This is a genomic window from Actinomadura sp. HBU206391, from assembly GCF_014323665.1.
Lineage (GTDB): Bacteria > Actinomycetota > Actinomycetes > Streptosporangiales > Streptosporangiaceae > Actinomadura_C.
Window position 1 is genome coordinate 112,858 of the sequence record NZ_JABVEB010000003.1, and the last position, 40,994, is coordinate 153,851.

The 40,994-nt window shown below is 69.9% G+C and carries 33 protein-coding genes (1 of these 33 running past the window's edge); 15 read left to right on the forward strand and 18 right to left on the reverse strand.

Annotation, left to right across the window (positions count from 1 at the left end):
- A protein-coding gene (locus HKK72_RS03380) for an alkaline phosphatase D family protein (RefSeq protein WP_187232721.1) crosses the window boundary here: on the forward strand, nucleotides 1-1,394 show its 3' portion. The gene continues 148 nt to the left of window position 1, outside the view; 1,394 of the gene's 1,542 nt are visible here — the last part of the coding sequence; its start codon lies beyond the left edge, outside the window; the stop codon is at nucleotides 1,392-1,394.
- Between the two features lie 141 nt (nucleotides 1,395-1,535).
- Here the strand turns inward: HKK72_RS03380 and HKK72_RS03385 are convergent, their stop codons facing one another.
- Nucleotides 1,536-2,084, reverse strand: a complete 549-nt coding sequence (locus tag HKK72_RS03385) for a hypothetical protein (protein WP_187232722.1) — start codon at nucleotides 2,082-2,084, stop codon at nucleotides 1,536-1,538.
- A gap of 687 nt (nucleotides 2,085-2,771) precedes the next feature.
- On the opposite strand from HKK72_RS03385, the gene HKK72_RS03390 reads away from it, so the two are divergent.
- Genes HKK72_RS03390 through HKK72_RS03400 form a run of 3 tightly spaced genes read left to right on the forward strand, consistent with a single transcriptional unit; the run spans nucleotide 2,772 to nucleotide 6,546 of the window.
- The gene (locus HKK72_RS03390; protein WP_187232723.1) at nucleotides 2,772-3,263 is read left to right on the forward strand and encodes a (2Fe-2S)-binding protein; all 492 of its coding nucleotides are present in this window, start codon (nucleotides 2,772-2,774) and stop codon (nucleotides 3,261-3,263) included.
- Nucleotides 3,260-5,689, forward strand: a complete 2,430-nt coding sequence (locus HKK72_RS03395) for a xanthine dehydrogenase family protein molybdopterin-binding subunit (protein WP_187232724.1) — start codon at nucleotides 3,260-3,262, stop codon at nucleotides 5,687-5,689. Before HKK72_RS03390 ends, HKK72_RS03395 begins: the two co-directional genes overlap by 4 nt.
- Complete coding sequence (locus HKK72_RS03400) at nucleotides 5,686-6,546, forward strand: FAD binding domain-containing protein (protein WP_187232725.1); 861 nt, start codon at nucleotides 5,686-5,688, stop codon at nucleotides 6,544-6,546. Before HKK72_RS03395 ends, HKK72_RS03400 begins: the two co-directional genes overlap by 4 nt.
- Nucleotides 6,547-6,725: 179 nt before the next feature.
- Here the strand turns inward: HKK72_RS03400 and HKK72_RS03405 are convergent, their stop codons facing one another.
- Complete coding sequence (locus tag HKK72_RS03405; RefSeq protein WP_187232726.1) at nucleotides 6,726-7,673, reverse strand: TetR/AcrR family transcriptional regulator; 948 nt, start codon at nucleotides 7,671-7,673, stop codon at nucleotides 6,726-6,728.
- A 158-nt stretch (nucleotides 7,674-7,831) separates the two neighbouring features.
- Between HKK72_RS03405 and HKK72_RS03410 the strand changes: the two genes are divergently transcribed.
- The 4 genes from HKK72_RS03410 to HKK72_RS03425 all read left to right on the forward strand — a co-directional run bounded on the left by HKK72_RS03410 (nucleotide 7,832) and on the right by HKK72_RS03425 (nucleotide 13,623).
- Nucleotides 7,832-10,009 carry an MMPL family transporter gene (locus HKK72_RS03410; RefSeq protein ID WP_187232727.1) on the forward strand — a complete coding sequence of 726 codons (2,178 nt, stop codon included), beginning with the start codon at nucleotides 7,832-7,834 and terminating at the stop codon, nucleotides 10,007-10,009.
- A 56-nt stretch (nucleotides 10,010-10,065) separates the two neighbouring features.
- Nucleotides 10,066-12,231, forward strand: a complete 2,166-nt coding sequence (locus tag HKK72_RS03415; protein ID WP_187232728.1) for an alpha-L-rhamnosidase C-terminal domain-containing protein — start codon at nucleotides 10,066-10,068, stop codon at nucleotides 12,229-12,231.
- 153 nt (nucleotides 12,232-12,384) lie between these two features.
- On the forward strand, nucleotides 12,385-12,558 hold the full coding sequence (locus HKK72_RS03420) for a hypothetical protein (protein WP_187232729.1): 174 nt from the start codon (nucleotides 12,385-12,387) through the stop codon (nucleotides 12,556-12,558).
- 75 nt (nucleotides 12,559-12,633) lie between these two features.
- Nucleotides 12,634-13,623: a CDP-alcohol phosphatidyltransferase family protein gene (locus HKK72_RS03425; RefSeq protein WP_187232730.1), complete on the forward strand. Its 990-nt coding sequence runs from the start codon at nucleotides 12,634-12,636 to the stop codon at nucleotides 13,621-13,623.
- Nucleotides 13,624-13,667: 44 nt separating this feature from the next.
- Here the strand turns inward: HKK72_RS03425 and HKK72_RS03430 are convergent, their stop codons facing one another.
- The 4 genes from HKK72_RS03430 to guaA form a co-directional block, all read right to left on the reverse strand.
- A complete protein-coding gene (locus tag HKK72_RS03430) occupies nucleotides 13,668-14,456 on the reverse strand; it encodes a class I SAM-dependent methyltransferase (RefSeq protein ID WP_187232731.1) in 789 nt (262 codons plus the stop codon).
- Between the two features lie 114 nt (nucleotides 14,457-14,570).
- The gene (locus HKK72_RS03435; RefSeq protein ID WP_187232732.1) at nucleotides 14,571-16,070 is read right to left on the reverse strand and encodes a hypothetical protein; all 1,500 of its coding nucleotides are present in this window, start codon (nucleotides 16,068-16,070) and stop codon (nucleotides 14,571-14,573) included.
- A 197-nt stretch (nucleotides 16,071-16,267) separates the two neighbouring features.
- Nucleotides 16,268-17,248, reverse strand: a complete 981-nt coding sequence (locus tag HKK72_RS40560; protein ID WP_187232733.1) for an SRPBCC family protein — start codon at nucleotides 17,246-17,248, stop codon at nucleotides 16,268-16,270.
- A gap of 92 nt (nucleotides 17,249-17,340) precedes the next feature.
- Nucleotides 17,341-18,903 carry a glutamine-hydrolyzing GMP synthase gene (guaA, locus tag HKK72_RS03445; RefSeq protein ID WP_187232734.1) on the reverse strand — a complete coding sequence of 521 codons (1,563 nt, stop codon included), beginning with the start codon at nucleotides 18,901-18,903 and terminating at the stop codon, nucleotides 17,341-17,343.
- A 215-nt stretch (nucleotides 18,904-19,118) separates the two neighbouring features.
- On the opposite strand from guaA, the gene HKK72_RS03450 reads away from it, so the two are divergent.
- Complete coding sequence (locus HKK72_RS03450) at nucleotides 19,119-20,069, forward strand: zinc metalloprotease (protein WP_222720273.1); 951 nt, start codon at nucleotides 19,119-19,121, stop codon at nucleotides 20,067-20,069.
- A gap of 17 nt (nucleotides 20,070-20,086) precedes the next feature.
- Here HKK72_RS03450 and HKK72_RS03455 read toward each other — a convergent pair whose 3' ends face one another.
- The gene (locus HKK72_RS03455) at nucleotides 20,087-20,791 is read right to left on the reverse strand and encodes a TetR/AcrR family transcriptional regulator (RefSeq protein ID WP_187232736.1); all 705 of its coding nucleotides are present in this window, start codon (nucleotides 20,789-20,791) and stop codon (nucleotides 20,087-20,089) included.
- Nucleotides 20,792-21,044: 253 nt separating this feature from the next.
- Here HKK72_RS03455 and HKK72_RS03460 point away from each other — a divergent pair, with 253 nt between their 5' ends.
- Nucleotides 21,045-22,610: a succinic semialdehyde dehydrogenase gene (locus tag HKK72_RS03460; RefSeq protein ID WP_187232737.1), complete on the forward strand. Its 1,566-nt coding sequence runs from the start codon at nucleotides 21,045-21,047 to the stop codon at nucleotides 22,608-22,610.
- A gap of 10 nt (nucleotides 22,611-22,620) precedes the next feature.
- Nucleotides 22,621-24,402 (forward strand): GMC oxidoreductase, encoded by a 1,782-nt coding sequence (locus HKK72_RS03465; protein WP_187232738.1) that lies wholly within the window; start codon nucleotides 22,621-22,623, stop codon nucleotides 24,400-24,402.
- On the opposite strand, the gene HKK72_RS03470 is transcribed toward HKK72_RS03465, so the two are convergent.
- The 4 genes from HKK72_RS03470 to HKK72_RS03485 form a co-directional block, all read right to left on the reverse strand.
- Entirely contained in the window at nucleotides 24,389-24,889 is a 501-nt protein-coding gene (locus HKK72_RS03470; RefSeq protein ID WP_187232739.1) for a hypothetical protein, read from the reverse strand. The genes HKK72_RS03465 and HKK72_RS03470 overlap by 14 nt on opposite strands.
- A gap of 26 nt (nucleotides 24,890-24,915) precedes the next feature.
- Nucleotides 24,916-26,679 (reverse strand): hypothetical protein, encoded by a 1,764-nt coding sequence (locus HKK72_RS03475; protein WP_187232740.1) that lies wholly within the window; start codon nucleotides 26,677-26,679, stop codon nucleotides 24,916-24,918.
- 275 nt (nucleotides 26,680-26,954) lie between these two features.
- Entirely contained in the window at nucleotides 26,955-27,923 is a 969-nt protein-coding gene (locus HKK72_RS03480) for a MerR family transcriptional regulator (RefSeq protein WP_187232741.1), read from the reverse strand.
- A gap of 102 nt (nucleotides 27,924-28,025) precedes the next feature.
- Nucleotides 28,026-28,826, reverse strand: a complete 801-nt coding sequence (locus HKK72_RS03485; RefSeq protein ID WP_187232742.1) for an alpha/beta fold hydrolase — start codon at nucleotides 28,824-28,826, stop codon at nucleotides 28,026-28,028.
- A gap of 184 nt (nucleotides 28,827-29,010) precedes the next feature.
- Between HKK72_RS03485 and HKK72_RS03490 the strand changes: the two genes are divergently transcribed.
- Nucleotides 29,011-29,376: a hypothetical protein gene (locus HKK72_RS03490; protein ID WP_187232743.1), complete on the forward strand. Its 366-nt coding sequence runs from the start codon at nucleotides 29,011-29,013 to the stop codon at nucleotides 29,374-29,376.
- A gap of 53 nt (nucleotides 29,377-29,429) precedes the next feature.
- Here HKK72_RS03490 and glpD read toward each other — a convergent pair whose 3' ends face one another.
- From glpD to guaB, 3 genes are all read right to left on the reverse strand, one after another.
- Entirely contained in the window at nucleotides 29,430-31,169 is a 1,740-nt protein-coding gene (glpD, locus tag HKK72_RS03495) for a glycerol-3-phosphate dehydrogenase (RefSeq protein WP_261986498.1), read from the reverse strand.
- Nucleotides 31,170-31,271: 102 nt separating this feature from the next.
- The gene (locus HKK72_RS03500; protein WP_187232744.1) at nucleotides 31,272-32,384 is read right to left on the reverse strand and encodes a GuaB3 family IMP dehydrogenase-related protein; all 1,113 of its coding nucleotides are present in this window, start codon (nucleotides 32,382-32,384) and stop codon (nucleotides 31,272-31,274) included.
- A gap of 11 nt (nucleotides 32,385-32,395) precedes the next feature.
- Nucleotides 32,396-33,892, reverse strand: coding sequence for an IMP dehydrogenase (gene guaB, locus HKK72_RS03505; RefSeq protein WP_187232745.1), 1,497 nt, complete (start codon nucleotides 33,890-33,892; stop codon nucleotides 32,396-32,398).
- Nucleotides 33,893-34,106: 214 nt separating this feature from the next.
- Between guaB and HKK72_RS03510 the strand changes: the two genes are divergently transcribed.
- Complete coding sequence (locus tag HKK72_RS03510; protein ID WP_187232746.1) at nucleotides 34,107-34,493, forward strand: DUF5319 domain-containing protein; 387 nt, start codon at nucleotides 34,107-34,109, stop codon at nucleotides 34,491-34,493.
- A 4-nt stretch (nucleotides 34,494-34,497) separates the two neighbouring features.
- On the opposite strand, the gene HKK72_RS03515 is transcribed toward HKK72_RS03510, so the two are convergent.
- The 4 genes from HKK72_RS03515 to groES all read right to left on the reverse strand — a co-directional run bounded on the left by HKK72_RS03515 (nucleotide 34,498) and on the right by groES (nucleotide 38,339).
- Nucleotides 34,498-35,376: a hypothetical protein gene (locus HKK72_RS03515; RefSeq protein ID WP_187232747.1), complete on the reverse strand. Its 879-nt coding sequence runs from the start codon at nucleotides 35,374-35,376 to the stop codon at nucleotides 34,498-34,500.
- Nucleotides 35,373-36,020, reverse strand: coding sequence for a sigma-70 family RNA polymerase sigma factor (locus tag HKK72_RS03520; protein ID WP_187232767.1), 648 nt, complete (start codon nucleotides 36,018-36,020; stop codon nucleotides 35,373-35,375). Before HKK72_RS03520 ends, HKK72_RS03515 begins: the two co-directional genes overlap by 4 nt.
- Nucleotides 36,021-36,292: 272 nt before the next feature.
- Nucleotides 36,293-37,915 carry a chaperonin GroEL gene (groL, locus tag HKK72_RS03525; RefSeq protein WP_187232748.1) on the reverse strand — a complete coding sequence of 541 codons (1,623 nt, stop codon included), beginning with the start codon at nucleotides 37,913-37,915 and terminating at the stop codon, nucleotides 36,293-36,295.
- 109 nt (nucleotides 37,916-38,024) lie between these two features.
- Nucleotides 38,025-38,339: a co-chaperone GroES gene (gene groES / locus HKK72_RS03530; RefSeq protein WP_187232768.1), complete on the reverse strand. Its 315-nt coding sequence runs from the start codon at nucleotides 38,337-38,339 to the stop codon at nucleotides 38,025-38,027.
- Nucleotides 38,340-38,978: 639 nt separating this feature from the next.
- On the opposite strand from groES, the gene HKK72_RS03535 reads away from it, so the two are divergent.
- Nucleotides 38,979-39,224, forward strand: a complete 246-nt coding sequence (locus HKK72_RS03535) for a zf-TFIIB domain-containing protein (protein ID WP_187232749.1) — start codon at nucleotides 38,979-38,981, stop codon at nucleotides 39,222-39,224.
- A 215-nt stretch (nucleotides 39,225-39,439) separates the two neighbouring features.
- The coding region (locus tag HKK72_RS03540; RefSeq protein WP_315987055.1) for a hypothetical protein at nucleotides 39,440-40,994 on the forward strand (1,555 nt) is incomplete at its 3' end.

Sequence of the window (40,994 nt, forward strand, 5' to 3'; positions counted from 1 at the left end):
AGAGCGGCGACGTGACGGCGAACGGCGGTGTCGTGTGGGCCCGCTCCGATCAGCCCGCCCGCATGCTCGTCGAGGTGAGCGACCGCCCGGACTTCAAGCACGCCCGCACCGTCAAGGGGCCGCTGCTCACCGCCGACACCGACTTCACCGGCAAGACCTTCCTGAAAGGTCTTCCGTCCGACCGCCGGATCCACTACCGGGTGCGGCTCGAAGGCGACCGCACGTCGTCCGCCCCCACGGCCGGCGGGTTCCGCACCCCTCCGCGCGGCCGCCGCGACCTCCGTTTCGTCTGGTCCGGTGACCTGGCCGGTCAGGGCTGGGGCATCAACCCCGACCTCGGCGGTTACCGGATCTTCTCGGCGATGGCCGCGCTCGACCCGGACTTCTTCCTGTGCAGCGGCGACTTCGTCTACTCCGACGGCCCGCTGACCGAGACGGTCGCGCTGCCGGACGGGCGCACGTGGCGCAACCTGGTCACCCCGGAGAAGGCCAAGGTCGCCGAGACGCTCGCCGAGTACCGCGGCCAGTTCCGCTACAACCTGCTCGACGCCAACCTGCGCGCCTTCAACGCCGCGGTGCCGATGGTCTACCAGTGGGACGACCACGAGGTGCTGAACAACTGGTACCCCGGTGAGATCCTCGACGACGTCCGCTACACGGAGAAGCGCGTCGACGTCCTCGCCGCGAGGGCCCGGCGGGCGGCGATCGAGTACACGCCGACCGCGATCCGCTCTTCGAACGGCCGGATCTACCGCAAGATCGAGCACGGCTCGCTGCTCGACGTGTTCGTCGTCGACATGCGCACCTACAAGGACCCGAACGGCCCGAACACCTCCACCAGCGGCCCCGGCCTGCTCGGAGCCGAGCAGCTGGCCTGGCTCAAGCGCGAGCTGCGCGCCTCCAAGGCCACCTGGAAGGTGATCGCGGCGGACCTGCCGATCGGCCTGGTCGTGCCGGACGGCACCGCCCAGGAGGGGATCGCCCAAGGGGACGGCGGCAGGCCGCTGGGACGCGAGCGCGAGATCGCCGACCTGCTGTCGTATGCCAAGCGGCACCGGGTGGACAACATGGTGTGGCTGACCACCGATGTGCACTACACCGCCGCGCACTACTACGACCCGGCCAAGGCGGCCTTCAGCGACTTCGACCCGTTCTGGGAGTTCGTCTCCGGCCCGCTCAACGCCGGCGCCTTCGGGCCCAACGCGCTCGAAGGGACCTTCGGCCCCCAGCTGCGCTTCGCCAAGACGCCGCCTCAGGCCAACACCTCACCGGCCGACGGCCACCAGTTCTTCGGGGAGGTCGCGATCGACGGTGGGAGCAAGGTCCTGACCGTCCGGCTGCGCGACCTCGACGGAACCGTCCTGTTCTCGACCGACCTGGACCCCGCGCACTGATCCTCACGCCACGCGCGATCCACGTGCCCGCGCCCCTCTCCCACCGGAAGGAGAGGGGCGCTCGCGCACCGGACCAGATCCGCACTCGGATATGAGGCTGCGGGAGGTGAAGCCGCGGGGTTCGGCCCGGGAGACATACCGCTAGATGTGCTGGGCGACCGTATCCATGGCGGCTTTGTCGCACCCGACGGGCATGTAATACATGTCCCTCTCCGGAGCGAAACCCTCCAGGTCGGATTGGGCCAGCGCCAGGGCCTCCGGGAAGACCCGAATTCCGGTCACCTGCCTGCCGTCCGTGCGCACTCCGATTCTGGTGACGGCGTCCTCGAGTTCGAAAACGGCGTTCCGGCTGGGAAGGACCTCCGTTTTCACGCAGTCGGTGTACGCCACCGACGTCGGTGTTCCATGGACCCGCCAGGTGTCGGCCCGCGTCGGCACGCCGTGCACCAGCTTGGCCTCGTGCACGGTCACCTCGCGCGGGCTCGTCCACACGACGCACGCGCCGCTTCGCGTGCGGTAACTCTGCCCCGGGCTCAGGTCGACGCTGCCGGCCTTCTGCGGAACGAGCGAACGGGAGCCTGCCCGGCACGCCGCCACCTCCTCGGACGCGGCGGCGACCGCCTGGGCCCTCGCGGGCACGGCCGCGGCCACGGAGGCAGCGGACACCCCGGCCAGCACCAGACCGGACATGGCACCCGAAAAACACGACACAATTCTCACGACGCTTCCGCCTTTACGAAATGAACCCATGAATCTCTGATCCGGAATTGTCTGGACAGAGCGGCCTTCTGCGGTCACCGCAGCGGAGACCGCCGCGAATTCGATCGAGGCTCGAGGCCTCTCCCGCACCCACGTGATCCCCGGGCGCCGGATCCATAAAACCGCGATCGGCGAGAACTCAATGGGCTCGGGCACGCCATCGCCGGTCGTCGGCAACGCCCGTTGTCCGAGTCGTTTGTCGGCGATTATCAGACACCGTCATGTCCGCATTCACGACGCTGATCCCGGCTCGGACGGGATCATCCTCCGCGCCGTCCGCGCGCGGCCGCGGATGAGCGATCGCCGGCCCGGGCATGCCCCGCGAGTGCCGGGATTCACCCCGGCATCGCCCGAGCCCTCGATCCGCCTCACAGACCTCGCCCTCGCCGGACGACCCGGTCGCCCGCGCGACGAACGCGAAAATATACTGAAACAGGTTCCGATTCGGGTCTGGTACACGCTTCAACCAAGGCATACGTTCATAGGGCCGCCCCTCCAGCGCCGGAGGTGCATTGATGTCCGTCCTGCCCCAATCGTCCGAACTGTCCCGCGGTCCTCCTCGCCGCGTCTTCGGCTGCCACTGAACCACCCCCGGAGACGCACCCGAATGGAGGACACATGCCGCGTGTCAAAGTCGAGGTCGACGGTGTGACGTACGAGGACGACGTCGAACCACGCCTTCTGCTCATCCACTATCTGCGCGACCGATTGGGAAAGGTCGGAACCCCGGTCGGCTGCGACACCACCAACTGCGGAGCCTGCACGGTGCTCCTCGACGGCATGAGCGTGAAGAGCTGCTCCGTGCTCGCCGTTCAGGCCGACGGCCACCAGATCGTCACGGTCGAGGGCCTCGGCATCGACGGAGAACTGCACCCGATGCAACGCGCGTTCCACCAGGAGCACGCGCTGCAGTGCGGGTTCTGCACACCCGGAATGATCATCGCGTCGATCGACCTGTTGCGCGAGAACGCCGATCCCTCCGAGGAGGAGATCCGGGAGGGTCTCGAAGGCAACCTGTGCCGCTGCACCGGCTACCAGAACATCGTGCGGGCCGTACGCACGGCCGCCGACGAGATGCGCCGGGCACCGGAGCGAGAGGCCGCCTCATGACCGTCCCCGTACAGGACTCCGCGCGCGGCGAGATCGGCTCCGCCCGCAGGCGCTCGGAGGACGCCCGGCTGATCGTGGGCCGGACGCAGTGGACCGACAACATCCAACTGCCCGGGATGTGCCATGTGGCCTTCCTGCGCAGCCCGTACGCCCACGCCCGCATCGCCCGGGTCGACGTCGAGGCCGCCAAGAGCCGGCCCGGGGTCGTCGCGGTGTTCAGCGGGCAGGACCTCGCCGGCGAGCAGGGCAGCCTGCCGTGCGCTTGGCCCGTGACCGAGGACATCGTCATCCCCGATCATCCGCCGCTGGCGGTGAGCGAGGTACGGCACGTCGGTGAGCCGGTGGCCTGCGTGGTCGCGCGTGACCGCTACGCCGCCGCCGACGCGCTGGAGCACATCGACGTCGACTACGAGCCCCTGGAGCCCGTGGTCGACATGGAGGCGGCGCTGCGACAGAGCAGCCCGCTGGTGCACAGCGAACACGGCACCAACCAGTCCTACCGCTGGGTGTTCGAGAACGGCGACCTGGACGCGGCCTTCCGGGACGCACCCGTCCTGATCGAGCGCCGGTACGTGCAGCAGCGCCTGATCCCCGCGGCGATGGAACCGCGGGCGGTCGTCTGCGAGCCCTTCGGCGAGGAGTTCCGGCTCTGGTCGGCCACCCAGATCCCGCATGTCCTGCGGGTCATGCTCGCCATGGTCACCGGCATCGCCGAGCAGAACCTCCGGGTGATCGCTCCGGACGTCGGAGGCGGGTTCGGGTCGAAACTGCAGGTGTACGCAGAAGAGGTGATCTGCCTTCTGCTGGCCAAACGGCTCGGCCGGCCGGTCAAGTGGACCGAGTCGCGCAGCGAAGGCACGATGGCCACCCACCACGGCCGGGACCAGATCCAGCGGCTTACGCTCGCCGCCGATGGCGACGGCAGGATCCGCGGCCTGAAGGTCGACCTGCTCGCCGACATGGGCGCCTACCTCATGCTGGTGACCCCGGGCATTCCGCTGCTCGGCGCGTTCATGTTCAACGGCATCTACAAGATGGACGCCTACTCGTTCACCTGTACGGGTGTCTTCACCACCAAGACGCCCACCGACGCCTACCGGGGCGCGGGGCGGCCCGAGGCGACTTACGCCATCGAACGGCTCATGGACGAGCTCGCCACCGAGGTCGGCCTGGATCCGATCGAGGTACGGCGGCGCAACTGGATCCGGCACGAGGAGTTCCCCTACGACACGATCGCCGGCCTCACCTACGACTCCGGCAACTACGAGGCGGCCACCGAGCGGGCGACGGTGCTGTTCGAGTACGACAAGCTGCGCGCCGAACAGGCCGACCGCCGGGACCGCGGCGACCCCGTACAGCTCGGCATCGGCGTCTCGACCTTCACCGAGATGTGCGGGCTCGCGCCGTCCCGCGTGCTCGGTTCGCTGTCGTACGGCGCCGGCGGCTGGGAGCACGCGTCGGTGCGGATGCTGCCGACCGGCAAGGTCGAGGTGGTGACGGGCAGTTCGGCGCACGGCCAGGGCCACGAGACCGCGTGGGCCCAGATCGCCTCCGACGCTCTGGGCGTTCCGTTCGAGGACATCCGGGTGCTGCACGGTGACACCCAGATCGCGCCGAAGGGCATGGACACCTACGGCTCCCGGTCGCTGGCGGTCGGCGGCATCGCGTTGCACAACGCCTGCCTGAAGGTGGTCGACAAGGCGCGCCGCGTGGCGGCGCACCTGCTCGAGGCCGCCGAGCAGGACCTGGAGTTCAAGGACGGCCGGTTCTCCGTACGCGGTGTGGCCGACCAGGCCAAGACCCTGCAGGAGGTGGCCCTGGCGGTGTTCGCCGCGCACGACCTGCCGGACGGCGTCGAGCCGTCGCTGGACTCCGACGCCACGTTCGACCCGGATGACTTCTCTTTCCCGCACGGCACGCATCTGTGCGCCGCCGAGGTGGACACCGAGACCGGGTTCGTACGGCTGCGGTCCTACGTGGCGGTCGACGACGTCGGCAAGGTCGTCAACCCGCTGATCGTCGAGGGACAGGTGCACGGCGGGCTCGCGCAGGGCATCGCGCAGGCGCTGTACGAGGAGGCGGTGTACGACGAGGCGGGCAACCTCACGACGACGACGCTCGCCGACTACCTGGTGCCGTCGGCGGCCGATCTGCCCACCTTCACCACCGACCGTACGGAGTCGCCGGCGACCACGAACCCCCTCGGGGTGAAGGGCGTCGGCGAGGCCGGCACGATCGCGTCGACCCCGGCGGTGGTCAACGCGATCGTCGACGCGCTCCGCCCGAACGGCGTCCACGACGTGCCGATGCCGTGCACGCCCGAACGCGTGTGGCGCGCCATCAGAGGGGTCGGTCCACCCGCCGGCGAAGAGACCACGCCAGGCGCCGGCGGCGGGCTCGGATCGGCTTCCGGAGGTGACTCATGATCCCGGCTGAGTTCGGATACGTGCGGCCGGAGTCCGTCGAGGAGGCCGTGACCTCACTGACCGAGGCCGGCGAGGACGCGAAGGTGCTGGCGGGCGGGCAGAGCCTGCTGCCGCTGATGCGCCTGCGGCTGGCCTATCCGGAGGTGCTGGTCGACCTCGACCGGGTGGCGGAACTCCGCGGCGTCCGCGATGACGGCGACGCGCTGTTCATCGGGGCCATGACGACCCATGACGAGGTGGCGAAGGATTCGCTGGTGCGTGCGCACGCGCCTCTGGTGGCACTGGCCACCGCGACCGTCGCCGACCCGGCGGTGCGGCATCGCGGCACCTTCGGCGGCTCGCTCGCGCACGCCGACCCGGCGGGCGACCTTCCCGCCGTGACGCTGGCGCTGGACGCGGTGTTCGTCGCCCGGTCGGACCGGGGCACCCGGGAGATCCCCGCGTCGGAGTTCTTCGTCGACCTGCTGACATCGGCGCTCGAACCCGACGAGCTGCTCACCGGGATCCGGCTGCCCAAGCTCGGTGAGGGTTGGGCCTGCCACTACGAGAAGTTCCACCGTACGGCGCAGGCCTGGGCCATCGTCGGGGTCGCGTGCGCCGTGCGGCGGTCCAACGGCACCGTGGCCGAGGCCCGGGTCGCGCTCACCAACATGGGCTCCGCGCCCGTGCGAGCGCATGCGGTGGAGACGGCCGTCGCGGGCGGCCCGGTGTCGCTCGACGCCTTCCGGTCCGCGGCCGAGGCCGCAGCCGAAGGCACCGACCCGCCGGCGGACCTGCACGGCTCGGTGGAGTACCGCGGGCACCTGGCGCGGGTGCTCACCGCCCGTGCGCTCGCCTCCGCCGGAGGTCTCTCGTAGCCGAGTCGACCGATCCCCTTCCATGTCGGCCGCCCGCTCCCGGAGTGGGCGGCCGACAGCCGTGGCAGGGGTCTTGTCGATCCATGACATGCCAGGAAGCACCCGGCGAGATGGGAGTGACAATCTTCTGAAGCGGCACCCCTGAGGCACGAACGGCCCCTAGAAACTTCGCGCGACGGTCAGGGCGACTCCTCCGCGGTCCGGCGCATCCGGTAGGCGCGCTGCTGGCAGGCGCGTGAGCAGTAGTCCCGCGGGCGCCCCGTGGCCGCCTGGGGGACGACTTCGCCGCAGAGCACGCAGACGGGCTGACCGTCCCCATTCTCATCATCGCCGATAGTTTCATCACGCCCGCTGTCAGGTCTTTCGTCACGCTCGCCGGCGGGCCGCGGTGAACGCGCCTCGACGAACATCTCGATGCTGTCCAGTACGCGCTGCAGGCCGAACTCGAAACCGCGCTCGCCTGAGGGCCGGTCGAGGGCCCCGGCCGCGCGGACCCTGGCCAATGTCGGGTAGCGGGCGGGGTCGAAGAACTCCTCCCAGAAGTGGGCGCGGTCGGACCACCACTGCTCGTCGGTGACGCCGGTGCGCCGCTCGGCCTGTGCGGCGTCGATCGAGATCCGTGCCACCCCTCGGACGTACCCGTCGACGAGGTGGAACGTGTCGACCGTCTGGAGTTCGGTGAGGCCGATCCCGGACAGCGCGCGCAGTGCCGATTCGTACCACGCGATCCCGTTGGGACCCAGCGCGGGCCGACCGGCCGGGGCCTGCAGCACCCAGGGATGACGGTGGTAGAAGGCCCAGTCCTCCCGCGCCCCCAGCTCGAGCTTGGCCCGCCAGCCTCCCGGCACGGTGTCGAGCAGGGGGACCTCGGCGATCACCGTGTCCATCATGACGTCGAACAGTTCGGCCTTGCCGGGCACGTGCCGGTACAGCGACATGGTGGTGAACCCGAGCCGGTCGGCGACCCGTCGCATGGACAGCGCCGCCAGCCCCTCACCGTCGGCCACCTCGATGGCGGCCCGCACGATCCGCTCCAGGGTGAGCCCGGGCCGCTGCCGCTCACCGGCCTTCCAGAGCAGTTCCAGGCCGCGTGCGGCGTCCGCGCGCCCGCTGCGGTCAGTTGCCATGTGCACCCATCAGTCGACTTGACGACCATCGTAGGTCTGTGTACAAGATACACCGAGTGTGTACGCCATAAACAAGGAGCGGTTTTGCGAAGACACGATCTCCGACACATGCGCACGGCAGGTGCGTCGCCATGAGCCGGCAAAGGACTCCATCCATCATGACCACATCGCCCGACACGATCTCTCACCCGCCGTCGCACCGCCGGGCGGGCCGCTTCGAGCGGCTCGCCGGATGGTCCTATCGCCACCGCCGGCGTGCGCTGGCCCTCTGGGTGACGGTTCTGATCGGCGTCAGCGTCGCCGCGGCCACCGTCGGCGGCGACTATCGCAACGACTTCTCCCTGCCCGGCACCGAGTCCCAGCGAACCGTGGACACGCTGACCGAGCACGCTCCCGCTCAGGCGGGCGACACCATCGAGATCGTGTTGCACGCCCCCGGCGGGGTGCGCGCGGCACAGATCCGCGGACGCGTCGGCGCCGTTCTCGACGACGTCCGCAAGCTGCCGCACGTGGCGGACGTACGCAGCCCGTACGCCGACTCGGCGGCCGTGTCGCGCGACGGGACGATCGCCTACGCCACCGTGATCCTCGACGGCACGGCCGACAAGGTGCCACCCGCCGACGTGCTCCGGATCGTCGACTCCGCCCAGGCCGCCGAAGGGGAAGGCCTCCAGGTCGAGCTGAGCGGCACCGCCGTCCGGGACGCCGACGCGGGGGCGAGCGGAGCCGCCGAGACGGCCGGCCTGCTCGCCGCACTGGTGATCCTCGTCCTGCTGTTCGGCTCGATACTCGCCGCCAGCCTGCCACTGATCACAGCGATCTTCGCCGTCGGCGGCACGATCGCACTGATCACGCTGGCCTCGCATCTGACCGTCGTGCCCGACTACGCGTCGGCGGTGATGATCCTCGTAGGCCTCGGCGTCGGCATCGACTACGCCCTGCTGATCTTCTCGCGATACCGCGCTGAGCTGCTGGACGGCAGCGAGCGCGAAGCGGCGCAGCGCGCGGCGCTGGACACCGCGGGCCGCTCGGTGCTGTTCGCCGGCTGCACGGTCATCATCGCGCTGCTCGGCCTGCTCGCGCTGGGCCTGGGCGCGCTGAAGGGAATCGCACTCGGCGTCGCGCTGACGGTGCTCGTGACCATGATCGCCTCGCTCACGCTGCTGCCGGCGCTGCTCGCCATCACCGGGAAGCGGATCGAGCGCAGCGTACGACGGCGTGCGGCGCGTGCGCGGCGTGCCGACGGGGAGCGCTGGCGCCGCTGGGCGACGTTCGTGCAGCGCCATCCCTGGCCGGCCCTGGCCATCGCGATCCCCGCGCTGCTCGTGCTCTCGTTCCCGGCGCTGGACATGCGTCTCGGTTTCGCCGACGCCGCGAACGACCCGCCGTCGTCCACGACCCGGCAGGGGTACGACCTGCTCGCCGAGGGCTTCGGCCCCGGATTCAACGGGCCGCTCATCGTCGTGGCCGAAGGCGCCGACGGCCGGGCGACGACGATGTTGCGGCAGACGCTCCAGAAGACTCCCGGCGTCGCGCTCGCCACACCGCCGTCACCGTCCCCCGACCGCGAGGTGGCGACCATCGTCGTCTTCCCCGACTCCAGCCCGCAGGACGCCGCGACGAACGAACTCGTGGAACGGCTGCGCGACCACGTGCTCCCGCCCCTGGCCAAGGGGACCGGTGCCACGTTCCTGGTCGGTGGGGCCACGGCCGCCTCCGACGACTTCGCCGGCGCCGTCGGCAGCAGGCTGCCGGCGTTCGTGGCGCTCGTGATCGGCCTCTCGACGCTGCTGCTCGTGATCGTCTTTCGCTCGTTGCTCATCCCGTTCAAGGCGGCGGTGCTCAACCTGCTGAGCATCGGGGCGTCTCTCGGCGCCATCAAGCTCGTCTTCCAGGAAGGCATGTTCGGCGTCCAGCCAGGGCCGATCGAGGCGTTCATCCCGGTGCTGATCTTCGCGATCGTCTTCGGCCTGTCGATGGACTACGAGGTCTTCCTCGTCTCCCGCATGCAGGAGGAATGGCATCGCACGGGCGACGCGCGCATTGCCGTGCGTGAGGGCCTCGCGACCACCGGGCGCGTGATCACCGCCGCGGCGGCGATCATGATCGTCGTGTTCGGTGCCTTCATCCTCAGTCCCGAGCGCATGCTCCAGCAGTTCGGCCTCGGCCTGGCCGTCGCGATCTTCCTCGATGTGCTCGTCATCCGCTGTCTGATCGTCCCCGCGGTCATGCGGGTGCTGGGCGAGCGCGCCTGGTGGCTGCCCGCTCCGCTGCGGCGACACCTGCCGCGCGTCTCCCTGGAAGGCGGTCCCGCGACCCCGAAGGAACGGAGCTGACGATGTACCACCGATCGCCCCGACGCCGCGATGCTCGCGCTTCGGCCGTCATCCTGATGTGTTCCATCGGCGCCCTGACCGCATGTTCCGGAGCCGAGGCGACCAAGGTCGCGGGGCATCGGGATCCCGCCCGGGACGCCACGGCCCTGTCCCGCAGGCCGATCGCGCCGGATCCGAGCTGGAAGAAGCTGGTGCTGAACGTCCCCGGCCCGTACGTCCGGCCGAAGTCGCTCTCGACTCAGGGCGACGCCGGTGCCGTGACCGACCCGAACGGACTGCTCGAGGAGGGCGGGGGGACGACGACGCTCACGACCACGGCGGACGACAGCACAAAGATCATCGTTGATCTGGGGGTCCTGGCCGGCGGTTTCGTCGAGCTGGGAGTCGAGCGGGCATCGGGCGCGCCGATCCGGATGTCGTACGCGGAGGGCAGCGGATACCTCGGCCGCGAAGGCGATGCCGACCCCGATCCCGGCGGGTTCTTCTACAAGGGCAGGACCCTGAGCACCGAAGACGACCCGGACGGCCGCGCCGACGTGTTCGACCCGCCCAGGAGGCCCATGGTGCTCAGAAGCCCCGGGCTGCGGGGCGCGCAGCGCTACATCGCCATCACGCTGGACGGGCCCGGCAAGGCCACGCTCGACTTCGTCCGGGTGCGGCAGACCGGCTTCCAGGGCCGCTACGACGGGAACTTCCTGTCCGACGACGAGGTGCTCAACCGCGCCTGGTACGCCAGCGCGTACGGACTGGACCTGTCGACGATCCGAGGCGACCGCACCGATCCCCATGCGCGCTGGATCATTGTCGACGGCCCGAAGCGGGACCGGATCGTGTACGCGGGCGACGTACGGCTCGTCGCACAGGCGGCCTACAACCAGAGCGCCGAGTACCGGACGGCCGTACGCGACACGATCAACCTGTTCGCGTGCCAGCAGCGGCCCGATGGAACCTTCCCGGCGGCCAGCCGGGCCGATGTGCCGTGCGAGCTCGGTGACCCGGGTCCACCGGACGGCTCACCGGCGGGCTACGAACCACCAGGCGAGTCCGGCCCGGTCAGGCTCGACAGTTTCACCGCGTGGTGGGTCATCGGCCTCGCCGACTACCTGCTCCACACCGGTGACGCGCGGTTCGTCGAGCCGCTGCTGCCGGTGGCACGCAGGGCGGTGCGGTTCTTCGTCGACCGCGCCCCGGCCGGCGGTCTGTGGAGGACCGCCGACTACGACGGAAAGGCGCCGTACAACTGGCACACTCCGGACAAGGCCGAAGGCGTCGACGCCTACAGCAACGCGGCGTACTACGGCGCCCTCCGCTCGCTGGCCGCACTCGAACGGTCCGTGGCGAAAGACGCCACCGCGGCCGCGAGGCTCGACCGCATCGCCGCGCGGGTGAGGAGCGCCTTCGTGGCGAGGCTGTGGGATCCGAAGGCCGGCGCGGTGCTGCTCAACACCGAGGATCCAAGGCGTGACCACAGCTCCGACGCCAACGCCGGCGCGCTGCTGTTCGGCCTGCTCGACGACGGGCGGGCGCGCAGCGCCATGTCGTTCCTCGAGCAGCGGCTGGGCAGCGCGTACGGCACTCGGACCAGTGAGTTCCCCGCCTCGGACGCCAACCCGTACATGACGCAGTACATCTCTCCGTACATGGTGGCGCAGGAAGGCCTCGGGCGATTGCGCTACGGCGACGGCACCGGCGCGCTGCGACTGATCCGCAAGTCCTGGGACCACATGATCCGGAACGGGCCCGGAACCGCCTGGGAGGAGATCGGCGTCGACGGGAGGCCGCTCGTGCCCCGTCCCGGTACCTCGCTGGAGTGGGGCGGCCACGTGGGCCTGGCCCACGCGTGGAGCACCGCGGTGCCGGCATTGTCCACGGGAGTACTGGGCGTCCGCCCGGTCACCGGCGCCTACAGGCGATGGGCGGTGGAACCCCGGCTCGCCGATCTGCGCTGGGCGCAGGGCGACGTCCCGGTGCCGGGCGGCAAGATCTCCGTGCGGTGGAGGCGTGGTGCCCGCGACGCCTCATTCGTCCTCACCGTCACCTCGCCCGGACGCACCACCGGCAGGGTCGCGGTCCCGCTCCTCGGCAGCGAGCGCACCATCGCCATGGACGGCCGGATCGTATGGCGGAACGGAGGCCCCGCCGGTGTGCGGGCGCGGCGGCTCGGCGGCTCGGTCGTCTTCGACGGCATCAGGGGAGACCACACCTTCGCGTGGACCCGATGACGCGGAGGTGCCGGTGAACCCATGGGCACCCGGACGGCTCGGGCAGGCGCGGTGGCCGTTCGGCGAAACCCTGAGGTCAAGTCTGGGGCTGGCATTGGTGAGTTGGGTGCGATGTGCCAGGGGACGGTCACGCACGGTCGGCACCATGTGGGCATGACGCGCTTGAAGTTCAACGAGCTCGAGGAGCTCGTCCGGTCCGATCCGGAAGTCGACGCCGACGAGGCGATGGAGTACGGCGACTGGCTGGCCTTTCACCGTCCCGGCCGCCGTGAACGGCCGCCCCGGCGTCGGCTGAAAGAGTTCCTCAAAAGGCGCCGTGAGCGGTAAAGGCTGACTCATGAAAGCACACGGTGATGTCCTTGCCCCTTCGCACGGCTACGCGCAGTGAGGATGCTTGCCTCCATGGTGACCTTTTCCTTGGACGATGTGCGTGCCGTCCGCAAGAAGCGCGACGCGTGGTGGACCGTCTTCCTGGTCGATCCCGTCGCGATCCGGTTGACGCGGTTCCTGGCCAACCGCACGTCGATCACCCCGAACCAGATCACCGTGGGCTCCATTGTCCTCGGCGCACTCTCGGCCGCCAGCTTCGCGCTGGCGTCCCCCGGCTGGCTGGCCCTCGGAGCGCTCTTCTACCACCTCAGCTTCGTGCTCGACTGCTGCGATGGGAAGATCGCCCGGCTCAAGCGCAGCGGCACGCTGTTCGGACTCTGGCTGGACTTCATGTTCGACCAGGCCCGCGTCGTCTGCTGCGCGCTCACCCTGACCGTCGGCCAGTACGCCGTGACCGGTCAGGTGGCGTACCTCTATCTCGGCTTCGCGATCATCTGTCTGGACGTTCTGCGCTATCTCAACTCGTCACAGGTCTCCAAGGCCAGGCGGCTGATGCGCAAGCGGATCAAGGCCGCGGTGCGCGAGCAGGAGGCCCTGGAACTCGCCGCCGGTATCGTCGCGCCGCAGCCGAGGCTCAGCGACGAGCAGCTCACCTACGTCGAGGACACGCTCCGCCAGCGGCCGGACCCGGACCTGGACGAGGTGGCCCCGAGCGAGGAGCGGGTGGTCGATCTGCACCGTGGGTTCAACTCGCGCTTCCCGTGGTACCGCGGCGTACGGGTGTTCATGCTCCGCCACCGCGTGCGCACCCACCTGATCAGCGGCATTGAGTTCCAGATGGCGGCGTTCATCATCGCGCCACTGCTGGCGGCCGTGGCCGGCAGCGGAGCCATCTTCGCGGTGACGATCGGCGCCGGCGCCCCGCTCCTGATCCTGGAACTCGTGATCATCTACAAGCTCCTGCTGCAGACCAGGGACTGCCAGCGCGTTCTCGACGAGCTCGCCTCCTCGAGGAACGCGGCGTCCGAACGACGGTCGCTCACCGTGGTCGGCGGCCGGTGATGCGCCCGCCGCCTCCGCCTGAGCCCGGCCACGCGGCAGAAGGCCTACGGCCGCCGCGAGGGCGGCTCCGGCCGGACGTGCGCCGATACGGCCATCGCGTCCACGAGCCCGGCTGCCGGGCCATCGGCCGGCCCCGCGACTCGATGGCGGACACCGGCCATCAGAGAGACGCCTGGAAGTGACGTGACGGGCAGGTGGCGCTCGAGTCTGATGACGGCGCTCAGAAGCCCGTTGAGCACGGGAGGCGGCGTGCCGAGGTCGCAGCCGACCAAGTGCCGCCGCCGCCGGCTCACCACCGGGCGGAGCAGCACGTTCCAGCTCCACATCCGTTCGACCAGCAGGTCGGCGCCACGGATCACGTCCGCCAGCGCCTCACGCGTGTAACGGCGGACCCGGCCGAGTGAGAGGTCGTGGGTCGACCACAGGGTCGGGTCGGCCGGGACCGCGATGAGCGCCCGGCCGTCCGGGCGGAGCACCCGGGCGATCTCGGCGGCCACCGCCCGATCGTCCTCGACGTGCTCCAGGACGTTCAGCGCGAGGGCGAAGTCGTACTCCGCCGAGGGCACGGGCAGGAATCGGGGATCGGCGCGATACGCCTCGACGCCCCGCCGCCGGGCGATCTCGACGGCCCCCTCGGACCAGTCCACCGCCACCGCCTGCCAGCCATGCTGGAGCAGGACGCGGGTGTTCCCGCCTCCGGCCGCGCCGACGTCGATCGCCCGGCCCGATCCACCGGTCCGTCGCAGCTCACGCGCGATGATCGAGCGGCGCTCACGGTGCCACCAGTGCCGGTCCTCACGCTCGACGGCGTGCTCGATCTCGATCGCGTCCACGTCGCCGCCCCTCCCCGATGACCACTGAATGTGACACTCCGTAACCGTACGCGGTCAGAGGTCGCCATGCTCGTGGACACCGCCGGGATCCGGTCAGCGGATTGCGGTACGTCGTCACGGTGGCGGGAGGTGAGCGTGCCAGCCGCGGTCGGGTCGCAGGCGCATGTGCCGCCAGCCGGCCGGGAAGTCGCGGCTTCTCTTGCTCCGGGTGACCACGACGACCTGCAGTCCACGCGCCCGCATCCGGTCGAAGATCGGCTCGATCTCCCGGGCCGGGGCGCGCCGAGGTACCCCGTGGACGTAGCGCCGCCAGTAACGGCACTGCGTCAGGTAGGCGATCTGCGCGGCATTGGTGCCGTAGATGACGCACGGCGGCCGGACCGGCAGGCGACTGATCGCGTGGGCCTGCTGGATCCCCTCCCGACGCGCCTCCCGCATCTCGCGGGCCATCCCATGGGCCATCGTGAGCTGGGCGGCGACCAGGAGCACCACGATTCCCGCCGCCACGGCCGGTCCCACCGGGCGCAGATGCCGCGACAGCAGGCGCAGGCCCTCGCCCGCCGGCAGCGCGAGGAGCGCGTAGGTGGGCAGCAGAAAGCGCGGGTTGGCGAGCTGGCTGAAGAAGAAGTAGGGGACGGCATTGGCCGCCGCCACCATGACGGCGATCAGCGCGGGGCGCCGGCCCGCGCTGCCGCGCAGCGCCAGCAGGCCGGTCACCGCGAGAACCGTCAGCATGAACCAGACCAGCCCGGCGCCGACGGTGACCCGGCCGCAGGTGCTGTCGGCGGACGTGCACAGAAGGGTGCCGGAACCGAAGCTCTGCAGATGACGGAGCACCTGGACGTGCAGGCCGTCGCCGTTCCACCGGGCGATCTGCGCGACCCTCGGCAGCAACCCCCCGAACCGAAGATGGGCTTCGATGATCCACGGAACCCAGCCGATGGCGCTGCCGGCCAGGATGGCGCCGAGCCTCTGGAGTCGCCGGCGGCGGCTCAGAAATGCCGTGACGACCAGCGGCAGGGCGATCCAGACGGTGTCGACGGGTCGCACGACGGACATGACCCCGAACGCCGCCACCAGCCCGGCGATCGCGGGGCCCGCCTCCGGCGCCCCGGCGACCAGGCCGGCCCGGACGAACAGCGCCACCGCGGCGACCGTGCACAGGGCCGTGAACATGTTCGGCATGGCCGCGTTGCCGTAGAAGACCGACACCCACAGCGTGCACAGCAGGAGTGCCGCGAGCGGGACGGCACTGGTGTCGCGCAGCCTCAGCCAGGGCCGGAACGCGTAGAAGACTCCAATGCTCGACAGCGCGATCACGTAGCCGCGGATCACTTCGGTCGATGCGTCCAAGGCGGCGACCGGCGCCACGATCAGCGGGACCCCCCAGGCGCGCGGCGCGTCCATGAAGCCCGGCGGCACCTCGCGGGAGAACTGGGTGACGTACAGGATCTCGTCCCAGCCGAGGAACACGCGGTGCATTCCCAGCGCCAACTGCGCCGCCGCGTAGCCGGCCGCGACCACCGCGAGCAGAGTGAGATTGCGCCGGGACGGGCGGCCGGCATCGGCGGACGCGGTGACGACCGGCGGGCGCGGGTCGAGTGCCTGGGACATGCCGATCTCCATTGGTCCCTGGCCCACGTGGACCCACCGGTCTAGGCGACGAGCGCGGGGCGGCGTCAGATCGCTCCCAAGATCGCCGCCATGCCCCGCATCACAGGTCTGCCCGCCACCGGGCACGGACTCACCGTGCCCGTGGTGATCACGCGGTAAAGATTCGGCCGCTCGCCGCCGACAAGGGCCCGGGCCGGTCAGCGGTGGTGGCGACCACGCCGCCGGCGGAACACCCGCCAGACGGTGAACACGGCGATGACACCGGCGGCGACCGGTGCGACGCGCTTGGCCACCGAGGGGCCGGCCACCTCGAGCAGGTCGATGGCGTCCTCGGAGCGTCTCTCCAGCGGAGCGCCGGCCCCGGCGGGCACGGCCGACACGGGGGGCGCGTCCCTGCCCTCGGCCGCTGGCTCGTCCGCCGCCTTCCCCGCGGGAGCGGCGGCCGCCTCGGGCGCGCGTGCCGGCCGAACCGGCTCGGGCGCCGGTCCGGGCTTCGCGGACGCCGAAACAACGGCCTCGCCGGTGCCGGGCTCGGTGACAGGCGCTTCAGGTGTGGGCGCCTCGGACCCGGCCGGCTCGGACACAGGCGCCTCGGACACAGGCGCCTCGGCCGCGGGGACCTCCGGCGCGGGAGGCTCGGACGCGGAGACGGCGGGCGCCGCAGGGACCTCGGGCGCCGCGGGAACCGCCGCCTTGCCGGCTGCGGCCGGGGGCGTACCCGCCGTGAGCTCCTCCGAGAGGGCCTTGGCGAATCGGGCGACCAGCTTGCCGCCGACCTCCGACAGGATGTTGCGGCCGAACTGGGCCGGGCGGCCGGTCACTTTGAGCTTGGTGTGAACGCTCACGCGGGTCGACTCGGCCGCCGCCTCGTCTCCGGTCACCGGGCTCAGCTCGGCCCGCACGGTGACCGAGGCGGTGCCCGATCCGCGCGCCTCCTTACCGGTGCCCTCCATCGTGACGACACGAGCCGACTCGTCGGCCTTGACGATGCGCGCGGTGCCTCTGTAGGTGATGGTCATCGCGCCCAGCTTCACCTTGAGCCGGCCGCTCAGCTCGTCGCCGTCGATCGAGTCCAGTGTGGCCCCCGGCACGCACGGTGCCACGCGCTCCACGTCCAGCAGCATCGGCCAAGCCCGATCCACCGGCACGGGAATGGTGAACTCGTGATCGAGTTCCATGACTGATGCCTCCCGATTGGCTCCTTGCCACGACCTTATGGCCATGGCCGCCGAGCCGCCAGAGCGCTGATCCGTTCGTGCGGCCCGGGGAACTACTCCCATTCGATGGTGCCGGGCGGCTTGCTGGTGATGTCCACCACGACGCGGGTGATGTCAGGGACCTCATTGGTGATGCGGGTGGAGATCCGCTGCAGGACCTCATAGGGCAGTCTCGCCCAGTCCGCCGTCATCGCGTCCTCGCTGGTGACCGGACGCAACACGACCGGATGACCGTACGTGCGCCCGTCACCCTGGACGCCCACCGACCGGACATCGGCCAGCAGCACGATCGGGAACTGCCAGACGTCGCGGTCGAGTCCGGCCTTCGACAGCTCCTCACGGGCGATCGCGTCGGCGTCACGCAGGATGTCCAGCCGGTCCCTGCTGACCGCGCCGATGATGCGGATGGCCAGGCCCGGACCCGGGAACGGGTGCCGCCAGACGATCTCGGCCGGCAGGCCGAGCTGCTCGCCCAGCGCCCGCACCTCGTCCTTGAACAGCGTCCGCAGTGGCTCGACCAGCTGGAAACGGAGGTCGTCGGGGAGCCCGCCGACGTTGTGGTGCGACTTGATGTTGGCCGCGCCGGTGCCGCCGCCGGACTCGACGACGTCCGGATAGAGGGTGCCCTGCACGAGGAACTCCACGGGCTCGGCCGACTCGCCCACGATCTCGCGGGCCGCCGCCTCGAACACCCGGATGAACTCCCGCCCGATGATCTTTCGCTTGTCCTCGGGGTCGGTGACGTTCTCCAGTGCGGACAGGAAGCGCTCGGCGGCGTCCACGACGTGCAGGTTGACACCGGTGGCGGCGACGAAGTCCTTTTCGACCTGCTCGGCCTCACCCTTCCGCAGCAGCCCATGGTCCACGAACACGCAGGTCAGCTGGTCGCCGACGGCGCGCTGGACGAGCGCGCCGGCCACCGCCGAGTCGACCCCGCCCGAGAGCGCGCAGATCACTCGCCGGTCGCCGACCTGGACCCGTACGGCGTCGATCGTCTCCTCGGCGATGTTGACCATGGTCCAGTTGGGCCGGCAGCCGGCCTCCTCGTAGAGGAACCGCCGCAGCACCTCCATGCCGTGGTCGGTGTGCATCACCTCGGGGTGGAACTGCACGCCGTACAGCCCGCGGTCGCGGTCCTCCATCGCCGCGACGGGCGTCACGTCGGTGCTGGCGGTGACGGTGAACCCGTCGGGGGCGGCCGAGCAGGAGTCCCGGTGGGACATCCACACCGACTGCTCGGCGGGCAGCCCGGCCAGGAGCGCGCCCTCGCCGGAGAACCGCAGGACGGTGCCTCCGTACTCGGCGACATCGGAGTTCTCCACCAGGCCGCCGAGCGCCTGGGCCATGACCTGGAAGCCGTAGCAGATGCCCATGGTGGCCACCCCGGTGGTGAACAATCCGGCGGGCGCGGCCGGGGCACCGGGCTCGTAGACCGAGGACGGGCCGCCGGAGAGGATGATCGCCTTCGGCCGCTTGGCGAGCATCTCCTCGACCGGCATGGTCGATGGCACGATCTCGCTGAACACACTGCACTCTCGCACCCGCCGTGCGATCAACTGTGCGTACTGCGCACCGAAGTCGACGACAAGGACGGTGTCAAAGGACTGCTCGGTCAACGAGGACGCCTTTCGAAGATACGGGGCGATCGTCCAGTCTAGATGCTCTGCCTGCGCTTATGTCCCAGCCCCCGCCACGTCGCCGTCACGCCCGGGGCCGAGCCCCGAATGAATCTCGCGTGGATCGCGCCGCCCTTTCCAAATTCGTGACGACCCGGTCGCTCTGTGTAATGATCTGGTACCTCTGGAGGCCCCCACTCCTTTTGGAGTCTCATTTGAAACGCGCAGGTCTGCTCGCCGTGGCAGGTGTCCTTTCGGCCGTCCCGGCGGCCGTGCCCACCGCCGTCACCGGCACCGCACCGGCGGCCTCGGGCCGAGAGGACCGGTGCGGGCAGAGCCCGCGGAGCGACGCGCACGACGCCCGCGCCCCCGGCGGTTCGGGCGACACCCACGGATCGCGCGACCGCGCCGAACTCACACCGGCACAGGTCGCGCAGGTCGAGCGGCATTTCGGCAGCCTCCTGGCGCGCAAGCAGGTCAAGACGAGGGCCCACGCGGCGACCAACGCGATCCCGGTCTACGTGCACATCCTGCACGCCGGCCCGAAGGGGAATCTGCCGGACACGAAGATCAACGAGCAGATAGCGGTGCTCAACGCCACCTACGCCGGAAAGGTCGGCGGCGCCGACACCGGTTTCGGCTTCTCCCTCAAGGGCGTCACCCGAACCAACGATCAGTCCTGGTACGGCAAGCCCGAGGAGCACGAGAAGGCGATCAAGACCAAACTGCGCCAGGGCGGCAACGGCACGCTCAATCTCTACACTGCCAACCTCGGCGACCAGCTTCTCGGCTGGGCGACCTTTCCCTGGCAGTACGCCGCGAATCCGGTCATGGACGGGGTCGTGGTGCACTACGCCAGCATGCCCGGCGGGGCGAGCGTGAACTTCGACAAGGGCTACACCGCGACGCACGAGGTCGGGCACTGGCTCGGTCTCTACCACACCTTCCAGAACGGCTGCCAGAGCCCGGGCGACACGGTGGCGGACACGCCGGACGAGCGTGAGCCGTCGGACGGCTGCCCCCCGACGGGCAGGGACACCTGCCCGTCGGTCGGCGCGGACCCGATCCACAACTACATGGACTACTCCCGCGACAGCTGCATGAACCAGTTCTCGGCCGGTCAGGGCGACCGTATGCGCAAGATCTGGGCCGTCTACCGCTCCTGATCCCGGCGCGCCGACCCTCAGCGGAGGGCGGGTCCGAGCACCAGCCGCAGGCCGGACGCGTAGAGCACGGCGGGCACCCGGTCCGGATCGAGCAGGTGCTGGAACGCCAGCCCGAGGTCCACCGCCATGGCGAGCGCCGCCCGATCGGCCGGGGAGGCCCCGCCGACCTCGGCCAGCCCCTCGGCCAGGCGGGTGCGGCGCTCGTGGTAGGCGTCGGCGATGCGCCGGCCCACCACGTCGTCCCGCATGCCGTACAGCCAGAGTTCCACCGTCAGGAGTTCCAGCAACCTGGCGTCGTCGGTACCGAGCCGCTCCGCGTGATCGCGCCCGGCATCGCCGCCGGTGTCACCGTCGCCGTCGGTGTCGGTGCTGGTGTCGGCATCACCATCGGTGTCGTTGTCGAGGTGACGCTCGACGAGCGCCAGCAGCAGATCGGTCTTGCCGCTGAAGTTCGAATAGACCGCGCCCTTGGTCAGTCCGGCCGCGGCGGCGACATCGTCCAGCGCGGCGCCATGGATCCCCCGCTCGGCCCACATCCGCCCCGCGGCGTCCAGCAGGGCGGCCCGCGTCTTCCGCCGACGCTCCCGCCTACCTCGCTCCCGCCTACCTCGCGCCGGCCCACCACGTTCCCCTCCACCGCGCTCCTCCCCACCACGCTCCGGCCGGCTGCGGGGCGCGGTGGGGTCGATCTCGCCGGGCGGGTCCGGTTCTGACTCGATCATCGAATATCCCTCCCCGTGACTCCTCCGCATTCCGGAATACACCCGTAATGCATGGTCATTCCGCCGGTTGCCCAACAAGACAAGCAGTGGAACGATCCGAACGCGGAGTGGGCCTGATCCGGCGCGCACGCGGACTGGGCGGCGAACATCCGGCGGCCGAGCCGCGCATCGCCCCCCCGAGTGAGCCGCACGTCGCCGCACGTGTTGTTACTTACGGGTAGCGGATCATGACTGACCGCCGTACGCTCCCTCCATGGCAACACCGAGGGTCCAAGAGCAAGCGCCGGCGACCGACCGGATCGCGCGGCTCACGTCCCGCATCGCCTCGAGCGCCGGCGGGACGACCACGATCACCGCACCGTTCACCGGCGAGCCCCTGGCCGAAGTCCAGACGACGGCCGCCTCCGATGTCCACCGCGCCTACGAGCGGGCTCGCGTGGCCCAGGCGGCCTGGGCGGCGCTCCCGCCGCGGGAGCGGGCCAAGCCGTTCCTGCGGCTGGTCGACGCGGCCGTCGACCGGCGTGCGGAGATTCTCGACATCGTCCAGCTCGAGACCGGCAAGGCGCGCAAGCACGCCTTCGAAGAGGTGCTCGACGTCTCGCTGTGCTCTCTCTACTACGCGCGGCGGGCGTCGAAGCTGCTGAAGCCGCGCCGCCGCCAGGGGATCACCCCCGGGCTCACCCGGGCCTATGAGCTGCGCCGGCCGAAGGGCGTCGTCGGCCTGATCTCGCCCTGGAACTACCCGCTCAGCCTGGGCGTCACCGACATCGTGCCGGCGCTCATCGCTGGCAACGCGGTGGTGCACAAGCCCGACACCCAGACCTGCCTGTCCACCCTGTGGGCGGTGGACCTGCTCCAGGAACTCGGCCTCCCCGAGGACCTCTGGCAGGTCGTCGTGGGCGACCCCGCCGAGATCGGCGACGCCATCATCGACGGGGCCGACTACATGGCCTTCACCGGCTCGACCCGGGGCGGCAGAGCGATCGCCGAGAAGGCGGCGAGCCGGCTCATCGGCTGCTCGCTCGAGCTCGGCGGCAAGAACCCGATGCTGGTGCTCGAGGACGCCGACCTCGACAAGGCCGCCGACGGAGCGGTCCGGGCGTGCTTCACCAACGCCGGGCAGCTGTGCATCTCCATCGAGCGGCTCTACGTCCACGCGAACGTGCACGACGAGTTCGTCCGCAGGTTCGTCGACCGGGTCGGCACGATGAAGCTCGGCGCCGACCTCACCTTCGACGCCGACATGGGCTCGCTGACCCACCAGCGCCAGCTCGAGACGGTCACCCGGCACGTCGAGCAGGCCAGGGAGAAGGGCGCGACCGTCCTGACCGGCGGCAAGGCCCGCCCCGACCTCGGGCCGCTGTTCTACGAGCCCACCGTGCTCACCGGCGTCTCCGCCGACATGGAACTGTGCGGCGGCGAGACGTTCGGCCCGGTGGTGAGCGTCTATCCGTTCACCGGCGACGACGAGGCGGTGGCGTGCGCCAACGACACGTCGTACGGGCTGAACGCGTCGATCTGGACCCGTGACATGGCCCGCGGCCGCCGGATCGCCGCCCGGATCGAGGCCGGCACGGTGAACATCAACGAGGGCTACGGTGCGGCGTACGGCTCGCACGACGCCCCGATGGGCGGGATGAAGCAGTCCGGAATCGGCCGCAGGCACGGCGCCGAGGGGATGCTGAAGTACACCGAGCCGCAGACGATCGCCAGCCAGCACATCATGGGCCTCGAGCCGCCCGGCGGCATGTCGTTCGAGCGCTACTCCGCGCTGGTGGCCGGCTGGGTCAAGGCCGCGAAGCGCTTCCGCCTGCGGTGAGGAGAACCCGGTGACGGCCGACTACGACGTGCTCATCATCGGATCCGGCTTCGGCGGAAGCGTCTCCGCGCTGCGGCTGGCCGAGAAGGGCTACCGGGTCGGGGTGTTCGAGGCCGGCCGCCGGTTCGACACCCCGGGCGGCGGCCCCGCCGAGCGCCACCGGGACCTGCCCAAGACGTCCTGGCGGATGTTCCGCTACGTGTGGGCGCCCGGGCTGGGCATGACCGGCATCCAGCGGCTGCACCTGGTGCGCGGTGACAAGGGCAGCCGGGTCATGGTGCTGGCCGGCGCGGGCGTCGGCGGCGGGTCGCTGGTCTACGCCAACACGCTGTACGAGCCGCTGCAGCCGTTCTTCGACGATCCCCAGTGGAAGCACATCACCGACTGGCGCGCCGAGCTGGCCCCGTACTACGACCAGGCCAAGCGAATGCTCGGAGTCGTATGGAATCCGACGATGACCCCCGCCGACGAGGCGATCCAGCGGGTCGCGAACCGGATGGGCCGGGGCGAGACCTTCCATCGCACCCAGGTGGGCGTGCACTTCGGCGAGCGCCCGGGCGAGGAGACGCCGGACCCGTACTTCGGCGGGGCCGGCCCGCGGCGGCGCGGCTGCGTGGAATGCGGCGCGTGCATGACCGGCTGCCGGCACGGCGCCAAGAACATGCTGACCGAGAACTACCTCTACCTCGCCGAGAAGGCCGGCGCCGAGGTGCTTCCGCTGACCCGCGTCACCTCGGTGCGGCCGCTGGAGACGGGCGGCTACGAGGTGCGGGTGGCCCGTACGGCGTCGCCGCGACGCCACCGCCGGACGCTGACCGCCGAGCAGGTCGTGTTCGCCGCCGGCACGTACGGCACGCAGAAGCTGCTGCACACGATGAAGGCCCAGGGCCGGCTGCCGCACCTGTCGGACCGGCTCGGCGTGCTGACCCGGACCAACTCCGAGGCCCTGCTCGGGGCGGAGCGACGGGGCCGGCGGGGCGACGACCACTCGCGCGGGCTGGCGATCACCTCGTCGTTCCACCCCACCGAGGACACCCATGTCGAACCGGTGCGGTACGGCCGCGGGTCGAACGCCATGGGGCTGCTCCGGTCGCTGTTGATCGACGGGCCCGCCCCCGGCGGCGGCAGGCCGGTGCCCCGCTGGGCCAGATTCCTCGGTCACGCGGTGACCCACCCCTGGGACCTGGCCCGGCTGGTCAACGTCCGGGGCTGGTCGGAGCGTACGGTCATCGCGCTGGTCATGCAGGTGCGGGACAACTCGATCACGACCAGACCGCGCCGAGGTCTGTTCGGCTGGAGCATGCGGGCCGGCCGCGGCCACGGCGAGCCCAACCCGGTCTGGATCCCGGAGGCGCACGAGGCGACCCGGTTGCTCGCCGAGGAGACCGGCGGGATCGCCGGCGGCACGTGGCTGGACCTGTTCGACATCCCGATGACCGCCCACTTCATCGGCGGCTGCGCGATCGGGGCATCGGCGGAGGACGGGGTCATCGACCCCTACCACCGGGTCTACGGACATGACGGCCTGCACATCGTGGACGGCTCGACGGTGTCGGCGAACCTCGGAGTGAACCCGTCGCTCACCATCACGGCGCAGGCCGAACGGGCGATGTCGCTGTGGCCCAACCGCGGCGAGGCCGATCCGCGCCCGCCGCTCGGCTCCGACTACCGGCGGCTCGCGCCGGTGCCGCCCGCCCACCCGGTGGTCCCCACGACGGCGCCGGCCGCCCTGCACCTGCCGATCACACCTGTCGGGCCGATCACACCTGTCCGGCCGATCAAACCCGTCTGAGCGCCCGGGCCAGGCGGGCCAGGCGCCCGGCCAGGCGCCGGTCCGCGCCGCCGGCACGCAGCACGGTACCGATCGCGCAGCAGGCCGCCACGAGGAGGAGGTCCACGAGAGGCCGCCACCAGGGCAGGCCCGACGTGGCCAGTGCCAGCGCGCTGATGAGCGCGATCAGAGCCATGGGCCCGGCGCCCGCCATGAGCAACAGTTCACGCCCGGTGCGGGCGACGCGGGGCTTGAGCCGCCGGGCGGCGTTCCACGCGGCGAACAGCGCCGCGGCGCTGTTCATCGTCAGGGTCATCACGACGATCGTGACGTCGCCCGCCGTCGACCGGGCGAAGCCGGGGCCGATCTTCGCGACCACGGTGACCGCCATCGCGCTCAGCACCATGCCGGCGAGCAGGACGCACGCCGCGAGCGCGGCGGTGCTCGTGACCGCGCGCCACCGCCGGGCGACCGGCACATAGGGGTTGCGGTCGGTACGTGATGGCATCTGGCTCATCCCTTTATGGCGAGGTGTCATCGCGTGCAGTGCGTCCAAGGCTTCCAGCCCTCCTGTGGGTTCAGGTACTCTGCACCGATGAGCTTGTTCGTCTCGGGCTCGAACACCGGCAGAATGCGCACGAACTTCGAGCCGCGAATGGTCTTGCCGAACCCGACGAAGGTCGTGGCATCGCTGTCATAGATCTGCCGGTAGGTCTGACCGTTCTTTGAGATGTAGTCGTTGAAGGCCTTCGCCTCCGGCGTCAGGTTGGTGAAGTCCAGCGCTCCCGCGACGTTGCCCTGCAGCAGGGCGCTCGCCGCCATTTCCTGGAAGTAGTCGGCGGTCCTGCTCAGGTTCTCGGCGTGCTCGGGACCGTCCAGATCAAGAATGCTCTGGGTGAGGTACTTGCGGCCGGCGATCGTGCCCTGCACGAATCCCACTCCGATGTTGTGGTCCGGCTGGCCGGGAATTCCCCCCTTGCGATGCTTACCGGTGAGGAGCTCGTCGACGCCGGCGAGAGCTCGCCACGAGAAGATCCACTGCCATTCCGTGATGGTCCGCAATTGCGTGGGGCGGCCCTTCGTGTCGGTTGAGAGGATCTGCATCCGGGCCGCTTTGCCCTTGATATCGAGTCCCACCATCGGCCAGATGGCTTGCAGCTTGCTCTTGGTCGAAGTGGGAAGGGTGACAGGTTGGCCGGTTTTCTCGGACAGGATCTTCTCGACGCGGTTGACCCAGTCCTCGAAAGTACCGATCTGTTCCTTGTCCGTGCCACCGACGTTCTTCCGGTCGCCACCACCCTTGTCGTCCGGACCTCCCGGATTCTTCCGCTTCGGAAGAAACGCATCCAAACTCAGGTTGAACGCCGCGTCACCCTCACCGTTGAGTTTCAGATAGTAGTTGTTGTGATACTTCTCGTTTTTGTGGTTGATACGGTTTCCGACGTTCAAGAACCCTCGCCCGGCCGCCCAGAGGCTCAGTTTGCCGGGTACGACGGCGACGTCCAGGTTGAATCCGACGGAGGGGCCGCCCTCGTAGAACGACTGATCAGGGTCGTTCACGTCCCGGTCGGGTGCCTGCGTCGCGCGCTCGATGTTGTCGCCGATGAAGGGCAGGTGCTTCGTGAGCGGTGACGTCTTCTCGACGAACCAGTTGCCGCCGCCCTTCAGCAGGTTCTTCGCACCTGGGATCTGCAACATGGGGCCGACGAGGGGCGCGGCCTGCGCGACCGCCAGCGCGTCGTTCTGGGCCTGGTCGATCCAGAGCTTGTCCGCGAACTTCAGCGCCGCGTCCTTGGTCTTGTTCTCGTCCCCACCGAATTGCGACGCCGGGAAGCTGTAGATCCGGCCAGCGGTCCCCTGCAGCACGGCCCAGACCAGTGGATCGACATTGCCGGGAAACACGGGGGTCGCGACGCCCAACTCGACGTTGGGCGAAACGATGACGTCGTATCGCACCTTCCCGTCGGGCTCCAGAACCCGGCGGGTCGTCATGGTCACGCGGTGTCCACCTCGCACCGCGAAGTACCTGATGTCGACCGTCACCGCGAGTTCACCGGTCCGGTCGGTGATGTCGGTCCAGCAGTCCTGCTTGGGCTCGTAAGGGTCGACCTTCGGCGGTGGCGGCTTGGGCTTGCAGCTCTCTCCGCTGTAGACACGGCAGATCGCCGCCTCGATATTGTCGGTGACGGTGCCGCCGATGCCCGCATTACCCGCTGCGGCGAGCAGGCCGATGATGAGCGCGATGATCAGCAGAACAAGAAGGTAACTGACCGGCCCCTCACCTGCGTCACGCCGCATGAGCTTCCCCCGGCGTCGCATATGAGGCCCCCTTACGCGTGTATTTCACATACGTTAAGTGGAAGTTAACCGAACAAAAAGGGTCCGAGGACCTAACGAGGGCCATAGTGGACCTACGGGGCCGTCGAACCGTTCAATGGGCCCTGGGGCCCAAGGGATGGGCCAAAGGACCCAAGGGGCCTAATAAAGACCTAATGAATACGCATCGATCCGCCGCGTCGGCATGGGCACGAACACGCTCTCGATCCCCGGCTCCTCGCCGGCCGGTAAGCCGGTCAGCCGTGCTTCATCGCGGCCTCGAGTGCGGTGAGGAACCACCGGGCGGCCGGCAGCACGTCCGTCTTGGCCGCGCGTCCGCCTACGGTGGCGAGCAGAGCCTGATAGCGCTCCACCTGCGGGTCGGCGCCGAGGCGGATGCGCTCGAGCAGCCAGGTGCGGAAGGCGTCGTCGTTCTCGCGGCCGTGCGAGTCGGCGAAGACGGCGACGAGCGCTGCCACGACCGGCCGTGCCCGCGCCGAGTCCGGTGGCACCCCGGCGGCGAGCGCCTCGCCGGCGAGTTCGACGGCGGCGCGTTCGGCCCGCCGCCATTTCTCGGGATCGCCCCTGTCGGCGCCGGACGCGCGATCGTCGGCGTGCCGTGCGAACGCCCGCCGCACGCCGGTGCGAAAGCCCGGCTCGCCGATGAGGTCGGCCAGTTCGATCCAGGCTTCGAGCTGGGCGACGGTCGGGTCATCCGGCAGATCCGGCAGGTTCAGGCGCAGGTGCGCGGCGAACTCGGGGTCCATCTCCAGCCCTCGGGTCGCCTCGTCGATGAGATCGGCGACCATCCGCCGCCGGTCCGTCGCCGAGAGGCGGGCGAGCCGGTGGGCGAGCGCCATCTCGCCTGAGTCGGCCCCACGCGCCGCGACGTGGCGCAGCACCGCCTGCCGCAGCCGCAGCGTGCGAATCTGTGTCTCCAGGGCCTCCGCCTCGGCGTGCGTGACCTCGGTGAGGGTCCGCGCCCCGGTGAGCACCCGCGCGACCGTGCTGAGATCGATGCCGAGTTCTCTGCAGGTGCGGACCAGTTCCAGCCGGCCGAGGCCGTCCCGGTCATAGAGGCGGTAACCGCCAGGGGTCCGGGCCGCCGGAGCCACCAGTCCGGCGTCCGAGTAGTACCGGATCGTCGCGACCGGCAGCCCGGTGAGCCTGGCCGCCTGCCCGATCGTGAAGAGCGCGGCATCGTCATATGTACCGTCCGGGCTCATCCATCCCCCCGGCCGACGTCACTCGGTGTCGGCGAACGCACCACCGGGTCGGTCGGCGGTGGTTCGTTCACCGACACTGAAGGCGGTTCGGTCGACCATTGATCACCGTTCTGTCCCGCCGGTCAGCCGGGCCAGCACTATATCGGCCACCTCACCGGGCGCTTCGAGATGCAGGTCGTGACCGCTGGGCAGGTCGATCAGGGACAACAGCGGTGTCGCGGCGGCGGCCTCCGCCAGCTCGCGGGCGAACCCGCGCAGGTAGGCGCCGAACGCCCTGGCGACCTCCGGTGGGAGCAGCTCCTGGATATCGGCGCCGCTCGACGAGACCACCACCAGCGGGCAGCGCGTGGCCCGGTAGGCGGCGAACAGGTCGAGCGCGCCCAGTTCGGCGACGAGCCGGCTCAGCGCCGGGTCCCCCGCCTCTGCCAGTGACGTGTCCAGGAAGCCCTGCATGGTCGAACGCGCCGCGCGCTCCTCCTGCTCGTCGAGCCCGGCGAACGGACCGGTGGGGTTGGTGTGCCCGTCCAGGTTGACCGCGAGCGGACACTCCTCGTGGTGAGTCGCCCAGACCGCCGCCAGCAGGCCGCCCAGCGAATGGCCGACCAGGGCCGGCCGGTCGAGCTCCAGCTGGGAGACGACCGCGGCCACGTCGTCGACCGCGGCGGGCCAGGACCACAGCCCCGGTCCGGACCGTCCGTACCCGCGCAGATCGACGGCGACCACGCGCAGCCCGGCCTCGGTCAGCAGCGGCGCGACCAGCCGCCAGTCCTCGGAACTCCTCCCGCCGCCGTGCAGCAGGAGGACGTCGGCCCCGTCGCCGCCGTAGTCGCGAACGGCGAGGTCGATGCCGGCCGACCTGACCAGGCGGTCGGACCGGGATGAGGGAAGGGAGGGCGCGTTCAACGGAACTCCTCGGTAGCGTGGACGACAGTGCCACTATGAGGTCTCAGGTCACTTGAGACTCAAGCCGGTTCGCCCGCCGGATGTGTCGGACGGGGAACGCGGGGAACGCCGACCGAGTCAGAGAAACGGGTCGCGCCGCCCCTGCGCGGCGCGGCTCACCGAACACAGCGACCGGAGGGGGACGATGAGCACGCCCACGCCCGCGCCATCCACCGTCGACCCGGCGGAGCCGCGACAGGTGATGGCCCGGTTTCCGACGACACCCATATGGTTCGGCCCGTACACCGGGCACTGGTGGGCCTTGGCCGCCGACCGGCTGATCGAGGCGGAGACCCCGGCGGCACTCGGCGATCTGCTCGCCGCCCCCGATGTCGCCGTCAGGCGGCCCGTACCGGCCGGCGTTGAACCGCCCGCGCCCGCCGGCGTTGAACCGCCCGGCCCGGCCGACGCCCCGCCGGTCCGGCCACAGCGGCGGGCGGCCGGATCCTGGCTGCCGCCCAGGACCACCGCCGCGCCCCCGTCAGAGCGCGTTCCCGCCCCGGTCGGCTGACCCCCGTCCGAAGGGCTCACGGACTCAAGACAGCGGACTCAGGGACAGCGGACTCAGGGGGTCGGGACGATGTCCGGGGCGCCGCGGCGGCGGGCGTCGGCCTCTTGGTCGCCGTCCTGCGCCTGCGAGTCGCGTTCGGCCTCGACCCGCTTGTGGTAGTACTCGATCTCGCGGTCCTTCTGGTCCTTGGTCCAGCCGAGCACCGGCGCGAGCAGCTCCGCCGCCTCCTCGGCCACCCCGACGCCGCGGTCCCACGTCTCGATGGAGATGCGGGTACGCCGCGCGAGGACGTCGTTGAGGTGCCGCGCGCCCTCGTGCGTCGCCGCATAGACGATCTCTGCGCGCAGGTAGTCGTCGGCCCCGGCGAGCGGCTTGCCGAGATCGGGCTGTTCGCGGATGAGATCGAGCAGGTCCTCGGTCATGGTGCCGTACCGGTGGAGCAGGTGCTCGATCCGGGCGACGTGCACGCCGGACTTCTGGGCCAGCCGGTACCTGAAGTTCCAGAGCGCCTGGTAGCCCTCACCGCCGACCAGCGTGATGCGGTCGGTGCACGACTCGGCGACCCGCCCGTCGAGTCCGTGCGCCACCGCGTCGACGGCGTCCTTCGCCATCACCCGGTAGGTCGTGAACTTGCCGCCGGCGATGATGACCAGCCCCGGCACGGGGTGCGCGACCACGTGCTCGCGGGACAGCCTGGAGGTCTCCTCCGACTCGCCGGACAGCAGCGGCCGAAGGCCCGCGTAGACGCCTTCGACGTCGTCGTGGGTCAGCGGCGTGTTCAGGACGGCGTTGACGTGTTCGAGAACGTAGTCGATGTCCACCTTGGACGCTGCGGGATGCGCCTTGTCCAGGTCCCACTCGGTGTCGGTGGTCCCGACGATCCAGTGCCGGCCCCATGGGATCACGAACAGCACCGACTTCTCGGTGCGCAGGATGATTCCGGTCGAGGAGTGGATACGGTCGCGGGGAACGACCAGGTGAATGCCCTTGGACGCCTTGACGTGGATCTGCCCGCGGCCTCCGACCAGTTCCTGGATGTCGTCGGTCCAGATCCCGGTCGCGTTGACGACCTGCTTGCCCCTGACCTTCGAATCCGTGCCCGACTCGAGGTCACGGATCTGTACGCCGGTGACCCGCTCGCCCTCGCGGAGGAAGCCGGTGCACTGGGTGCGGGAGGCGATCTGCGCGCCGTAGGCGGCGGCCGTCCGCAGCAGGGTCATCACATAGCGCGCGTCGTCCATCTGCGCGTCCCAGTACTGCACGGCCCCGACGAAGGAGTCCTTGCGGAGCGACGGAGCCAGCCGCAGCGCCTGCCTGCGCAGCAGATGGCGATGCCGCGGTACGCCCCGGGTGCTGCCCATGGAGAACGACAGCGCGTCATAGAGCGCGATCCCGGCGCCGACATAGCCCCGTTCCCACATCCGGTGGGTCAGCGGGAACAGGAACGGCACCGGGCGCACCAGGTGCGGTGCGATCCGCTGGAGGAGCAGGCCGCGCTCGGTCAGCGCCTCGCGGACCAGATCGAAGTTGTACTGCTCCAGATAGCGCAGTCCACCGTGGATGAGCTTGGAGGAGCGCGACGAGGTGCCCGAGGCGAAGTCGCGCGCCTCGACCACCGCGACCGACAGGCCACGGGTCGCGGCATCGAGCGCGACGCCCGCTCCCACGACCCCGCCGCCCACCACGACGACGTCGAACTCCTCGGCCGCCATCCGCTCCAACGCGACCTCACGCTCGGCGGGACCGAGACGCGAGCCGCCCGGTCCCATGACGGCCGATCCCCCAGATGTCATCGTGTTTCCCTCCGACTGTGGCACCGTGCGTACCTACCCAACGGTAGGACGTGGATTCACGAGACTCCCACCGCACCCCGGGATGACGCTGACAGAAACCCCTTAATGTGGCGCGACCACGACCTGAACCCGCTGGAACTCCTTCAGATCGGAGTAGCCGGCGGTGGCCATCGCCCGGCGCAGCGCGCCGATGAGGTTCATCGAACCGTCGGCGACGTGCGAGGGCCCGTAGAGGATCTGCTCCATGCTGCCGATGCTGCCGAGGTTCACCCTGGCGCCACGCGGCACCTCGCCGTGATGCGCCTCACTGCCCCAGTGATAACCCCGGCCGGGTGCCTCGGTGGAACGGGCGAACGGCGAGCCGACCATGACGGCGTCGGAACCGCAGGCGAACGCCTTGGCGATGTCGCCGCTGTTGGTCATCCCGCCGTCGGCGATGACGTGGACGTAGCGGCCACCGGACTCGTCGAGGTAGTCCCGGCGGGCCGCCGCCACGTCGGCGACCGCCGACGCCATCGGCACCGCGACGCCGAGGACCGTACGGGTGGTGTGCCCCGAACCGCCGCCGAAGCCGACGAGCACGCCCGCCGCTCCGGTGCGCATGAGATGCAGCGCGGCGGTGTAGGTGGCGCAGCCGCCCACGATGACCGGCACGTCTAGGTCGTAGATGAACTGCTTGAGGTTGAGCGGCTCGGCCCGGCCCGAAACGTGCTCGGCGCTCACCGTCGTGCCGCGGATCACGAAGAGGTCCACGCCCGCGTCGATGACGGTCTTGTGGTACTGAGCGGTGCGCTGCGGCGACAGCCGCGCGGCGACCGTCACGCCGGCGTCGCGGACCTCCTGAATCCTGCGGCCGATCAGCTCTTCCTTGATCGGCTCGCCGTAGACCTCCTGCAGCCGCCGGGTCGCCCGCACCTCGTCGAGCGAGGCGATCTCGGCGAGCAGCGACTCGGGGTTCTCATAGCGCGTCCAGAGTCCCTCCAGGTCGAGCACGGCGAGCCCGCCCAGTTTGCCCACGGCGATCGCCGTGGCCGGGCTGACCACGCTGTCCATCGGCGCGACCACCAGCGGCATCTCGAAGCGATAGGCGTCGATCTGCCACGCGACGCTGACCTCCTCGGGGTCGCGCGTACGACGCGACGGCACGATGCCGATCTCATCGAAGGCATACGCCCGCCGCCCGCTCTTACCCCGCCCGATCTCAACCTCAGCCACTCTGCCGGTTCCTATCTACCCTGATAATTGGGGGCTTCGATGACCATCTGTACGTCGTGCGGATGGCTCTCCTTCAGCCCGGCCATCGTGATCTGCATGAGCGTGCCGCTCTGCTGCAACTCCGCGATCGTACGGGTCCCGGCGTACCACATCGCCTGCCGGAGGCCCCCGACGAGCTGATGGGCGACGTTGGACAGCGGACCCCGGTAGGGCACCTGGCCCTCGATGCCCTCGGGAATGAGCTTCTCCTCGGCGTCCACGTCGGCCTGGGAGTAACGGTCCTTGGAGTAGGACTGGCCGCGCTCGCGGTTGCGCATGGCGCCGAGCGAGCCCATGCCCCGGTACGACTTGTACTGCTTGCCGTGTACGAAGATCAGTTCACCGGGGCTCTCCTCCACACCGGCGAGCAGGCTGCCGAGCATCACCGTGTCCGCGCCGGCCGCGATGGCCTTGGCGATGTCGCCGGAGTACTGCAGCCCGCCGTCGCCGATCACCGGGACGCCGGCCGCGCGGCCCGCCCTGGCGGCCTCGTAGATCGCGGTGACCTGGGGCACGCCGACGCCGGACACGACACGGGTCGTGCAGATGGAGCCCGGTCCGACACCCACCTTGATCGCGTCCGCGCCCGCGTCGATCAGTGCCTTGGCGCCGGCGTACGTCGCGACGTTGCCGCCGACGACCTCTACGCGCGAGTTGGCCTTGATCTTGCCGATCGTGTCGGCGACCCCCTTGGAGTGGCCGTGCGCGGTGTCGACGACGATGACGTCCACACCGGTCTCGATGAGGGCCTGCGCCCGCCTGACGGCGTCCTCGCCCACGCCTACCGCGGCACCGACGACCAGCCGGCCGTCCGCGTCCTTCGTGGAGTCGGGGTACTGCTCGCTCTTGGTGAAGTCCTTGACGGTGATCAGCCCGCGCAGCCGGCCCTGGGCGTCGATCAGGGGCAGTTTTTCGATCTTGTTGTTGGCCAGCAGCCGGAACGCCTCGTCACGGGTCACATCGACCGGCGCGGTGACCAGCGGCATCGCGGTCATGACCTCTTGTACCGGCCGGGCCTGGTCGGTCTCGAACCGGGTGTCGCGGTTGGTGACGATGCCGAGGAGGATCCCGTGTTCGTCCACGACGGGCACGCCGGAGATGCGATAGCGGCGGCACAGGTCCTCGACGTCGGCGAGGGTGGCGAACGGCGAACAGGTCACCGGATTGGTGATCATGCCGGCCTCGGAGCGCTTGACCATGTCGGCCTGCTGCACCTGGTCGTCGATGGCGAGGTTGCGGTGCAGGACCCCGACGCCCCCCTGACGGGCCATCGCGATGGCCATCCGGGCCTCCGTCACCGTGTCCATGGCCGACGACACGAGGGGGATGCGGAGCGATAGGCCACGCGTGAGGCGGGTCGAGGTGTCGGCGTCACCGGGCTCCAGGTCGGAGTAGGCGGGCAGCAACAGCACATCGTCAAAGGTCAGGCCCGGCGGGGCGAACTTCGCGGGATCTGCGGCGGGGTTCATTTGCAACCTTCCTCGGCTGATGGCAGGCGTCCGGCCAGGTCACGGCGCTCTCATTCATCGTAGGCGGTCCGGCACCGCCCCGGTGTGACGCCCCGACCACTGGGCCTGCGGCGTCCGGCACCGGCCGAGGGCGCCGTCGAGCACGGCTGCTCCGAGGGTGACCGAGGCCGGTCGGTGTTGCCCTGCGCCGGGCCGAGCGCAGTAGCGTGGGGGTGTGCACGACGAAGCCCCGCCCGATCCGTTCGCCGGTGACCCTGATGATCCTGCGGCCGGCCTCGGTGACCCCGGTGACGAGATCACTCCACTGAGCGTGGCGGAGCGCGAGGACGTGCTGGCGGATCTCGCCGATCTCGAGGTCTTCCGGGCGCTGCTCGAACCCCTGGGCGTACGCGGGCTCACCGTCGACTGCGACGACTGCGGCAAGACCCACTACATCGACTGGGAGCTGCTGCACGGCAATCTCCGCCACCTGCTCGACCAGGGGCTGCCCCGGGTGCACGAGCCGGCGCTGTCCCCGGATCCGGTCGACTATGTCAGCTGGGACTACGCACGCGGCTATGTCGACGGTGTGATCGACAGCGAGGAGGGCCGCGGCTCCTAGCCGCTCAGCAGGGCCCGGGCGACCCCATCGGCCCGCGCGTCTTCGCCGATCGCCGCTCGGCTGGGCACGGGTCGGTGGCTCCGGGTTCGTCCTGCCCGTCCTGCCCGCCCTGTTCGTCCTTGCGGGGTGTGACCGGCCCGTCCGGGCCCGTCGGCGTGACGGCCCGAGGCGTCCGGCCCGGTTCTTGATCACGAGTCGGCTCATCGAGGGTCGGGGCGTCCCGCACCGTGTCCTGCTCGCGCTCCTGGTCCTGGTCGCGATCCGGGGCGGCGCCGGGGCGCGGGCGCGGCCGGTCGGTCTCCTGGTCGCCCGCCGCACCCCTGGAAGCGCCGTCGGTCCCGGGTCGCCAGGTGCCGGACGCGGTCGGCGCCGGGACCATAGGGCCCACCGGGCCCTCCACCACGGACCGGCCCGTACCCCTGACCTGCGCCCGGGAGCCCGCGTGCGGCTGGGCGGACGGCTGGTGCACGCCGATCGACCTCTCGAAGGTCTTGCCCAGTTCACCGCTCGCGGCGGCCACACCCGTCGTGCCGAGCACCGCGGTGGAGATGCCGAGTGCCATGAAGGTGCGCGCTCCGCGCCGGCGCGGTCGCCCTTGCGGCGCCGGTGCGGGCGCAGGAGCGGCCGACGGTTCCGGTGAGCGCTCGGCGGACACCTCTGGCGCCCCCTGGTCGACGTCGACGATGAGCGACTGGAGCAGCCGGACGGCCGGATCGTCGCCGTCCGCGGGCCCCGCCGTACGTGGGCCGGGCGCGACGGCGAACCTGCGTTCCGAAAGGGCGTCGACGACGGCGTCGGTACGGCAGATCGCGCTGATGGTCAGCGGGGCCGCGAGACCGCTCTGCGGAACGTTGACCGGCCTGCCGTCGCGCCTCCCGGTCAAGGGATCGACTCCTCGCTCGCCATCGCCCGGAGCCGGGTGAGAGCCCTGTGCTGCGCCACGCGGACCGCGCCTGCCGACATGCCGAGAACGTTACCGGTCTCCTCGGCCGACAGTCCGGCCACGACCCTGAGCATCACGAGTTCGCGCTGGTGATCGGGCAGGCGGTACAGCAGGTTCTTGGCCCGCTCGGCCTCGGTGTAGCGCACCACGGTCTCTTCCGGGCCCGGCCGTTCGTCCGGCCCGTCGGGCAGGTCCTCGGTGGGCACCGCCGCCCGGATGGCGCTGCGCAGCGCATCGGCGATCTTGTGCGACGCGATGCCGAACACGAACGACGCGAACGGGCGCCCCATGTCCCGATAGCGGGGCAGCGCGGACAGCACCGCGATGCAGACCTCCTGGGCCACGTCATCGGCGATGTGGTAGTGCCCGGACACCCGGCCGAGCCGGGCACGGCAGTACCGGACGATCATCGGGCGGACCTCACCGATCAAGACCTCGATCGCGCCCGGATCCCCCTGTACGGCGAGGGTCGTCAATTCCTTCAGGTCGCTTTCGTCGGATCTCGCCGTGCGCACCGCTCGCGCTCTCTCGACAGCGCGCGGTGTCGCGGGCCCAGCGATCGCTCCCTCGGTCACGTAGAGCATGATGCACAGCGATTTCGGGCGTGTCGCCACTGTTCCTTACAACGGAATGGTCACAGTGCTCCACCTAACGCCGGAAAATCACTTTTCGTAGTCGACTCATCGCAGAATGTGCGGCACTTCGTTCGTCTCCGGACACGAGGTCCTACGGCGGAACGGCGGTCAAACAGCGAGGCCCCCGCGACGGCGGGGGCCTCACAGTGTCCGGTCAACTGGACGATCACTATCCGATCAGTGATTGATCAGTGGCGGATCAGTATTGAACCGGTGTCCGATCAGTGACCGTGGCCATGGCCGTGGCCACCGCCTGCGGCCGGCTCGTCATCGGCGGGCTTCTCCACCACGAGCACCTCGGTGGTGAGGAGCATGCCGGCGATCGAGGCGGCGTTGGTCACCGCGGAGCGGGTGACCTTCACCGGGTCGATGACGCCCTGGGCGACCAGGTCGCCGTACTCGCCGGTGGCGGCGTTGTAGCCGTGCCCGGTCGGCAGGTCGCGGACCTTGGCGACGACGACGTAGCCCTCCTGGCCGGCGTTCTCGGCGATCCAGCGGGCCGGCTCGCCCAGCGCGCGGCGGAGCGCCTCGGCACCGGTGGACTCGTCGCCGGACAGCCCGAGCGCGTCGAAGCCCTCCTTGGCGACATGCACCAGAGCGCTGCCGCCGCCGGCGACGATGCCCTCTTCGATGGCCGCGCGGGTCGCCGAGATGGCGTCCTCGAGGCGGTGCTTCTTCTCCTTGAGCTCCACCTCGGTCGCGGCGCCGACGCGCAGCACGCACACGCCGCCGGATAGCTTGGCCAGCCGCTCCTGGAGCTTCTCGCGGTCCCAGTCGGAGTCGCTGTGCTCGATCTCGACCTTGATCTGCGCGATGCGGCCGGCGATGTCGGCCGAGTCACCGGCGCCGTCCACGATGGTGGTCGTGTCCTTGGTGACGGTGATCCGCCGGGCGCTGCCCAGCACGTCGAGGCCGACGCTGTCGAGCTTGAGGCCGATCGACTCGCTGACGACCTGGCCGCCGGTGAGGGCCGCCATGTCGCCGAGCATCGCCTTGCGGCGGTCGCCGAAGCCGGGGGCCTTGACCGCGACGCTGAGGAAGGTGCCGCGGATCTTGTTGGCGACCAGCAGGGCCAGCGCCTCGCCCTCGACGTCCTCGGCCACGATGAGCAGCGGCTTCTTGCTCTGGGCGACCTTCTCGGCCAGCGGGAGGAACTCCGTGACGTTGGAGATCTTGCCTTCGACGATCAGCACGTAGGAGTCCTCGAGGACCGCCTCCATGCGCTCGGCGTCGGTCACCATGTGCGGGGACAGGTAACCCTTGTCGAACTGGAGGCCCTCGGTGAACTCCAGCTCCAGGCCCATGGTGTGGGCCTCCTCGACGGTGATGACACCGTCCTTGCCGACCTTCTCGAACGCCTCGGCGATCAGCTCGCCGATCTGGCCGTCCTGGGCCGAGATGGTCGCGACATGCGCGATCTCGCCCTTCTCCTCGACATCGCGCGCGACCTTCAGCAGCTGGTCGGAGACATACGACGCGGCCGCGTCGATGCCGCGCTTGAGCGAGAGCGGCGACGCGCCGGCGGCGACGTTGCGCAGACCCTCGCGCACGAGCGCCTGCGCCAGCACGGTGGCCGTGGTGGTGCCGTCGCCCGCGATGTCGTTGGTCTTGGTGGCGACCTCCTTGGCCAGCTGAGCACCCAGGTTCTCGTACGGGTCCTCGAGCTCGACCTCGCGGGCGATCGTCACACCGTCGTTGGTGATGGTGGGCGCGCCGAACTTCTTGTCGATGACGACGTTGCGGCCACGCGGGCCGATCGTCACCTTCACGGCGTCCGCAAGGGCGTTGACGCCGCGCTCCAGAGCGCGGCGCGCGTCCTCTTCGAACTCCAGGATCTTCGTCATGAAAGTCCTCTCGATCTACCGGACGCACTACCGCGCGTCCGCTCACAACACGTCCGCCCCGGCCACCCCTCAAGGGATGACCGGGGCGGATGCATCACGTCAGGCGTGATTACTTCTCGATGACCGCGAGTACGTCGCGAGCCGAGAGAACGAGGTACTCCTCGTTGTTGTACTTCACCTCGGTCCCGCCGTACTTGCTGTAGAGCACGATGTCGCCCACGGCGACATCGAGCGGAATCCGCTTCTTGCCCTCGTCGTCCCACCGGCCCGGGCCTACGGCAAGGACAGTCCCCTCCTGGGGCTTCTCCTTGGCCGTGTCTGGAATGACCAGGCCCGACGCGGTGGTCTGCTCGGCCTCAAGCGGCTGGACCACGATGCGGTCCTCGAGCGGCTTGAGAACAACCTTGGTGGCGGTCGTCACGATCTGACCTCCCCTTCGATTGCGATCCTCGGCTGGCCGGATGGACCAGCCGCACGTTTGTAAAGAGGCGACCCTGGTCCGGCCTGTCGTCGCGGGTGCCAGCCCGGCCTGGTCGCTGTGTTGGCACTCTCATGATGAGAGTGCCAATCACGAACAGTATGCCGTGCTCCGGACCTCGTCAACATGGTGCCTATGGCCGCCGTGTTTCCTGGCCTCGCTCCGTTCATGGGCTCGCTCCGCTCGCCGGCGAGCGGGCGCCTTGACGCGGCGGCTTCCCTCGTCGCTCCGGTCGCAAGCTCCCTGCGCTCCTCAGTCCAGCCACCGCGCGCCCGCTCGCGGCGCCCATGTCCACGGTCTCGGCTCTACGGCGGGAGGTGGGAACCATTGATCATTTGGGCTCGGCACATATAAAGAGGATCCCGTGCCGCAAGATCTTATTGTATATGGCGCGGTCGATTGTTCGACAATGATCTCGGTGGCCCGACAAACGCCAAGTCATGACGGGCAACGCACCATGACCGAGCAAATCCTGCGCCTTTACCGGCGGCACTCTCACTAGGATCACCGAACGGCGGCAACGTCGCATCCGAGGCGCGCGAGACGGATAGGTGTCCAAGACGTGCAGATGAATGGGGATCAACGATGGCGGAGGTGGCCTTGCACTGCCCCAAGTGCCACGCTGGAATGGCGAGCTTCCAGCAGAGCGGCATCATGGTCGAGCAGTGCGCCACCTGCAGGGGCGTGTTCCTCACCGAGGCCGGACTCGCCCGCCTCATCGACGTCGGCGGTGCCGGGCACGCAGTGCACGCGGCGCCCGCCGCGCCGGGAGGACCGGCGTTCAACGGCTACCACAGGCAGACCTACGAAGGTCGGCACCGACGTGGCTGAACCGGAGCCCCTGAGCACTGAGGGGGAACTGACAAATTACCCTCCACCTGGACAGCGACCGGCATATCGCGCCACTGGGATAACGTTCCTATTCCGCGCGGAACTTACCGCGTTTTCCCCTCCCGCTTATGCGCACTCTGTTCACGCACTACAGTGAGCTTTTCACGATTCAATGCCGCCGCATTTTTCGCGGTCGGCACACGAAGGAGCGTCGGGTGGAAACGAATCACAACTTCCTGCAGACGGGGGGTCAGCCGGTCTCTGACCGGATGCGGGAGTTGCTCGCCCGTGCGGCGCAGGACAACGTGTACGAACAGCGCTCACAGGGTCAGGTGCTGGACGAGATACGCCAGCGGCTTGAAGGCATGGAGTGGCTGCTCCGCGAGGTCCGGGAGCGCGAGCTCAGCGGTCTGACCGGCCAGCTGGACAGCGTACGGGGTCAGGTCGACGAGCTCTCCGCCAAGCCGCCGGAGTGGGCGGAGGGTCTCGCCGAGCACATCGAGGCCGTCGGGGAGCGGGTCAAACCCGTGGCCGAGCTGCCCGCCCTGTGGGCCGACGTCGGGGTCGTCGCAGAGAACGTCGACGAAGGGCTGTCCCGGCTGCAGTCCGTCATCGACTCCGCGCAGCACCTCGTCGACGCCACGCAGCAGGCGACGCAGCACATGGAGGACATGGGCAAGCGGCTGGACAAGCTGCAGGGCAGCATGGAGGCGGCATCCGTCCGCTTCAACCGCCTGGACAAGTCCCTGGCCGAACTGGGGCATCGGACGGAGAAGCTCGAGCACTCCATCACCGGGGTCGGCACCAGGGTCGACCAGTCGCTGAGCGAGATGGGCGAACGGATCGAGCAGGGTCTGGACGCCGTCAGCGGCCGGGTCGAGGGCGTGAGCGGCCGGCTCGACGGAGTCGACGGCAGCCTGGACGGGATCGACGGCCGGCTAGAGGGGTTGTCGGGCCGGTTCGACGGGCTGGACGGCAAGCTGGAAGGCGTCACGGGCCGGGTCGACTCGGTCAGCCAGCGCATCGGCCAGCTCCCCGCCGCACTCGAGATCGGCGAGCTGCACCGCAAGCTCACCGAGCTGGTCAAGCGGCCCTACACCGACCACGGCGACCGCTTCGACGCGCTGGAGAAGCGGCTCACCGAGGCCGTCGACCCGCTCATCGACGAGCTGCGGGCCCGTCCCGATCGGGACGAGGTCAAGGACATGATGTCCAAGATCGCGGAGTCCGCCTACGGCGACGTCACCAGGCGCCTGGACGAGTTCTCCCGCCGCTTCGAGAGCGTGCACGAGGACGCGCGCAAGCGGGTCGAGGGCATCCACGACGAGGTGACCAGGAAGGTCGACACGGCGCTCGAGGAGTTCACCACACAGGTCGACATCGTGTCTCGGCGGGTCGAGTCGGTGCACACCGACGTCACCAAGCAGGTCGAGTCCGTGCACAACGAGATCGCCAAGCAGGTGGGCGGCATCCACGACGACGTCACCAAACGTATCTACGGGATCCACGAGAACGTCACCAAGCAGGTCGACGGAATTCACGAGGACGTCACCAAGCGGGTCGAAGGCGTCCACGAAGAATTCGCCAAGCGGAGCGAGTCGGTGCAGGACGAGGTCGGCAGACGGCTCGACGGTGTGCAGGACCAGGTCGGCAGAAAGGTCGACTCGGTGCACGAGGACGTCAGCAAGCGCATGACGGCCGTCCACGAGGATGTGCTCAAGCGGCTGACCACGTTGGAGGAGACCATGCTCGCACTCGCCGAGGCGCTGC

Bases quoted from the DNA above. Each gene is read 5' to 3' on its own strand.
- HKK72_RS03420 (WP_187232729.1), top strand. From the start codon at position 12,385: ATGACGCGCTTGAAGTTCAACGAGCTCGAGGAGCTCGTCCGGTCCGAT.
- HKK72_RS03395 (WP_187232724.1), top strand. From the start codon at position 3,260: ATGACCGTCCCCGTACAGGACTCCGCGCGCGGCGAGATCGGCTCCGCC.
- HKK72_RS03480 (WP_187232741.1), bottom strand. From the start codon at position 27,923: ATGAGCCCGGACGGTACATATGACGATGCCGCGCTCTTCACGATCGGG.
- groL (WP_187232748.1), bottom strand. From the start codon at position 37,915: ATGACGAAGATCCTGGAGTTCGAAGAGGACGCGCGCCGCGCTCTGGAG.
- HKK72_RS03520 (WP_187232767.1), bottom strand. From the start codon at position 36,020: ATGCTCTACGTGACCGAGGGAGCGATCGCTGGGCCCGCGACACCGCGC.
- HKK72_RS03475 (WP_187232740.1), bottom strand. From the start codon at position 26,679: ATGCGGCGTGACGCAGGTGAGGGGCCGGTCAGTTACCTTCTTGTTCTG.
- HKK72_RS03490 (WP_187232743.1), top strand. From the start codon at position 29,011: ATGAGCACGCCCACGCCCGCGCCATCCACCGTCGACCCGGCGGAGCCG.
- HKK72_RS03470 (WP_187232739.1), bottom strand. From the start codon at position 24,889: ATGCCATCACGTACCGACCGCAACCCCTATGTGCCGGTCGCCCGGCGG.
- HKK72_RS03410 (WP_187232727.1), top strand. From the start codon at position 7,832: ATGACCACATCGCCCGACACGATCTCTCACCCGCCGTCGCACCGCCGG.
- guaB (WP_187232745.1), bottom strand. From the start codon at position 33,892: ATGAACCCCGCCGCAGATCCCGCGAAGTTCGCCCCGCCGGGCCTGACC.
- HKK72_RS03385 (WP_187232722.1), bottom strand. From the start codon at position 2,084: ATGTCCGGTCTGGTGCTGGCCGGGGTGTCCGCTGCCTCCGTGGCCGCG.
- HKK72_RS03405 (WP_187232726.1), bottom strand. From the start codon at position 7,673: ATGGCAACTGACCGCAGCGGGCGCGCGGACGCCGCACGCGGCCTGGAA.
- HKK72_RS03435 (WP_187232732.1), bottom strand. From the start codon at position 16,070: ATGTCCCAGGCACTCGACCCGCGCCCGCCGGTCGTCACCGCGTCCGCC.
- HKK72_RS03400 (WP_187232725.1), top strand. From the start codon at position 5,686: ATGATCCCGGCTGAGTTCGGATACGTGCGGCCGGAGTCCGTCGAGGAG.
- HKK72_RS03455 (WP_187232736.1), bottom strand. From the start codon at position 20,791: ATGATCGAGTCAGAACCGGACCCGCCCGGCGAGATCGACCCCACCGCG.
- HKK72_RS03390 (WP_187232723.1), top strand. From the start codon at position 2,772: ATGCCGCGTGTCAAAGTCGAGGTCGACGGTGTGACGTACGAGGACGAC.
- HKK72_RS03535 (WP_187232749.1), top strand. From the start codon at position 38,979: ATGGCGGAGGTGGCCTTGCACTGCCCCAAGTGCCACGCTGGAATGGCG.
- HKK72_RS40560 (WP_187232733.1), bottom strand. From the start codon at position 17,248: ATGGAACTCGATCACGAGTTCACCATTCCCGTGCCGGTGGATCGGGCT.
- glpD (WP_261986498.1), bottom strand. From the start codon at position 31,169: ATGACATCTGGGGGATCGGCCGTCATGGGACCGGGCGGCTCGCGTCTC.
- HKK72_RS03425 (WP_187232730.1), top strand. From the start codon at position 12,634: ATGGTGACCTTTTCCTTGGACGATGTGCGTGCCGTCCGCAAGAAGCGC.
- HKK72_RS03460 (WP_187232737.1), top strand. From the start codon at position 21,045: ATGGCAACACCGAGGGTCCAAGAGCAAGCGCCGGCGACCGACCGGATC.
- HKK72_RS03415 (WP_187232728.1), top strand. From the start codon at position 10,066: ATGTGTTCCATCGGCGCCCTGACCGCATGTTCCGGAGCCGAGGCGACC.